Below are 55,843 nucleotides of genomic sequence, written 5' to 3'. Positions count from 1 at the left end.
AGCAGTTTCCCTAACGACCATGGCGATGACAGCCAGGATGCCGATGCCGACGGCGGCAAGCGCGGTGTAGCCGAGCCAATCGGCGCGGCTGAAGAGGTTGCGGATCAGGCTGTCGGTCCAGAGCCCGAAGGCGAGCGAGAACAGCACGCCAAAAGCACCAAGCGCGATTTTGCCGAAGGAAGTACCGCGTTTGCGGGGCTGGGCGACGGGCAGGGTCGGGAGGTCCTTGTCCGGGTTGATGAAGGGATCGTCCTCGTCCGATGTCAGCGTGATCTCGCCCGAGAAGGCTGCTGGCTTGCGGGGCTCTGCCGTCGGTCGGCCGGCTTTGATCTCCGGCTGCTCACGCTCGTCCTCATAGGCGAAGGCGGCGGGCGTGCGGCGCGGGGGCTGGTCGGCGGGCGGCTTGATCATGCGAGGCGATCTCCGAACAGAAACTGCATGGCCCGGTCGAGCCGGATATGCGGCACCGACAGCTTGATGCCGCCGCCGGTCTCCTCAAGGCTCGGCGGGCGAAAACGGACGACGTTCACGTCGGGCAATTGCACATTCTCGTCTCCCGATTCGATGCTCTCGAACAGGGCGGAGGGGTCTTCGGGCAGGTCGCCGGGGAAGATCGCGGTCTTCCTGATGCCGTCGAAGGTTTCGCCCGATATCGTCTCGCCCTCTATCGGCGTTCCGACGATGACGGGCAGCTCGTGGCCGTCGCGCTTGACGGTCGCCTCGCGCGTTGCCCGCACCGAGGCAAGCGCCATGACGTCGATGCCGGCGCCCGCCATGCCGATGCGCTGGATGGCGCGATCGACGAGGCGGCGCGTCAGGGCGTCGAGACGATGGTGGCTTTCGTGATGCAGGTGGTCGGCCTTGGTGGCCGCGACCAGAACGCGGTCGATGCGGCGGCCGAGCAGCGACGACAGCAGCGAATTGGTGCCGGGGCGAAAGCAGGCGAGCACGTCCGTCAGCGCGCGCTCCAGATCCTGCACGGCCTCGGGGCCGCGATTGATCGCTTGCAGGGCATCGACAAGCACGATCTGACGGTCGATGCGGGAGAAATGCTCGCGGAAGAACGGCTTGACGACCACGGACTTGTAGGCCTCGTAGCGCCGCTCCATCATTGCCCAGAGTGATCCCTTCTCGGGCTTGCCCGTTGGCGGCAGCACCAGCGGCGCGAAGGTCAGCGCCGGCGAGCCGTCGAGATCGCCGGGCAAAAGGAAGCGGCCGGGTGGGAGCGTCGACAGGGAGCGCTCGTCGGCCTTGCAGGCCTTGAGGTAATCGGCGAAGGCGGTGGCGAGTTCGCGGGCGCGCATTTCATCCGCCGGGGCGGCGATGTCGCAATCGTCGGTCAGCGCTAGCCATGGCTGGGAGAGCTCGGTGCGGATGCCGGTGCGGGCCAGCGCGATGGTCTCTTCGCTGAAGGTGCGGTAGTCCTTGGCCAGCAGCGGCAGGTCGAGCAGCCATTCGCCGGGATAGTCGACGATGTCGATCGAGAGCCTGCCTGGCGAGAAGAAGCGGCTCCACCCGCTGGCGCTCTGGTAATCGATGGTCAGCCGCAGCTCGGAGATTGCGCGTGTGGAATCGGGCCAGATGCGGTCTTTCACCAGCGCCTTGATGTGATCCTCGTACTGGAAGCGCGGCACGCTGTCGTCGGGTTGCTCTTCGAGCCGGACGGCGGAGACACGGCCAGACTGGACGGCCTCGAACAGGGGCAGGCGGCCGCCATGCAGCAGGTTATGCACCAGCGAGGAGATGAAAACCGTCTTGCCCGCCCGCGACAGGCCGGTAACGCCGAGGCGGATCGTCGGGTTGACGAGGCCCGAGGCGCGGTCCGACAGGGTGTCGAAGGCGATGCGCGCGTCGTCGGTGAAGGATGTCATGCTTGGCGGCAAGGCGAAATTCCGATTGCTGGTAGACGCCATATAGGAACCGGCACGCCGAAGAAAAAGAAGGTTGCGCGCCTGTCAGTCGATCATGAAGTCGATCAGGCGCCAGTTGTTGCGGCCCGGGTCGAAATCGAGCACCGCCAGACCACCCGGCGGAAAGCCGTTCGGCAGCGCCTGCGCCAGCAGCTGGTGGCCGATCAGCGCTTCGAGCGTCTGCTCGATGACGGGATTGTGGCCGACGAGCATGACAGAGCCCGTGTCCTGCTGCGCGCCGAGGATATCGAGATAGATTTCGGGCGTGGCATTATAGAGCGCGTCGACGAAGCGGATATCGAGGTTTTCGCCCATCGCGCGGTGTACGGCGTCCGCCGTCTGTCGGCAGCGTATGGCGGTGGAGCTGACGACGAGGTCGGGCTTGTAGCTTTTATCGGCCGCGTTCTCGGCGAGAATTTCGGCTGCGGCATAACCGCGCTCGCTCAGCGGGCGGTCGAAATCGCTCTGGCCGGGGGCGGGAAATGCCGCTTCGGCGTGTCTCAAAAGATAAATCCGGGAAGGCGGCGGCACGATTGCGGTCATCGGAAAGTCCCCGGTCGATTGATCTATTTCAGTAGCGCCAGCCCGGTGTCTTCGTCAACCGGCGTGCAGAATCCAGTGGGCAAGTTGCACGGGCGCTGCTACTTCAGCTGGCAAGCTGAAACGGTGGCTTTGAAAAATAGTGACGTAAAAATAGCCTGTTAGCTCAAAATTGTGACAGATTTAAAAATGTGTTTACCTAGCGGATTGGGCTTGAATCGAACGCCGTGGTCGGGATATACAGCCGCCAGATGAGATGTTCTTCAGGAGAATCGCGTTGAGTGAGAAGATCGATCTTAGCAAATACGTGCCCTCGGAAGAGGAAGAGTTCATGAACGGTAACCAGCGCGCCTATTTCAGGGCGAAGCTGATTGCCTGGAAGAATGACATCCTCAGAGAGGCGCGCGAAACCCTCGAGCATCTTGCCGAGGAAAGCGCAAACCATCCGGATCTCGCCGACAGAGCGTCGTCCGAGACGGACAGAGCCATCGAGCTGCGCGCCCGTGACCGCCAGAGAAAGCTGATATCCAAGATCGACGCCGCACTGCAGCGTATTGAGGAAGGCACTTACGGCTATTGCGAGGAAACCGGTGAACCGATCGGCCTCAAGCGTCTCGACGCCCGCCCGATCGCAACGCTGTCCATCGAAGCGCAAGAACGCCACGAGCGTCGTGAAAAAGTCTACCGGGACGAATAATCCCGGTTACATCACAAACTAAAAAGGCACCGCCATCGCGCGGTGCCTTTTTTGTTTGCGGGAATGGGGCGGCTGTTGCCGCCGCCGGTCATTTGTCGCGATTGACGCTCATCTCACCGAAAATGCGGGCCACTTCATTCTGAAGGGCGGCGTCGGCGCCGGTGATCGGCGCCATCTCGGGATCACGGCGCGGCATGTTGGAGGGTACGGGGCGAGCGGGCGCGCTCTGAACCGGCGGTGCATTGTGCATCGGGATGGTCGGCGCCGCCATCGGGCGCTCGGCCGCCAGATTGCTCGTCATTTCCTCTTCGAGCACACGCTGGAAATCGCTGGGCTGGGCCGAGGGTGCCGGGCGAGCGACGGGCTGGAACGCGGCAGGCTGCGGCGTTGGTGCCTGTGGTGCCGGCGGATAGAGATCGACGCGCTGGGGCGGCGTGGGCGGGCTCATCACCTGCGGCTCGATTCTCTGCGGGGTCAGGACGCGCTGGCGTGCCGAATCGAGGATATCGACGGCTTCGGCCGTTTCGATCGGCGCAGGCTCGGGCCGCGAGAATGCCGGAGGCTGCGGGCGCGGTGCGACGGGTGCCGGCGCGATCGATACCGGTGCGACTGGCACGGCGACAGGGCGTGGCGCGGGTTCGATCTCGGGCTCGAAAACCTGATGCTGTTGTGCAGGTGGCGGCGCGATCGGTGGGGTGTCCAGGCGCTCGGCGCTCGGTGCGAACTCTTCGATCGGCGACAGGCCGCGCGTCGGGGCCGGGCGTGGCGCTGGCGGGACGATGACCGCTGGTTCTGGTTCTGCCACGGCGGATGTCATCACAGGCTCGGCTGGCCGCTCGCTGGGGGCTGCAGGCTGTGGTGCTTCCGGGCGTGCCGGCTCGCTGATGGTCTCGACTTGCCCATCCGGCAGGATCCGGCTTTCGATGACGATATCGGAGGGGCCGCCGATCATGATCAGATGTTCGACATCGTCGCGGCGCACCAGCACAAGGCGGCGGCGGGCGTCGACGGCGGCGGCGTCGAGAACCTGAAGGCGTGGCTGGCGGTTGCGGCCGCCGCGAACGAAGGGCGAGGATGCCCGGTTGCGCATGATCCAGAGGACCGCGACGAGCAGCAGCAGGGCGATGGCCACGCCGCCCGCGGCAATGATGAAGCGGCTGCCATAAGATTCCATGATGCCATCGAACATAGTCACGTACTCCTTTGCGGCGTTCAACCACATGACGACTTTTAAGCTTCCTAGACAAGGGGGAGGCGCCTTGTCCAGTCACCGAAAGGTGCGACGCAATGTCTGTGGAACGTCTCAATCTACATTTAACGGCAAAACTGGCGCTGTAGCTTGTGAATTCAATCACTCTTCATGGAGTGTGGTGTTTTTGGCGAGGCAGCAAATTGCTAAGAAGGAAGAGGCGCCTGATTCCTGCTTCGTCTGTTAGTCACGAATGAAGGCCGGCGGGCAATGCGAGGAAGTACATGACGAAATCCCGTCAGGCCGACAATTTTAGCGAACCGCTCGTGGACCGTGGAGGGCGCGCGGGAACTGCCGTGCGGATCCTGCTTCTGGCGCTGGTGCTGATCGGCGTTGCCGCCGCCTTCGTGGTGTTCAAGACCTCGCTCGACAACGAGATGGTGCTCGGCGTTCTCGGCGTGCTGGCCATGGTCGGCATCTTCTTCCTGGTGTCGTCGATCATCGGCTTCATCGAGGTGATGCCGCAGCGCCAGTCCGACAGCCTTGCCCGCGCTTTTCTCAACAGCCATCCCGATGGATCGCTGATCACCGACGAAAAAGGCCGCATCGTTTACGCCAATGCTGCCTATGGCGCGCTGACCGGCGCTCGCAAGCCGACAGAGGTGCAGACGCTGGAAGCGCTGCTGTCGCGCCACCGCGAATCCAACGAGGCGCTATATAGGCTCTCCAACGGGTTGCGCGAGGGCCGCGAGGGCCGCGAGGAGTTCCGGCTGCTGCGCGCGCTGGGGCCATCGCTGAACGGATCCGGTGCGCACTGGTACCGCCTGAAGGCGCGTATCCTGCAGAGCGAGGAGAGCGGCGGCCGGCCGCTGCACATCTGGCAGATCAGCGACATCACGTCGGAACGCGACGATCAGGAGCGGTTCTTCAAGGAACTGCAGAACGCCATCGATTATCTTGACCACGCGCCTGCCGGCTTCTTTTCGGCGGGCCGCAAGGGCGAGATCTTCTATCTCAATGCGACGCTTGCCGAGTGGCTGGGGATCGACCTCACCAAATTCATTCCGGGTTCGATGACGATCGGCGACATGGTTGCCGGCGAGGGGCTGGCGCTGATCCAGTCCGTGCAGGCCGATCCCGGTCTGCAGAAGACGGTGACGCTCGATCTCGACCTGAAGAAATCGAACGGCCAGGGCGTTCCGGTGCAGATCGTTCACAGCGTCACCTCGATGCGCGACGGCGCACCCGGCGAGAGCCGCTCGATCGTTCTCACGCGGCGCGACAGCACGGCTGGTGATCAGTCGGCGTCGGCTGCATCGATGCGTTTCACGCGCTTCTTCAACAATACGCCGATGGCGATCGCCTCCGTCGATGGCGACGGCCGCATCCTCCGGACCAATGCGCCGTTCCTGAAACTCTTTTCCGGCATCGTTTCGCGCGATGACGTCGAGAACGGTGCATTGTTCGAAACCATCGTGCAGGATGTCGACAAGCCGCGATTGCAAGGCGCGCTTGCGGCCGCGAAGGACCGGCAGGGCGATATTCCGCCGCTCGATTCCAAGACGCAGGCCGACGACAACAGGCATTTCCGCTTCTACGTCAATGCGGTGATCGACCAAAGCGATGAAGCGCCTGAAGAGGCCGCGATCGTCTACGCCGTCGAGGTGACCGAGCAGAAGGCGCTCGAGGCGCAGATGGCGCAGACGCAGAAGATGAACGCGGTGGGCACGCTCGCCGGCGGCATCGCGCACGATTTCAACAACGTGTTGACCGCCATCCTGCTCTCGTCCGACCATCTGCTGCTGCAGGCGCGGCCGGCCGATCCTGGTTTTGCGGATCTGATGGAAATCAAGCGCAACGCCAACCGTGCCGCTGTTTTGGTGCGCCAGCTGCTTGCCTTCTCGCGCAAGCAGACGATGCGGCCGAGTGTGCTCAATCTTACCGATGTCGTCGGCGACTTGAGAATGCTGGTCGACCGGCTGCTGTCGGGCACCAACGTCAAGCTCGACGTCGAATACGGGCGCGATCTCTGGCCAGTGAAGACCGACCTGTCGCAGTTCGAGCAGGTGCTGATCAACCTTTGCGTCAATGCGCGCGACGCGATGCCGGAGGGCGGCAAGCTCACCGTGCGCACGAAGAACGCGACGGCTGCCGAAGTCGCCGCCTTCAATTACTCCTACATGCCGCACGAGGACATGGTTCTGGTCGAGGTGTCCGATAACGGCACCGGCATCGCGCCTGAAATAATGGACAAGATCTTCGAGCCCTTCTTCACCACTAAGGAGGTGGGCAAGGGCACAGGTCTGGGGCTTGCGATGGTCTATGGCATCGTCAAGCAATCCGGCGGTTACATCCAGCCGGAATCGGAAGTCGGCAAGGGCACGACCTTCCGTGTCTTCCTGCCGCGCCACATCGTCGAGCCGGCGATCGCCGCCGAAGCCGATGCGGTCACGCCGAGCGCCGATAACGTCGTTGCCCTGTCGCCGGCCAAGCCGGAGCAGCCGGAAGACCTGACGGGTTCGGCCGTCATCCTCCTCGTCGAGGACGAGGAGGCGGTGCGTCGCGGCGGCAAGCGCATGCTGGAGACGCGCGGCTATACGGTTCACGAAGCGGGATCGGGCGTCGAAGCGCTCGACATCATGGACGAGCTCGACGGCAAGGTGGATATCGTCGTCTCCGACGTCGTCATGCCTGAAATGGACGGGCCGTCGCTGCTGCGCGAACTGCGCAAGAAATATCCGGATCTGAAGTTCATCTTTGTCTCGGGCTATGCCGAGGACGCATTCGCCCGCAACCTGCCGCCAGAGTCCAAGTTCGGGTTCCTGCCGAAGCCGTTCTCGCTGAAGCAGTTGGCTGTGGTGGTCAAGGAGACGCTTGAGGGGTGAGGTGAGCCGGGGCGTTTGGCGTGGGCTGGGACGCGCGGTGCGCGCGCCCTCATCTCCGGTACAGCGAGCTGCACCTGACCTTCCGGCATCTTCTCCCCGTGGGGGAGAAGAGACTTGTGGCGAGCTGTTTTGCTCCATCTCCACTTCTCCCCCACGGGGAGAAGGTGCCCGAAGGGCGGATGAGGGGGCTGCGTGGCACAAGGTTCACGAGACGCGTGACCACCCCAAAGAAAGACGTAGCAGAGGCATGAGGGCAGCTTGGCGCCGCCCCCGGTCGTTTATCTTCAGGCGTTGAGCGCAACCGCAATTTCGCCGGCGAGGCGGGCGTTGTTTTCCACCAGTGCGATATTGGTCTTCAGGCTCTGGCCATCGGTCAGGTCGAAGATCGTGCTGAGGAGATAAGGCGTGACTGTCTTGCCGGAGATTTCATCGCGTTCGGCGCTGTCGAGCGCGCGCTGGATGTAGATTTCCATCTCTTCGGCCGGGATTTCGTCGGCTTCAGGCACCGGATTGGCGATCAGCATGCCGCCGTCGATGCCGAGCTGTTCGCGCACCGTCTGGAAGTTGGCGATGGCGGCCGGGCTGTTCAGCGTCAGCGGGCTGCGCAGGCCGGAAGAACGTGACCAGAAGGCCGGGAATTCTTCGCTCTCGTAGGTGACCACGGGCACGCCAGCCGTTTCCAGCACTTCCAGCGTCTTCGGCACGTCGAGGATCGCCTTGGCGCCGGCGCAGACGACGATGACGCCGGTGCGGCCGAGTTCTTCGAGGTCGGCGGAGATATCGAAGCTCTCTTCCGCACCGCGATGCACGCCGCCGATGCCGCCAGTCGCGAAGACCTTGATGCCGGCGCGTTCCGCCGCGATCATCGTGGCGGCGACGGTGGTGGCGCCGTGGCGGCGCTCGGCGATCGCGAAGGCGAGGTCGGCGCGCGAGACTTTCAGCACATCCTTGGCCTTGGCGAGCTGCTCGAGCTCTTCGGCTTCGAGCCCGATGTGGAGCGTGCCGTGGATGACGGCGATGGTGGCGGGGACGGCGCCCTGCTCACGGATGATCGATTCGACGCTGCGGGCCATCTCGATATTCCCGGGGTAGGGCATGCCGTGTGTGATGATCGTCGATTCGAGCGCCACGATCGGCGCGCCACGCTGCTTGGCGCTCGCCACTTCCTTGGAGTAGGTGATCGGCAGCTTGGAGGAGAGAGTGTTCGTCATCGGATCTTCCATTTCGTCTGATTGGGTTTCAATGCAGAATTCTCGCCGGCGGGACAAGAGCAAGAGCCTGTTTTAGGAGATCGGCGGATAGATTTTCATTGACCGCGTTGGGCGACTGGACGGTCAGCGCCGCGGCCGCAGCACCCTCGCGGATTGCCTCGCTCATCGGCAGCCCGCGCAAAAGTGCTGCGATAACGCCCGAGGCGAGGGAATCGCCGGCGCCGGTCACATCGGACACGTGCTCGACATTGGCCGGCTGCAGCGCCGCCACGTGGCCGGCGGAGAAGGCGATCAGCTCGCGCTGTCCCCGGGTGACGACACCGCCCCTGAGGCCGATGTCGCCGAGCAGTGACGGCCAGTGGACGGGGTTTTCCGGCCGCTCGCCGGTCAGCGCCGTCGCCTCGGCTTCGTTGAGAAAGAGATAGTCGATACCCTGCATGCAGGCCTTCAGCTTAACCGCCTTTGCCGGCGAGATCGCGATCGCCGCCACCGGCTTGCCGAGCGCCTTGGCGCGCGCGGTGATCGAGACCAGCGTTTCCTCCGGCAGGTTCGCGTCGAAGAGGATCATGTCGGTCGCCGAAAACGCCTCGCGCACCGAGCGGATCGACAGGCGGCGCGGCACGAACATGCGGTAGAGATCCATGTCGGCCAGCGCTATCACCAGATTGCCGTCGCGCTCGATGATCGCGGTATAGCTCGGGGTCTTGCGGTCGAGGAAGATGAAGGGGCGGTCGTTGACGCCGGCGAGATCGGCGGCTTCGCTCACCATCTCTCCGGTCGGATCACCGCCGCGCGGCGAGATCATGGTGACGTCGAAGCCGAGGCGGGCGAGATTGCGGGCCGCGTTGAAGCCGCCGCCGCCGGCCTCCTCGAACCAGGAGCCGGGGTTGCTGGCGCCATCTGCCGTGGCGTCCGATATGCGGCCGCGGCGATCGACATGGGCGCCGCCAAGCACGAGAATCTTCTTGCTCATCTCATCGCTCCGAAAATGCCGTCTTGGGCGAATCGTGCGGCCTCCGGAAGCGCGGTCAGCCGCCGTCCAGGTGCTGTAAGCTCTTGCTTTGCATGGATAAAACAAATGTAGAACACAGGCCGTTTTACCTCTTTCTTTCAATGCTTTGAACGGCACTTGCGTGATGAGAACAAATGCGGTACAAAATCGACATCGGCGGCGACATTGCTTGAGCGGCTTCAATAACCTAAAGGTGGATCGAATGTCACAGAATACATTGCGGCTTGTAGAGGACAAATCGGTGGACAAAAGCAAGGCACTTGAAGCGGCACTCTCACAGATCGAGCGGTCGTTCGGCAAGGGCTCTATCATGAAGCTCGGCTCGAACGAGGGCGTGGTCGAGATCGAGACCGTTTCGACGGGCTCTCTCGGACTGGATATCGCACTCGGGATCGGCGGCCTTCCCAAGGGGCGTATCATCGAAATTTACGGGCCGGAAAGCTCGGGTAAGACGACGCTGGCGTTGCAGACGATCGCGGAAGCCCAGAAGAAGGGCGGCATCTGCGCCTTCGTCGACGCCGAACACGCGCTCGATCCAGTTTACGCTCGCAAGCTCGGCGTCGATCTGCACAATCTCTTGATCTCGCAGCCGGATACCGGCGAGCAGGCGCTCGAAATCACCGACACGCTGGTGCGCTCCGGCGCCGTCGACGTGCTGGTCGTGGACTCGGTTGCGGCCCTGACGCCGCGTGCCGAAATCGAAGGCGAAATGGGCGACAGCCTTCCGGGTCTGCAGGCTCGACTGATGAGCCAGGCGCTGCGCAAGCTGACGGCATCGATCTCGAAGTCGAAGACCATGGTCATCTTCATCAACCAGATCCGTATGAAGATCGGCGTCATGTTCGGTTCGCCGGAAACGACGACGGGTGGTAACGCGCTGAAGTTCTACGCCTCGGTTCGCCTCGATATCCGCCGCATCGGCGCCGTCAAGGAGCGCGAAGAGGTGATCGGCAACCAGACGCGCGTCAAGGTCGTCAAGAACAAGATGGCGCCTCCCTTCAAGCAGGTCGAATTCGACATCATGTATGGCGAAGGCGTATCGAAGACCGGCGAGCTGGTCGACCTCGGCGTCAAGGCAGGCATCGTCGAGAAATCGGGCGCCTGGTTCTCCTATAACAGCCAGCGTCTCGGCCAGGGCCGCGAGAACGCCAAGACGTTCCTGCGCGACAATCCCGAGCTGATGCGCGAGATCGAGACGTCGATCCGCCAGAATGCTGGCCTGATCGCCGATCAGCTGCAGAATGGCGGTCCCGACGCCAACGATTCCGACGGCGAATAAGCCTCGATCAAAGACTGAATAGTTCAAAGCCGGCTGCATTCCTTGATCAGAATGCAGCCGGTTTTGTTTGTCTGCTGGACAGTGGTTAACGTCAGCGATAAAAGCCACTGAATTTTCAAGATTTGACCTGCCTTGGGCAGCACTGAAGGGCATAGCATGAGCGGTGTGAACGAAATCCGGTCGACCTTCCTCGACTACTTCAAGAAGAACGGCCACGAGATCGTTTCATCGAGCCCGCTGGTGCCGCGCAACGATCCGACGCTGATGTTCACGAACGCCGGCATGGTGCAGTTCAAGAACGTCTTCACCGGCCTCGAGCAGCGTCCCTACAAGACGGCGTCGACCGCGCAGAAGTGCGTGCGCGCCGGCGGCAAGCATAACGACCTCGACAATGTCGGCTATACCGCGCGCCACCATACCTTCTTCGAAATGCTCGGCAATTTCTCCTTCGGCGATTACTTCAAGGAGCAGGCGATCGAGCATGCCTGGACGCTGATCACCAAGGAATTCGGCATCGACGCCAAGCGTCTGCTGGTCACCGTCTATCACACCGACGATGAAGCCTTTAACCTCTGGAAGAAGATCGCGGGCCTCTCCGACGACAAGATCATCCGCATCCCGACCAGCGACAATTTCTGGGCGATGGGCGATACCGGCCCGTGCGGCCCCTGTTCCGAGATCTTCTACGATCACGGCGATCATATCTGGGGCGGCCCTCCCGGCTCGCCGGAAGAAGACGGTGATCGCTTCATCGAGATCTGGAACCTCGTTTTCATGCAGTACGAGCAGATCACCAAAGAAGAGCGCGTCGACCTGCCGCGTCCGTCGATCGACACCGGCATGGGTCTCGAGCGTATTGCAGCCCTGCTTCAGGGCAAGCACGACAATTACGACATCGACCTCTTCCGCGCGCTGATCTCGGCGTCCGAGGAAGCAACCGGCGTCAAGGCCGAGGGTGAGCAGCGCGCCAGCCATCGCGTCATCGCCGATCACCTGCGCTCGTCCGCTTTCCTGATCGCCGACGGCGTCCTGCCATCGGCCGAAGGCCGCGGCTACGTGCTTCGCCGCATCATGCGCCGCGCCATGCGCCATGCCGAACTGCTCGGCGCGCGCGAGCCGCTGATGTGGAAGCTTTTGCCTGCGCTGATCCAGCAGATGGGCCGCGCCTATCCGGAGCTGGTGCGCGCGGAAGCCTTGATCACCGAGACGCTGAAGCTCGAAGAGACCAAGTTCCGCACGACGCTGAAGCGCGGCCTGTCGCTTCTGTCGGATGCCACGACGACGCTCGGCAAGGGCGACATGCTCGACGGCGAGACCGCCTTCAAGCTCTACGACACCTACGGCTTCCCGCTCGACCTGACGCAGGACGCGCTGCGTGCCCGCGAAATCAGCGTCGATCTTTCCGGCTTCACCGATGCCATGGAGCGCCAGAAAGCGGAGGCACGCTCGCATTGGGCCGGCTCCGGCGACAAGGCGACCGAGACGATCTGGTTCGAGCTGCGCGACAAGCACGGCGCCACCGAATTCCTCGGCTATGACACCGAGACCGCCGAAGGCGTGGTCCAAGCGATCGTCAAGAATGGTGCTGCCGTCGGCGAAGCTGCCAAGGGCGACAAGGTGCAGATCGTCGTCAACCAGACGCCGTTCTATGGCGAATCCGGTGGCCAGATGGGCGATGCGGGCGTGATTTCGTCCGATAACGCCAAGATCGAGATCACCGATACGCAAAAGCGCGGCGAGGGCCTGTTCGTTCACACGGGCACTGTCGTTGAAGGCTCGGTCAAGGCCGGCGATGCCGTGGCATTGACGGTCGATCACGCCCGCCGTTCGCATATCCGCGCCAACCACTCGGCGACCCACCTGCTGCATGAGGCGCTGCGCGAGGTGCTCGGCACCCATGTCGCCCAGAAGGGCTCGCTGGTCACGCCGGATCGTCTGCGCTTCGACGTCTCGCATCCGAAGCCGATGACGGCGGAAGAGCTCAAGGTGGTCGAGGACATGGCCAACGAGATCATTCTGCAGAATTCGCCGGTCACGACCCGCCTGATGAGCGTCGACGACGCCCGTGCCGAGGGCGCCATGGCGCTGTTCGGCGAAAAATACGGCGACGAGGTCCGCGTCGTCTCCATGGGCCAGGGGCTGCATGGGGCGAAGACAGGCAAGCCTTACTCGATCGAACTTTGCGGCGGCACGCACGTGTCTGCGACCGGTGACATCGGCCTCGTGCGCATTCTCGGCGACAGCGCCGTCAGCTCCGGCGTTCGCCGTCTTGAGGCCGTCACCGGTGAGGCGGCTCGTGCCTATCTCGCCGAGCAGGACGAGCGCGTGAAGGCGCTGGCGACCTCGCTGAAGGTGCAGCCGGCCGACGTGCTGACGCGCGTCGAAGCGCTGATGGACGAACGTCGCAAGCTTGAGAAGGAACTGGCGGACGCCAAGCGCAAGCTCGCCATGGGTGGCGGGCAGGGCGCCTCGGAAGAGGCCGTGCGCGACATCGCCGGCGTCAAGTTCCTCGGCAAGGCCATCTCCGGCGTCGATCCGAAGGATCTGAAGGGTCTCGCCGACGATGGCAAGGCCAGCATCGGCTCCGGCGTCGTGACGCTGATCGGCGTCTCCGATGACGGCAAGGCCAGCGCCGTGGTCGCGGTCACCGCTGATCTCGTCGGCCGTTTCAGCGCCGTTGATCTGGTCCGCGTTGCATCCGCCGCTCTCGGCGGCAAGGGCGGCGGCGGCCGTCCCGACATGGCGCAGGCCGGCGGTCCGGACGGATCGAAGGCCGACGAGGCGCTTGAGGCCGTCGCGGCTGCCCTGGCTGGCTGATCGGGGCTAGTTCAAAGAGTTTGGAGGCGGGGGCTTGGCTCCCGCCTTTTTCTTTTGGGGCGCAATATTCTCTCCGCCCTCATTCTTGTGCCCAAGCTTCGCTCGGGCGATGTCACAGGAATCCAGCCGACGCGCGTCCGCGCGGCGAAGAGAATCTATTGCGATCAAGGTCTTGATCGCGCTGGATCCCTGTGACGAGCACAGGGATGAGGGCCGTTTGAGGGGCGTCTTGCTGAGGTAGATAAGCGCAAATGCCCTTCTGCACATCAACTCAGCAGGATTTGTCAAATCGCGTTATGTTTGTCTGTAGCCGGTCAACTGGCATGAGGTTTCGACATGAACGGCACCACGGCATGGGCACTCTATGAAAGCCGCCTGAGGCGGGTTTCTGCCTATATCCATGATCATCTCGATGAAGAGCTGGATATGGACAAGCTCGCCGAGATCGCCTGCATGTCGAGCTATCACTGGCACCGGATCTATCGCGCGGTTCATGGAGAGACGCTGGCGGCGACCGTCAAGCGGCTGAGATTGCATCGCGCGGCGGGCGATATCGTCCGTTCGGATCTCGGGATCGGGGAGATTGCCAGGCGATCCGGCTATCCCAACCTCCAGTCTTTCAACCGCATTTTCAAATCGGTCTACGGCATGCCGCCGGCCCGTTATCGGAAAGAGGGAAGCCATACGGAATTCCAATCCTCACCTAACGGAAGGACCAAAGCGATGTTCAACGTTACCTTACGGAAGATCGAGCCGATCGCGCTTGTTGGCGTGCGCCACACGGGCTCCTATATGCAGATCAGCAAGGCGTTCGAGGTTCTCTTCGGCACGCTCCACGCGCGCGGGCTGGCGAGGCCCGATATGCGGATGATCGGCGTCTATTTCGACGATCCCGATCTCGTGCCGGCAGACGAGCTTCGCTCCATCGCCTGCGCCTCGGTCGAGAGCGAGATGACCGTCGAAGCACCGCTTGAGCCTTTTACGCTCGACGGCGGGGAGTATGCGGTATTCAGCCACGAAGGCCCCTATGCCGATATGCATAAGGCCTATCAGTGGCTGTTTTCCGAGTGGCTGCCGACCTCGGGCCGGCAGCTGCGCGACGGGCTGATGTTCGAGGACTACCTCAACAATCCGCGCGACGTACCGCCGACGGAACTCGTGACCGAGATCTACATGCCGCTCGCATGAGCCCGTCAGGCACTTTTCTGCAGCGCCTTGGTGGCTTCGTCATCGATCATGTTCGCCTTCTTATAGGCGGCGCGGTCGGTGACGCGGCCGACGTAATCGACAAAGGCCTGGCGCTTCTCGAAGGTGCCGAATCCGAGGCCCCAGCCGACATGCGAGCCGACATAGACGTCGGCCGCCGTGAAGCGGTTGCCGGCGATATAGGGCGAGGCGCTGACGGCCTTTTCGAGCGTGTCCATCACGTCGGCATAGCTGCCATATCCCGCCATCCGGCTCTTGTCGGCCGGCGTGTGGAAGCCGAGCGCGCGGTTGGTGGTGGCTGCCTCCAGCGGACCGGCGGCGAAGAACATCCAGCGATAGTAGCTGCCGCGCTCTTCGGCCGTCGGCGCGAGGCCTGATTCCGGAAAGGCTTCCGCCAGATAGGCGCAGATGGCGGCGCATTCGGTGACGACAGTCTTGCCGTGACGGATCGCCGGCACCTTGCCCATCGGGTTGACGGCAAGATAATCCGGCGCCTTCATGCTGCTTTCGAAGCCGAGGATCTCGGTCGTATAGGGCGCGCCGGTTTCCTCCAGCATCCAGCGGGCGATCCGTCCGCGCGACATCGGGTTGGTATAGAAAATCAGTTCGTCGGCCATGGTGTTCTCCTCGTTTCGCTTGATAACTGGCGCGGGTCAGCGGCGAGGCAACGTCTATGGCATGGCGATGTCAGATTTTGGCAGTAGCAGCGCCGGTCAGAGCGCCGTGCGATACTGGATGAAGCCGGAGCGCTCGGCGATGCGGTCGTAAAGCTTGCGGGCCGTGGTATTGGTCTCGTGGGTCATCCAGTAGAGCCGGCCGGCGCCATGCTCGCGGGCAAGATCGGCGACGGCCTCGATCAATGCCGCACCGGTGCCAAGCCCGCGCTGGCTGTCGTCGACATAGAGATCCTGCAAATAGCAGGTCCATTTCGGCAGCCAGGTGGAGCGGTGAAAGATCGCGTGCACGATACCGACCAGCCTGTCGTCGCCATCGAAGGCGCCGAGTGCGTGCATCGGCTCCGCGGGATCGTGGAAGCGGCCCCAGGTGAGGTCCGTCGTCTCCTCGGGTATCGCGACTTCGTAGAAGCGCTGATAGCCGGCCCATAGCGGCTCCCAGGCTTTGCGGTCCGATGGTTTTAGCGGGCGGATGGTCGTGGTCATCTTGTTGTTCCCCTCCTGATATCCTGAAACGAAAACGGCGGGGAAAACCCCGCCGCATCGTTCGCATATTCCAGATGGCTTATGCCATGGCCTTCTGCAGGTTTTCGTCGATCTTGTCGAGGAAAGCCGTGGTCGAGAGCCAGGGCTGATCCGGGCCGATGAGCAGCGCCAGATCCTTGGTCATGAAGCCGGCTTCAACGGTGTCGACGCAGACCTTTTCGAGCGTGGCTGCGAACTTCGCCAGTTCGGCGTTGTCGTCGAGCTTGGCGCGGTGCGCGAGGCCACGGGTCCAGGCGAAGATCGACGCGATCGAGTTGGTCGAGGTTTCCTGGCCCTTCTGGTGCTGGCGGTAGTGACGCGTCACCGTGCCGTGCGCGGCTTCGGCTTCGACGGTCTTGCCATCCGGGGTGAGGAGAACCGAGGTCATCAGGCCGAGCGAGCCGAAGCCCTGGGCAACGGTGTCGGACTGGACGTCGCCGTCGTAGTTCTTGCACGCCCAGACGTAGCCGCCGGACCACTTCAGAGCCGAAGCGACCATGTCGTCGATCAGGCGATGCTCGTAGGTGATGCCGATTTCCTTGAACTGATCCTGGAATTCAGCCTCGTAGACTTCCTGGAAGATGTCCTTGAAGCGGCCGTCATAGGCCTTGAGGATGGTGTTCTTGGTCGACAGGTAAACCGGCCACTTGCGCATCAGGCCGTACATCATCGAGGCGCGGGCGAATTCGCGGATCGACTCGTCGAGGTTATACATGGCCATGGCAACGCCGGCGCCGGGAGCGTCGAACACTTCCTTCTCGATGACCTGGCCGTCTTCACCGACGAACTTGATGGTCAGCTTGCCCTTGCCCGGGAATTTGAAGTCGGTGGCGCGGTACTGGTCGCCGAAGGCGTGACGGCCGACGACGATCGGCTTGGTCCAGCCGGGAACGAGGCGAGGAACGTTCTGGCAGATGATCGGCTCGCGGAAGATGACGCCGCCGAGGATGTTGCGGATCGTGCCGTTCGGGCTCTTCCACATTTGCTTGAGGTTGAATTCCTTGACGCGGTCTTCATCCGGCGTGATCGTCGCGCACTTGATGCCGACGCCGTGCTTCTTGATGGCGTTGGCGGCATCGACGGTCACCTGGTCGTTGGTGGCGTCGCGGTTTTCGACGGAGAGGTCGTAATAGTCGATTTCGAGGTCCAGATACGGATGGATCAGCTTATCCTTGATAAACTGCCAGATGATGCGCGTCATTTCATCGCCGTCGAGATCGGCGACGGGGTTGGCGACCTTGATCTTCTTCATGTATCTGCCTCGTTAAGCTTTTGAGGGACATGCGTCCCTGGTGGGTGATATAAAATCACGTGGGCTATAGCATTGTGCGCCCGGAGTGCAAAGCCGCAAGCAGGGCGGATTTGTGTGTTTTTGCGCCATTGCCAAGACACGGAAAATGGCTAGTCTCCGCGCAAAACCATTGCCTCGGACATTTGATCATGAAGACGATTTCGCTTGCCTTTGCCGCTCTGCTCGGCCTCACCTCCACGGTATTCGCCGCTGACGCGACGGCGCCGGTCAAGGAGATCATGGAGGCCACGACCAAGAACTGGTCGGGCGCCGACGAGGACTGGCAGGACATCTTCGACGAGAGCAGGCTGACGCGGATCTACAGCAAGGATTTCGTCGCCAAGTACCGCGCGGCGATGCAGAACCCGGCGGCCGACGAGGATGGCGTGTCGCCGTTCGACTACGATGTGATCGTCAACGGCGAGGATGCGTGCCCGCTGCAGGACATGACCTATACGCCGAAGCCCGGCGAAAACGGCGCGACGGAAGTGGTGGTCACGTTCAAGAAGCAGACCTGCATGGATGGCATCGACGACAAGCAGGCGCTGACGACAGTGCGCTTCGAGGTGCTGGAAGAGGGCGGCAAGGCTGTCGTCGACGATGTCTTCACCGAAGGCGATCCCGGCCAGCCTGCGAACTCGCTGAAGAACACCATGGTGCAGATCGCCAAGGGGCAGTGATGGCCTATCGGTCGGACGCCTTCGACGGGAAGATTGATTTGCTTTTAAGAGCCTTGGCGATATGTGAGCGGTGAAACACCATTCCTCCGCTCCGGGGCCTGAACTCTTTGTTTTCCGGTTTTGATTTCCGAGATTGGCTGCTTGCCAACGATCCCGCGCTGTCGCGGCTGAGGATGGCGTTGCGCGTCACGCTGTCGGTGGCGCTGTCCTTCGGTGCCCTGCTGGTCATCCACTCGCTGCTGTTTCCGCTGCCGATCGCCTCCTACGGGCTTGGGATCGTGCTGGCGATCGAGGGCGGTGTCGCGGTGCGCGACAAGGGCGGCGGGCGGCAGCTGGTAACGCGGCTTCTCGGCTGCGCTGCCAGTCTCGTGGTCGTGGTTATCGCGGCCGGGCTGGAAGGACATCGGCTGATCTCCGACGCCGCCTTTCTGCTGATCATCTTCCTCGCGGCGTCCGCCCGCGTCTTCGGGCCGCGCGGCCATGCGATCGGCATGTTCGCCTTCATGTCGTATTTCCTCGGCGCCTATTTCCAGCCGCCGCTTGCCGAGCTGCCCTTGGTGGCGATCGGTCCTATCGTCTCCTCGCTGATCGCGCATGCGGTGCGCTCCGTCGTGCTGCCCGACGATTGGCGGCGCGATCTGTTGCGATCGCTCGAGAGCGTGCAGGGGCGGATCAACCAGATCCTCTTCAAGATCGCCGCATTAGCGGCGGAGGGGCTCGTTTCGGATGCGGACCGGCAGGAGCTCAATCAGCTGGAGGAGCGGCTGAAGGAGGTGGTACTGATGGCCGAGAGCTTCATCCCCAGGCCCCCAAGCGGCGTCTTCGATGCCGGCACCGAGCCGGCGGGCGAGCTGGCGATCCGTCTCTTCGACGCGCATCTGGCAGCGGAAGGGGTGATCATGCTCTGCTCGCAATCGCTGCCGCCCTTCGAGCTGGTGCACCGGATCATCGAAGGCCATAAGGTGCGCCCGCCTGCCGAGGACGACGAGGGGCCCTCGGCCGAGGCTAGACGCGCTCTGATCAGGCTCGGCAATGCGCGGGCTGAGCTCGTCGAGACCATCGAAGAGGGCAACCGGACGGGCTTTGCCGATATCGCCGCCGTGGCCGAGGCGCCGGCTTCAGCGTCTCAGCTGGATTTCTCGTTGAACAATCCGCTCATGCGCTCGGCACTGCAGATCACCGTCGCCGCGACGATCGCCATGACGCTCGGTCTCGGCCTGTCGCGCGAGCGCTGGTTCTGGGCGGTGCTCGCCTCCTTCCTCGTTTTCACCAACACCAATTCGCGCGGCGATACGGCGATGAAGGCGCTGCAACGCTCGGTGGGGACGCTGTTCGGCATCGGCATCGGGCTTCTGCTCGCGACGCTGTTGAGCGGCCATCTGGCTCCGGCGCTCGCAATCACGAGCCTCTCCATCTTTCTCGCCTTCTACTTCCTGCAGACGAGCTATGCGACGATGACCTTCTTCGTGTCGATCGCGCTTTGCCTGGTCTACGGGATGATCGGATCGCTGACGCTCGACCTGCTTCTGCTGCGTGTCGAGGAAACTGCCCTCGGCGCGGCGGTCGGTACGCTCGTCGCCTTCGTCGTCTTTCCGGCGCGGACTCGCGGCGCACTCGATCTTGTGCTGGACAAATGGTTCGCTGCTTTGGACGCGCTGCTGAAGGCCACCGCCGCCGGCGAGCCGCGACATAGGCTGATTGGCCTGTCGCAGGCGCTGGACGCCGCCTACAAGGATCTGGCGACGACGGCACGCCCGCTCGGCTCGTCATGGTCGGTTGTCACCAGGCCGGGACAGGTCCGGCAGACGCTGGCGATCTTTCTGGCCGCCACCTATTGGGCGCGGATGATGGCGAAGAACCGGGAGGCTTCGATCACCAACGAGGACGCGCGCCAATTGATCGACGCCAGCCTCGCCCGCGTCGCCTCGGCATCGGCGCGCCGCTCGGAGTGTTTCTTTGTCGATCGCAAGATTCCCGTATCGACCACACGGCACCATCCGCATGCCAGCAAGGGGTGGCGGCAGGGGCTTGAGATGATCGGCTTGACGCTGGAGCGGCTGTATCCGGACGTATGAGCTACAGTGATATGTGATGATGCGGGGGCTGACCGCGCGTTTGTGCTGGCGCGCAAATTGTCTTACAATGTCTTACTGGTTTCATCTGCATCGGGAGACGACGACGATGACGAAAGCAAACATGTCCGAATCCGTCACGCTTCGCATTCCCAGTGAGGTGTTGTCGGATATTCAAGCCATTGCCGATGCGACCGACCGATCCAGAAGCTACATCATCGTTCGCGCGTTGAGGACATATCTGCTGAACGAAGGCGCGGACATTTTCGCTGCTATCAAGGGGCGCGAGCAGATCGCATCCGGTGAATATGAAGACCTCGATGACGTGATCGCCGAGATGGACAAGATCATCGCCGGGAAGGTCGCATGATCCCTGTCCGGCTTTCTCGGGATGCGGCTAATTACGTCCGTAGAGAAGCCGAATACCTGCGCCACCATAGCCCCGCCGCCGCCCGCAAATTCTCGCAGGCGGTGAAGGAAGCGAGGGAGTTGCTTCGCACCTTTCCGGAAGTCGGAAACCACATGCATGGCCTGCAGATATCGGGCAACCGAACGCTGGTGGTCGGAGATTATCTGCTCGACTATTCCTACGAAGGCGAAGCAATCGAGGTAACATCCATCAGGCATGGCCGTACCGTCGTGCAAACTCCTGATCTTGATCGCGATACCGGCCTTGACGACGATGCGGAATAAGGCGCGCAACACCGCATAAGTCTTGCCGTTTCAGCCCGTCTTGGCTATTTCCGCGCCTAGCAAAAGGATTTTGACTTCATGGCAGGCACGAACAGCGAGCGTCTTCTTCTGACGGAAGGTCCCGTCATCATTCTGGTCGAGCCGCAGATGGGCGAGAATATCGGGATGGTGGCGCGCGCCATGGCGAATTTCGGGCTGTCCGAACTGCGCCTCGTCAATCCGCGCGACGGGTGGCCGAACGAGAAGGCGCAGGCCGCCGCATCCAAGGCCGACCATGTGATCGAAGGCACCAAGGTGTTCGAGACGCTGGAAGAGGCAATATCGGATCTCAACTTCGTCTATGCGACGACGGCGCGTGAGCGGGACGGTTTCAAGCCGGTGCGTTCGCCCGTGGTGGCGGCTCAGACGTTGCGTGCGCGGTTTACGGCGGGCGAGGGGACCGGCATCCTCTTCGGGCGTGAGCGCTGGGGCCTCTCCAACGAAGAGGTGGCGCTGGCCGACGAGATCGTGACCTTCCCGGTCAACCCCGCCTTTGCCTCGCTCAATATCGCGCAGGCGGTTCTGCTCATGTCTTACGAGTGGATGAAATCGGGCATGGAGGATCTCGGCAGCGTTCCCTTCCAGGCGATGGAGCAGACGCCATCGACGAAGGAACAATTGCACGGACTCTACGACCAGTTGGAAGAAGCGCTGGATTCGCGCAATTATTTCCACCCGCCCGCGAAAAAGCCGAAAATGATCGACAATCTCCGGGCAGTCCTTTCCCGCCGCGCCTTCACGGAGCAGGAAATCAGCGTGATGCGCGGCGTGATCTCCTCCCTCGACCGTTTCTCGCGGCAATATCCGCGCGGAAGCCGGGCGCCCGCAGACGTCAAGGAACATCAGGAAGATGACAGCAGCGACGCATGAGCTGAAACCCGTCCTGGTCTTCGATTCAGGCATTGGTGGGCTGACGGTGCTGCGCGAGGCGCGCGTACTGATGCCCGAGCGCGGGTTCATCTATGTCGCCGACGATGCCGGCTTTCCCTATGGCGGATGGGAAGAGCAGGCGCTGCGGGAGCGGATCATCGATCTCTTCGCCCGGCTGCTTCGCGAGCACGACCCAGAGGTCTGCATCATCGCGTGCAACACGGCCTTCACGCTGGCAGGCGCCGATCTGCGCGCCGCATTCCCTAACATGACCTTCGTCGGCACGGTGCCGGCGATCAAGCCGGCGGCGGAGCGGACGCGGTCGGGCCTCGTCTCGGTGCTGGCGACACCCGGAACCGTCAAGCGCGCCTATACGCGCGACCTGATCCAGTCCTTCGCGCAGCAGTGCCATGTGCGCCTCGTCGGCTCGGAAAACCTCGCCCGCATGGCTGAAGCCTATATTCGCGGCGATACGCTATCCGATGAGGCCGTGATGGGCGAGATCGCCCAGTGCTTCGTCGAGAAGGACGGCAGGAAGACGGATATCGTCGTGCTTGCCTGCACGCACTATCCGTTCATGGCCAACATCTTCCGGAGACTGGCGCCGTGGCCGGTGGATTGGCTCGATCCGGCCGAGGCGATTGCCCGGCGGGCGCGCAGCCTCGTTCCCGAAGTGGCCGATGCCGTCCATCCCGACAATTTCGACTTCGCGGTCTTCACCTCGGGCAATCCGGATTTTTCGACGAAACGGCTGATGCAGGGATTTGGTCTCACCGTCAGGTGACATCGTTCCATGGCCGCGATCTTTCGCGCTGTCGGCGCTTTCTTTCGTGATGCCGATATCGCAAGCTCTGAGATGGAGAATCGTTCGCGGGCTTCGGCTCCCTGACGCGAACAGGGGAATGTCTTATGTCGTTTCAAAGACTTGTGATGCTGATCTTCTTTCTGCAGCCGATCGCCTTCGGCAGCTGGCTGCCGCGCATTCCCGACGTGCAGGCAAAGCTCGGCATGGGGCCGGCCGATCTTGCCATCGCGCTGCTCGGCTTGCCGATCGGCACGCTGATGACCTTGCCCTTCGCCGGCCGGTTGGTGGCGAAAATCGGCGGACGCGCGACGATCATCTATGGTTTCGTGGCCTTTCTCGCGGTCGTGTCGCTGCCGGCATTTGCCGGCAATATCACGACGCTGTTCTTCGCGCTGATGATCCTCGGCGTCACGCTGTCGACGCTCGAACTCGGCCTCAATGTCGAGGCCGACCGGGCGGAGAAGACGACCGGGTTGATGATCATGAGCCGCTGCCATGGCTTCTGGAGCCTCGGCATAATGGCGGGCAGCCTGCTCGGCGTGGGTGCCGCGGCGCTACATCTGCCGGCGAACTGGTCGATCGCCCTGATCGCGCTGCTGGTGCTGCCGATCGCGCTCGTCGTCAGCGTCCGGCTGCCGCTCGGGCCCGATCCGGCTGCCGAGGCATCGCGTGCCCAAAGCGCGCCGTTCAAGCTTCCGAGTGCGGCACTTCTCGGCATCTGCGCCTTCACCTTCGGCATCACCATGACCGAGGGCGCGATCGCCGACTGGTCGGCGGTCTATTTGCGCGACGTGCTGTTTGCGACCGGCGCGCTGACCGGTCTCGGCTACTCTGTCTTCGCCTGTCTCGTGGCAACAGGTCGTTTCGGCGGTGATTACATGAAGAGCCGCTTCGGCGCCGTCGCCATCGCGCGGGTCTGCGGCTGCGCGTCGCTTGTCGGCATGGTGGTCGTGCTCTTGGCGCCGAACACGGCGGTGGCGCTGATCGGTTTCGCGGCGATCGGCGTCGGCGTCTCGGTTGGCTTCCCGCTGGCGGTGACGGCATCCGCCAGCCTGACGGATCGTCCGGCGGCCGCAAGCGTCGCCATCCTGACCTTTATCGCGCTCAGCGGCTTCCTGGTCGGTCCGCCCGCGATCGGCTTCGTTGCCGAGGCGTTCGGGCTGCGTGTCGGGCTGGGTATCCTGCTCATTCCGCTTGCCGTCAGCCTGTTCTTCACCCGCATGCTGATACCCAGCGCCGAGAGCCAAGCAAGCGTGGCTGTGGCGGACAAGGCGGCCTGATTCGAAAAGGTGTGATTGGCTGTGGGTTTTGTTCGGTAGGCCGAGCATTCCGCCGCGAATCTGCTAAAGAGTGGCGTTGATTTCAGAAGGGGAATGGGACTTGCAGGTTGGTATCGATATGGGATCGGCGTCGGGAGGCAATCCGGCCACGCTCGATATCGAGGAGCTTCTGGCGACCCGTCTCCTTGTTCAGGGCAATTCCGGCTCCGGAAAGTCGCACCTGCTACGGCGTTTGCTCGAGCAATCCGCGCCGTGGGTGCAGCAGGTCATCATCGACCCCGAGGGCGATTTCGTCACGCTGAGCGACAAGTTCGGTCATGTGGTCGTCGATGGCGAGCGCACCGAGGCGGAGCTCGCGGGCATTGCCAATCGTATTCGCCAGCATCGCGTCTCCTGCGTTCTCACGCTCGAAGGGCTTGAGATCGAGCAGCAGATGCGCGCCGCCGCCGCCTTCCTCAACGGCATGTTCGATGCCGATCGCGAATTCTGGTATCCGGTTCTCGTCGTTGTCGACGAAGCGCAGATGTTCGCGCCTTCGGTTGCCGGCGAAGTCTCCGACGATGCGCGCAAGATGTCGCTCGGCGCGATGACCAACCTGATGTGCCGCGGCCGTAAGCGCGGTCTCGCCGGTGTCATCGCCACGCAGCGTCTGGCCAAGCTCGCCAAGAACGTTGCCGCTGAGGCGTCGAACTTCCTGATGGGCCGCACCTTCCTCGATATCGACATGGCGCGCGCCGCCGACCTGCTCGGGATGGATCGCCGCCAGGCGGAAATGTTCCGCGATCTGAAGCGCGGTAATTTCGTCGCGCTCGGTCCGGCCCTGTCGCGCCGGCCGCTGCCGATCCAGATCGGCAACGTCGAGACCTCGGCGCGTTCGTCGAGCCCCAAGCTGATGCCGCTGCCGGACTCTCCTCAGGACGTCGAAGACCTGATCTTCACGCCTGATCCGGAAGAGTTTCAGCGGCCGATCGTGCGCCGCGCTGCGCCCGCACCGCGTCCGACGACTGATATCCTGGCCGAACTGTCACGCTCGGCCCCGGCAGCCACTGCGTCGCAGCCGGCCGAAGGCCGTGCCAGCCAGCCGGAAATGTCGGCGGAAGACCGTGAGGAGCGTGTCTCGGCGGTTCTGAGCGAGATTCTCGACGATCCGGGTTCGGGTTTCCGTACGGATTCGGTGCTCTATCAGGAGTTCCTCGTTCGCCTTCGCATGCGCCGCGTGCCGGGATCGCCGATGTCGCTGCCGGAATTCCGCCGCCGCGTCGCCGTATCGCGCTCGGGCGTCGATCCGGAGACCGCCGGGACGGAATCCTGGGCGACGGCGCTGTCGTTGTCCTCAGGCGTGACGGATGATCTGCAGGGCGTCTTCCTGATGCTTGCCAAGGCGGCCGTCTGCGGCGAGCCTTGCCCGTCGGACGCCCGCATCGCGCGCGCCTATGGCACGCATTCTGCCCGTCGCGCCCGGCGTCTCCTTGGCTATTTCGAGGAGCAGGGGACGGTGGTTGTCCACACCGATTTCTCCGGCAAGCGGATCGTCGCCTTCCCCGACATCAACTGCCAGACTGCGCCCGGCGATGCCAATGCGCCTGACGTAGATGACGTACAGTCGGCTGCTGAATAAAAGCGGTCAGCTTCCATATTCACATTTTAAGATAGAAAGCCGCCTTGCGGTTTTTTGTCGTGTATCGGTGCTCGGTACACGATAGGGTTGATCCTGTCACATGCTGTTCATCTCAGGGGTGGATAACCCCGCATGCCCCACGCGGGCCTATTTAGACCTTTTGCCCAAAGGAGATGTTGGCCATGTCGAATTCCACCCGTGCGATCACAGCATTCGCAGCAGCGCTGCTTGCCACTGTTGCCATTCAGCCTGTTCATGCTGCCGATGCAGCTGCGACCAAGCTCATGGAGCGCGGCGCCAGCGAGGATCTGAGCACGCCCGGCGGCGCTCGCCGCATCTCTGGCGACATCACCGAAGCCTACCGCGCCGCGATCGTCGACGGCCGCCCGAAGAACGTGATCCTCCTGATCGGCGACGGCATGGGTGATTCCGAAATCACCATTGCGCGCAACTACGCGGTCGGCGCCGGCCAGTATTTCAAGGGCATCGACGCGCTGCCCGTCACCGGCCAGTACACCCATTATTCGCTCGACAAGAAGACCGGCAAGCCGACCTATGTGACCGACTCCGCCGCATCGGGCACCGCCTGGGCAACCGGCGTGAAGAGCTATAACGGCGCGATCGGCGTCGATATCCGCGAAGAGGCGCACGAGACGCTGCTGGAGAAGGCCAAGGCCGCCGGTCTTGCCACGGGCAACGTGTCGACAGCCGAGCTGCAGGACGCAACGCCCGCCGTGCAGATCGCCCATGTCACGCAGCGCAAGTGCTACGGTCCTGAGGCGACCACCGAGAAGTGCGCCAGCAACGCGCTTGAGAACGGTGGCAAGGGCTCGATCACCGAACAGCTGATCAACGCACGCGCCGACGTGACGCTCGGCGGCGGCGCCAAGAGCTTCGGCGAGACCGCAAAGGCCGGCGAATGGAAGGGCAAGACGCTGCGCCAGCAGGCCGAAGAGCGCGGCTACAAGATCGTCACCAACGCCGACGAGCTTGCCGCCGTCAAGCAGGCCAATGACAGCGCACCTGTTCTCGGTCTCTTTGCCGAGGGCAACATGCCGATCCGCTGGCAGGGCCCGCAGGCCAGCCACTACGGCAATGTCGAGAAGGAGCCTGTCGTCTGCAAGCCGAACGAGAAGCGCACGGCTGCCACGCCGACGCTGGCGCAGATGACCTCGAAGGCGATCGAGCTCCTGAGCACCAACGAGAAGGGCTTCTTCCTGCAGGTTGAGGGTGCCTCGATCGACAAGCAGGACCATGCCGCCAACCCCTGCGGCCAGATCGGCGAGACCGTCGATCTCGACGAAGCCGTTCAGGAAGCGCTGAAGTTCGCTGAGCAGAAGGGCGATACGCTCGTCATCGTCACCGCCGACCACGCGCATGCCAGCCAGATCATCGACGCCAGCGCCAAGGCTCCCGGCCTGACCGAAGCGTTGATGACGAAGGATGGCGCCGTCATGGCCGTCAGCTACGGCAACTCGGACGAAGTCGACGACCAGGGCCACACCGGTTCGCAGCTGCGTATCGCCGCCTACGGTCCGCGTGCGGCCAATGTCAGCGGTTTGACCGACCAGACCGATCTGTTCTACACGATCAGCGACGCACTCGGCCTGAAAGCCCAGAAGGCCGCCATGAAGTAAGCCGTTCCGGCTTCCTTGAGATCGTACGGTTTTGCCAGTGTGGCCATGGATTGTGATTGACATTCCAGTGACTTCACCCTAAAGACCGCGCCAGCACGGGGCAGCAATGTCCCGTGTTTCATTTGACATGTCCCGTGGAGTTTCCAGTTCGCGTAACCGGAAAATCCTGTCGGGCCTCCCTCAAAGAGGCCAAAGGAGGGCGTGTTTCCTTCGAGCGGTTTGGTAACGGACCGCCGTAACATTCTGAAAGGAAATACGATGAGCAAGCGCGAATCGTCCAAGTACAAAATTGACCGCCGTATGGGCGAAAACATCTGGGGCCGTCCTAAGTCCCCGGTGAACCGCCGCGAATACGGCCCGGGCCAGCACGGCCAGCGCCGCAAGGGCAAGCTCTCGGACTTCGGTGTGCAGCTGCGCGCCAAGCAGAAGCTCAAGGGTTACTACGGTGACCTGCGCGAGAAGCAGTTCCGCGCGATCTTCGCCGAAGCAGCTCGCCGCAAGGGCGACACTTCTGAAAACCTCATCGGTCTGTTGGAATCTCGCCTGGATGCGATCGTTTATCGCGCCAAGTTCGTTCCGACCGTCTTCGCTGCCCGTCAGTTCGTCAACCACGGCCACGTGACCGTGAACGGCGTTCGCGTCAACATCGGTTCCTACCGTTGCAAGGCCGGCGACGTCATCGAAGTTCGTCAGAAGTCCAAGCAGCTGGTTTCGGTTCTCGAAGCTATCAGCCTGGCTGAACGCGACGTTCCTGAGTACATCGAAGTCGACCACAACAAGATGGTCGCTACCTTCGCTCGTGTACCGGCTCTCAGCGACGTACCGTACGCTGTTGTCATGGAACCGCATCTGGTGGTCGAATTCTACTCGCGTTAATCGCGACGTTTTCGCTTACGGAAAAGCCGCTCTCTGGGCGGCTTTTTTGTTATCTGGAGATAGACGATGACGGATTTGCAGGCAGTCCTCGACAGTATCTACACCGAACTTCAGCCACGCATTGGCGAGGGTAAGGTCGCGGATTATATTCCTGAGCTTGCGAAGATCGATCCCGCCCAGTTCGGGCTTTCGGTCGTCACCGTCGATGGCAAGGTCTATAGCGTCGGCGATGCGGCGGTGCCGTTTTCGATCCAGAGTATCTCCAAGGTCTTCATGCTGACCTTGGCGCTCGGCAAGGTAGGCGAGGGGCTTTGGGAGCGTGTCGGGCGCGAGCCGTCGGGCAACTCCTTCAACTCGATCGTCCAGCTCGAGCAGGAAGCCGGCATCCCTCGTAACCCCTTCATCAATGCCGGCGCGATTGCCGTTGCCGACGTGGTGCTTGCCGGACACGAGCCGCGCGAGGCGATCGGCGAGGTCCTGCGCTTCGTGCGCTATCTGGCCGACGACGAGACGGTGACGATCGACGACAAGGTCGCCAAGTCCGAGACGCAGACCGGCTACCGCAATTTCGCGCTGGCCAATTTCATGCGCGCCTACAAGAACATCGATCATCCGGTCGAGCATGTGCTCGGCGTCTATTTCCACCAATGCGCGCTGTCGATGACCTGCGAGCAGCTGGCCCGCGCGGGTCTCTTCCTCGCCGCCCGTGGCGCGAACCCGATGACCGGCCATTCGGTCGTTTCCCCCAAGCGCGCGCGGCGCATCAACGCGCTGATGCTGACCTGCGGCCACTATGACGGATCCGGTGACTTTGCCTATCACGTCGGCCTTCCCGGCAAGAGCGGCGTCGGCGGCGGCATCTTCGCGGTGGCGCCCGGCATTGCCTCGATCGCGGTCTGGTCGCCTGGCCTGAACAAGGTCGGCAATTCGCAGCTCGGCGCCGTTGCGCTGGAAATGCTGGCGGCGCGTACGGGATGGTCGGTTTTCGGCGATTGACGCTGGGTTGTGGCGCGGCTTTCTGCTAGACGGGATTTGGTTTCGACCTGGGGCCTGAACGGATGAGACAATGAATATCGCAGCCAATATCGCGCCAAGCATCGGGGACGAGCTTGAAACGCCTGAGACCGAGGGCGCGGTCGCGCATGCGCTGTTTGCCGATGCGCCAAGCTCCGTCTCGTTCAACAAGCTGCGCAAGCGGCTGCTCCGCCAGGTGCGCCAGGCCTTCGACGATTTCGGCATGCTGAAGGGCCAGAAGCGCTGGCTTATCGGGCTTTCGGGCGGCAAGGACTCCTACGGCCTGCTGGCGCTGCTGCTCGACCTGCAATGGCGCGGCCTGCTGCCGGTCGAGCTCGTCGCCTGCAATCTCGATCAGGGTCAGCCGAATTTTCCGAAGCATATCCTGCCGGAATATCTGGCGAAGATCGGGGTCAGGCACCGGATCGAGTATCGCGACACCTACTCGATCGTGAAGGAGAAGGTTCCGGCTGGCGGCACCTATTGCTCGCTCTGTTCGCGCCTGCGCCGCGGCAATCTCTATCGCATCGCCCGCGAGGAGGGCTGCGATGCGCTGGTGCTCGGCCACCACCGCGAGGATATTCTCGAAACCTTTTTCATGAACTTCTTCCACGGCGGCCGCCTGGCCTCGATGCCGGCAAAGCTCCTCAACGACGAGGGCGACCTGATGGTGCTGCGTCCGCTGGCCTATTGCGCCGAGGACGACATGGCGAAATTCGCCGCCGCCATGCAGTTTCCGATCATCCCCTGCGATCTCTGCGGTTCGCAGGACGGGCTGCAGCGCAACGCCATGAAGGATATGCTCGCCGATATCGAGCGCCGCATGCCCGGCCGCAAGGACACGATGCTCAGGGCGCTCTCGCATGTGAACCCGTCGCATCTGCTCGACCCCAAGCTTTTCGACTTCGCCGGCCTGATGGCTGGCGATGCCGCGCCGAAGACCTGATCGTCGGCGCCTTAGGGCGTGCCGGGCCATTGGTGTCTCTGTGCGCTTAAGTTCTTGTTTTGACACATGTCGTTGTCGCAAAATTGCGGCATAGTCTTTCGACATGTCACAGCGCCAGGAAGGATGAACCATGGTCTCCAAGATAGATGTCACCACGCTTGCCGATCTCTTGCGGCGGGCAGCGAAGGCGGAAATATTGCCGCGCTTCCGCCGGCTCGGCAGCGACGACGTGCGCGCCAAGACCGAAGCGACCGATCTGGTGACGGAAGCCGATCTTGAAGCCGAGCGCATGATCAAGGCCGAAGTCGCGACGCTGTGGCCGGAGGCGCTGTTCATCGGCGAGGAGTCCGTCGCGGCCGACCCGGCGCTGCTGGGAAAGCTGAAGGATGCTTCGCTGTCGATCATCGTTGATCCGGTCGATGGCACCTTCAATTTCGCCTCGGGCATTCCCGCCTTCGGCGTCATGGCCTCGGTGGTCGCGAACGGCGAATGCATCGCCGGCATCATCTACGATCCGATGGGCGATGACTGGGTTATCGCCGAGAAGGGCGCCGGTACGTGGCTGAAGCGTCCCGATGGCGATACGCAGCGCCTTCGCACGGCCGCGCCCGTGGCGCTCGACCAGATGGTCGGCATGGCTTCGACCGGGTTCCTGCCGCAGGGCACGCGCGCCGAAGTGCTCGCCAACCTCGCCAAGGTCCGCTTCATCTGCAACTACCGCTGCGCCGCGCATGAACATCGCGCGTTTGCCGGCGGGCATGTCCACTACCTCATGTACAACAAGCTGATGCCCTGGGATCACCTCGGCGGCACGCTCGCCTGTGTCGAAGCCGGCGGCTACGCCGCGCGCTTCGACGGCTCGGCCTACCTGCCGGAGCATGTCGACGGCGGCCTGCTGATCGCGCCGGACAAGGAAAGTTGGGAGCTGCTGCGGCGCGAGGTGTTTACGGTTTAAGGCGCCGCGTCGCGACGTTTCCGTTCCGATCGTTGCAATCCCACCTTCGTTGCTCCTATAAATGTCAGCGGAGGTGGGCATGCTCAAGCACACGACGATCAATCTCCCTGAAGAACTGCTGGCACGCGTGGAAACCTACGCGGCCGAGAAGCGAACGACCGTCACGGCGATCGTCCGCGAACATCTCGAAGCCATCGTCGAGCCGAGCCGGTCTCCGACCGACGGTGACGCCCTTCTTGCCTATTCCAAGGGCCTGTTGTCGCGACGGGAGGCAGTTCGCCGTCTTGGGTTGCGGGACTATGCGTCGCTGCTCGTCGCGCTCGGCGACGCCGATCTACCGCTGCCGCTGCCGCCCGCTCATGAGCTCGAAGAGCAGGCGGCGACTTTCGTGAAGCTTTGGCGGATGGGATGAAGAGATGTACGCTCATCCTTCCCGATGCCGGGCCGATCAACAGTCTCTGGGTTGCCGATCGGCTTGAGCTTTTGCTTGCACTCGACATGAGGATCGTGATCGTCGATGCTGTTTATGACGAGCTGACAAGCGACCTGTCCTATCTGAAGGATTACGAGGTCGAGCTGTTCATCGATAGCAACAGCCCGCCTTTCGTCATCGCGGAAACCGATATCGGGAAACTGGAGCGAGAGAAGCGCCGCCTTGGGCAGAAGCTCAAGAAGAATGCAGGCGAGCTGGCGATGGTCGATTTCATGTCGGACGAAGGCGGGATCACGGAGTATCTCAGCGCCGATGAGCCGGTCGCCATCCTTTTCGAAGATACCGGGCTACGCCTGATCGCCAAGCCGCCGAACTTGCACCTGCTGTCCACGGTCGGCCTGCTGAGAGGCATGGAAGAGGTCGGCATTATCCAGTCCGCCGACGCCGTAATCACCGAGATGCTGCATCCAACGAGGCCGGGACGCCGACCGCAGGACGCGCGGCGATTGACAGATCTTCCTGATGGAACCGACGAGCCGGCGGCGGTCGGCAGTTCGTGGAAGCCCGATTGAAAAGAGTACCGGCGCGCATATCACGCGCCGGTTATAGCAAACTCAGAAATGCCCAGCGCCCGGATCGAGCTGCGGATCGTCGCCCGGGTGGGTGAAGAGCTTGCCGCCTTCGGCCCAGAGCGTGGCCACTATGCTGATCAGGCCGAACAGTGCGAAGCCGCCGAAGAGCGGCTGTACCGTGCCGTTGAATAGCTGGCCGACGCCGCCGCCGAGGATGGCGCCGAAGGTGGTCGAGACGAAGCCGGTGATGGAGGTGGCGGTGCCTGCGAGATTGCCCATCGGCTCCAGGCTGATCGCCGTGAAGTTGGTGGCGATCACGGCGAACATCATCAACAGGATCGTGAACAGCGTATAGGCCAGCGTGAAGCTCGGCGTCCCGCCGAGCGCCTGGAAGAAGCCGATCGCCGAGATGATGGTGAACAGGATCATCGCGACGTGCGAGATGCGGCGCATGCCGAACTTGCGCACGAAGAAGCCGTTGGCGAAGTTGGCGACCGCGATGCCGCCGGCGGTGGCGGCAAAGGCGATCGGAAGCCAGTCGCCGAGGCCGTAGACCTCGCCGAAGACCTGCTGAACGGAGATCACGTAGGCGCTGATGACGGCGGTGAACATGGTCAGGCCGATCATGTAGCCGCAGGTGATCTTGTTGGTCAGAACCGTCTTGAAACCATCTACGACGTTGCCGAAGGAGAGCGGGATGCGCTCTTCGCGCGGCAGCGATTCCTTCAAACGAAGGGATGCCCAGATGAACAGGATGGCGCCGACGATGCCGAGCAGGATGAAGATCCAGTGCCAGTTGGCATAGGTGATGATCAGCTGTCCGACCGAGGGAGCGACGATCGGCACAATCATGAAGACGATCATGACATAGGACATGACGCGCGCCATCTCGCGGCCGCCGAAGCAATCGCGAACGACGGCCATGGTGGTGATGCGGACGGCGGCGCCGCCGAGGCCCTGGATGAAGCGCATGACGAGCAGCATCTCGAAGCTGCCGGTCGCGGCAGCGCCGAACATGGCCAGCACATAGACGGCGAGGCCGCCGAGCATGATGTTGCGGCGGCCGAATGTGTCCGACAGGCTGCCGAAGATGATCTGCGAGACACCGAAGCCGAGAAAGAAGACGCCGATGACGAGCTGCGCGTCGTTGGCGTTGGCAACGTTGAGCGCATGGCCCATGGCGGGCAGGGCAGGTAGCATGCTGTCGATCGCCATGGCGACGCTTGCCGTCATGATGGCGATGGTGATGACGAATTCGAGGAAGCCCATGCCGATTCGGTTGGACCCCTGGTTTTCGGTATGCGGCTTATGGGGCGGCGTCATATGATTGTCCTGAAATATAGATGTGTCTCAACCGTCGCATGCGTGCTCAAACGGCCGGATTATGCGGCTGGAAGAGCTTTCCCTTCTCGGCGATCAGCACGAAGACGAGGCCGATGATCGAGACGGTGAAGTAACCTGCGACCATCGGAAGCGCCGTGCCGTTGAAGGCCTGGCCGATGCCGGCGCCGATCAGCGCGCCACCGACGGTGCTCATGAAACCGAGAACCGAGGAGGCGGTGCCGGCGACGTGGCCGAGCGGCTCCATGGCCAGCGAGTTGAAGTTCGAGCCGATCCAGCCGAAATTGAACATCGCCAGGCCGAAGAAGCCGATGAAGAGGAAGAACGGCATCGGGTGTGGGCCGAGTATGAGGGCCAGCAGCCAGACCGTGTTGATGGTGATGAAGGCAAGGAGAGCGCCGTGCGATAGCCGGCGCATGCCGAACTTGCCAACCAGGCGCGAGTTCAGGAACGACGACATCGACATGAAGACCGCGACGCCGGCGAAGGCGAAGGGGAAATAGACGCCGAGGCCGTAAATTCCGACATAGATCTGCTGCGCGGAATTGATGAAGCCGAACAGTGCGCCGAAGATGAAAGTGCTGGCGATCGTGTAGCAGAGCGCCACACGGTTGGTGAGAACGACCTTGAAGCCACCAAGCACCGATTTTGCGGTGAAGGGGCGAACGTTTTCCGGATGCAGCGTCTCGGGCAGCCGGATATAGGCCCAGCAGGCGATGAGGGCGGCCATCACGGCGATGAAAAGGAAAATCAGGTGCCAGCTGCCAAAGAGCATGATGATCTGGCCGCTGCCGGGCGCGATGACCGGAACGATCATGAAGACCATCATGATCAGCGACATGACCTCGGCCATCTGCCGGCCGCCGTAGATGTCGCGAACGATGGAGATGGTGATGACGCGGGTGGCCGCAGAGCCGAGACCCTGGATGAAGCGCAGGATCAGCAGCCCTTCGAAGGTGGGAATCAGCGCGCTGCCAAGCGAGGAGCAGATATAGATGCCGATGCCGGCCAGCAGGGGGAGACGGCGACCGAAGCGATCGGACAGCGGACCGTAGATAAGCTGGGCAAAACCGAAGCCGAGAAGGTAGCTGGAAACCACGAACTGGCGATGGTTTTCGCTTTCGACGTTCAGACTGGCGCCGATCTGCTGCAGCGCCGGCAGCATGATATCGATCGCCAGCGAGTTGATCGCCATCAGGAAGGCGGCCAGCGCGATGAACTCACCCTTGCCCATGGGGATACGACCCACATGCGCGGTTTGTGATGAATCTGTCACAATGTAATTCCCAAAAACAGGCCAAGGCGCTGTTCAGCACAGCGCCTCGGACTCAAAATACGGAAATGGAAACCGGGCGGACGCCCGGTGACCGGTCAGGTCAAGCGGCGCCGCGAACGGTTACGCCGTTTTCCTGGAAGTGCTGCTGCAATTCGCCAGCCTGGAACATTTCCTTGACGATGTCGCAGCCGCCGATGAATTCACCCTTGACGTAAAGCTGGGGAATGGTCGGCCAGTTGGAGTAATCCTTGATGCCCTGGCGGATTTCCGAATCGGCGAGCACGTTGACGCTCTTGTAGTCGACGCCGATGTAATCGAGAATCTGCACGACCTGGCCGGAGAAACCACACTGGGGAAACTGCGGCGTGCCCTTCATGAAGAGGACGACGTCGTTGGTCTTGATTTCGTTGTCGATGAATTCGTTGATGCCGCTCATGGGACCTAATCCTTTCAACAGGCGAGTTAAAGGCCCGCCGTTTCAATCGTTAAGCTTAGATAGCATGTGACGACCGGAATTCCAGCGGGTGCGAACAAAAAAAGGAGTGCCCTATCGGTCTGATGTTCCCGCTGTTGCCGAAGCGTTACGCCTGGCCATCGCCTTTTGAAGCCTCCTGAGAATTTACGGAGGTTTTAAGCCAATCCACGAAGACAGAGGCCTGAGGCGAGAGATCATCGAAACTCCTGGCGACAAGCCAGTATGCGCCATGCGGAATGGTGGTATCGAAGAGCTGCACAAGTTCTCCCGCCATGAGTTCATCGCGGATAAACATCCTGTCCATCAATGCGATACCCTCTCCGCGCAGCGTCGCTTGCAGGATGAGCGCGCCATCGGGATAGACCGAGCCGCGCGTTTCGCCGGCCTGTGCACCGGCGGCCGTAAACCAGCGATGCCAAAGGTCTCGATCGTCTTCATGAAGCAACGGGAATTGCAGCAGATCCGTCGGCTTGGTCACGGGGGCGCGCGCACTCAGCAGATTGGGCGCGATCACGGGGATCATTGTCACGTCGGCGAGCCATTGGCATTCCACCCTCGGCCACTCCGTTCTCGTCGCGCTGTGGCGAACGGCAATCTCCACGCGGCCGGCCCTGAATTCGACCGGGCGCGGGTCCACGTCAAGCAACAGGTCGATATCCGGTTGCAAGTGACTAAATGAGGCCAGGCGCGGCGCCAGCCAGCCCGCCGCGAAGGACGGTTCGACGCTGATCGACAATGACGAAGCGGGCTTGTTGGCCTTCAGGCGGTCGAGAGATGTGCCGATCGCATCGAAACTCGCCGTGAGGACGGCCAGTAACGTCTCGCCCGAGCCGGTGAGAACGACCATGCGGTGGCGCCGCTCGAACAGCGGTTGGCCAAGCTGCCGCTCCAGTTCGCGCACCTGCCGGCTAACCGCGGACTGTGAAATCAGCAGTTCGTCGGCCGCCCGGGTGAAGCTCCGCAGACGCGCCGCGACCTCGAAACTGCGTAGGGCGGTCAAAGGTAGGCGGCCACGTTTCATGGATAACCTCAAGTCATGCGAAGCGGACGATAAGCTCGTTTGAAGACCTTGGGCAACCGGAATTCAATGGTCATCGCGATCAAACCCGCGAGGAAAGACCATGTGGAGCGAAGTCTATCGTCTGATCATAGATGTCATCCGGATCGTCTCGTTTCAGCCGCGCGGCGCCGACAACGCGTGGCGAGCGACCGGCGATTGGCCGATTGAAGACGATTGGGATGTGGAATCGAGAGTGGAGACGTGCCGCCGTAGGCAGTCGAGGGACGATTGAATTGACGGCACGCGTTCACGGAAGAATGAGAAACAAAAATGCCCGGCGGAACCGGGCATTTTCTAACAGGCTTTGACGGTGGGCCTTATTCCGGCGCCGAGGTCTGCAGCGCCAGCGCGTGCAGGACGCCGCCCATGTTGCCCTTCAGCGCGTCGTAGACCATCTTGTGCTGTTGCACGCGGCTCTTGCCGCGGAAGGCTTCGGCTACGACTTCGGCGGCGTAATGATCGCCGTCGCCGGCCAGATCACGGATGACCACCTTTGCGCCGGGGATGCCGGCCTTGATCATGTCTTCGATATCACCGGGTTTCATGGCCATGGTCGATTACTCCTTGCGCATCATTCCGCGGCAGCGAGCGTGCTGCTGCCATCCATGAATTCAGGGAACCATGATTCATGGGCGTGGCGCAATTGCTGAATCGGCAGCGACAGCAGATCGTCGACGACAAGCGCGTCGCCTTCGACCGTGCCGAGGCGGCGGAACGGAACGCCCGCACCTTCGGCGTTGGCGCAGACGAAGCTGGCGACATCGGCCGGAACGGTCAGAACGTAGCGCGCCTGGTCTTCACCGAAGAGGAGCCCGTGGGTTTCGCCGCGACCTTCGCTGAGGCTGATGTTCAGACCCTTGCCGGAGGACATCGCCATTTCCGCCAGAGCAAGCGCCAGGCCGCCCGAGGAAATGTCGTGGCAGGCGGTTGCCTGGCCGTTGCGGATGACCGAGCGGACGAAGTTGCCGTTGCGGCGTTCGGCGAAGAGATCGACTTCCGGCGGCGGGCCGTCGGTGCTGCCGAGAATATCGCGGAGATAGATGGAGGAGCCGAGGTGGCTGCCGTCGGTGCCGATCATGATGACCTTGTCACCATCGGATGCGCTGCCGATGCGCGCCATCTTCTTCCAGTCGCCGAGAAGGCCGACGCCGGCGATGGTCGGGGTCGGAAGGATCGCGACGCCGTTGGTCTCGTTATAGAGCGAGACGTTGCCCGAGACGATCGGGAAGTCGAGCGCGCGGCAGGCTTCGCCGATGCCCTTCACGGCCTGCACGAGTTGGCCCATGATCTCGGGCTTTTCCGGATTGCCGAAGTTGAGGTTGTCGGTTGCCGCCAGCGGCTCGGCGCCGGTTGCGGTGATGTTGCGCCAGCATTCGGCCACAGCCTGCTTGCCGCCTTCGAACGGATCGGCCTCGACATAGCGCGGCGTCACGTCGGAGGAGAAGGCAAGCGCCTTGGTCGGATGCGTATCGACGCGCACGACGCCGGCGTCGCCGCCCGGCAACTGCAGCGAGTTGCCCTGGATCAGCGTGTCATACTGTTCGTAGACCCAGCGGCGGCTGGATTCGTTGGGCGAGCCGACGAGCTTCAGCAGCGTCTGGCCGTAATCCTCAGGGGCTGCCACCAGATTGGCAGGAAGCGGCGCGCGCTTGTCGGCCTCGCGCCAGGGGCGGTCATATTCCGGTGCCTGATCGCCGAGATCCTTGATCGGCAGGTCGGCGACTTCCACGCCCTGGTGCATGACGCGGAAGCGCAGGTCGTCGGTGGTCTTGCCGACGATCGCGAAGTCGAGCCCCCACTTGACGAAGATCGCCTTGGCGACTTCTTCCTTGGCGGGCTCGAGGACCATGAGCATGCGCTCCTGGCTTTCCGACAACATCATCTCGTAAGCGGTCATCTGGTCCTCGCGCACCGGAACGGTGTCGAGGTCGAGCAGGATGCCGAGGTCGCCCTTGGCGCCCATTTCGACAGCCGAGCAGGTGAGGCCCGCCGCACCCATGTCCTGGATGGCGATGACGGCGCCGGTCTGCATCAGCTCAAGGCAGGCTTCGAGCAGGCACTTTTCGGTGAAGGGGTCGCCGACCTGAACGGTCGGGCGCTTCTCTTCGATCGATTCGTCGAATTCGGCCGATGCCATGGTCGCGCCGCCGACGCCATCACGGCCGGTCTTGGCGCCGAGATAGACGACGGGCAGGCCGACGCCCTTGGCTTCTGAGAGGAAGATGCCGTCGGACTTGGCAAGGCCGGCCGCGAATGCGTTGACCAGGATGTTGCCGTTGTAGCGCGCGTCGAACTCGACTTCGCCGCCGACCGTCGGAACGCCGAAGGAATTGCCGTAGCCGCCAACACCGGAGACGACGCCGGACACGAGGTGCTTCGTCTTCGGATGATCAGGCGAGCCGAAACGCAGCGCGTTCATGGCGGCGATCGGGCGGGCGCCCATGGTGAAGACGTCGCGCAGAATGCCGCCGACGCCGGTCGCGGCACCCTGGTAGGGCTCGATGTAGGACGGGTGGTTGTGGCTCTCCATCTTGAAGACGACGACGTCGCCGTCATCGATATCGACGACACCGGCGTTTTCGCCCGGGCCCTGGATAACGCGCGGGCCCTTGGTGGGGAGCGTGCGGAGCCACTTCTTGGAGGATTTGTAGGAGCAATGCTCGTTCCACATGGCCGAGAAGATGCCGAGCTCGGTGAAGGTCGGCTCCCTGCCGATCAGATCCAGAATCCGCTGGTATTCGTCCGGCTTCAAGCCGTGGGCGGCGATCAATTCTGGAGTGATCGGGCGGGTATTGGAAATGGTCATGAGCTCTGCGAAGTCCCTGCCGTTGCGCGATTTCGGTGTCTTTAGCCTAAGTGGGTGCGGCGCGCGACAGAAAAAAGCCCGCTGTTCACAGAGAGCGGGCTTCGGATCGAAATATCGGGAAGTTTAGAACTTGTAGCCGACCTGAATGCCGGCGCGGGTCATGCCGCTGTTGGGGCCGTCGCACAGATTGGCGTGCGAGGAGTGAGCAACCTGTGCCATGACATTCCAGTGCGCGTCGAAACGATAGCCCGCACCGACATACTCATGAAACATAAAGCGACAGCCGAGCTCGGGACCGTCCTTCGCGTAGTCGAGGTTGCCATTATGCCAGACGCCGCCGAAGCCGGCTTCGGCAAAGACTTTTTCGTTGAAATTGACAGTCCACGATAGACCGCCGAAGATTTGCGTTGCTTCGCCAGCGGTGCCTATGGACGTGCCAAGGTTCAGGCGCGGACGCGCCAGCGTCTGCTTCCAGTCGGTTGCCGTATCCTGGCCGAACGGGTCGAAGAAGACCGTGACCTCAGGGAAAACGCCATCTTCGTGGCTATGGCCGCCCTGGATCGACGCGGAAGCGCCAAAGCGCAATTCGTCGAAGATCTTTTCATCTGCATGGGCCGAGACCGGCAGGAGCGAGATGTTTGCAAGGAGAGCCGCGAGAAGTAGTCCGCGACCGGTCGATGCCGATGCCATGCTGTTCATTAGATGCGCCGCCTTTGGTGCCGGCGCAGATCGCCGTCCTCAACGCAATTGGTAGCATGCAAATCGATTCGGTAAAGCGGACAGGCGCTGTAAGCCCTAGATTTTAGCGGGTGCGGCTGATCTGCAACAGCTTCAGACCTCGCCGTCGTATCCCGCGCCGCCACTTTCAAGCAGGCGTCGAACTGTCATCAAACCTGCAACCATTTCCCCTCTATCCTTGGGGGAGGAGAAGCTGATGCGCACGCGGTGATAGACCTTGTCTGTGCGCGCCGCCTTGAACTCGTCTTCATCGTCGATCAGCACGCCGTCGCGGAAGGCGGCGTTCTTGAAGGTGCCCGAGAGCCACGGATCGGGAAGCTTCAGCCAGATGAACGGCACATGCGGATGCGAGACGAAGTCGAAGCCCTGAAGCGTCTCGCGCGCCAGTCGCTCGCGCCCTGAAAGCTCCGTGATGCAGGTCTCCCGGATTTCGTGCGCCTCGCCGCTTTCGACAAGGCGGGCGCAGGCTTCGGCCAGAATGAAGGGCAGGCCGCCGGTGATCATCTTGTGGGTGACCTTGATGCGCTGGGCGAAATGCGGCGGGCAGGCGACCCAGCCGCCACGGATTCCGGCGGCCACCGATTTCGAGAGACCGCTGATGAGGAAGGTGCGATCGGGCGCCAACGAGGCCAGCAGCGGGTTTTCGTCGCCGGTCATGCCGCCATAGAGATCGTCCTCGATCAGCCAGACCCCATGCCGCCGCGCGATTTCGGCGATCTTGGCGCGCCGCTCATGCGGCATGGTTGATAGCGTCGGGTTGTGGGCCGTCGGCATCAGGAAGGCGAGCTTCGGGTGCTGCTGCGAGCAGAGGCGCTCGAAATCATCGGGAATGACGCCATGCTCGTCGGAATCGACCGTGATGGTCCGCCGGCCGAGGATGCGGGCGCTGCGGCTCACCTGCGTATAGCTGAGGTTCTCGAAGACGATCTTGTCACCGGGCGATGATATGGCCGAGATGACCGCGATGGCGGCCGCGTGCGCGCCGAGTGTGGGCACGATGTTTTCGGTGTCGGGCGCCCAATCATTGCGCGACAGCCAACGGCGCCCGGCCTCATACCAGTTCTGTGGAAAGACGCGCGAATAAGAGGAGATCTCGGCAAGCTGCTGCTCGCCGATATCGGCGAGGATGCGGCCGATGGCTTTTCCCTGGCCAAGATCCGGAGCCGCCGTCGTGTCGAAGCGGATTTTTCCCGATGGCGCGTCGATTGTCCTGGTGCCGCCGAGCGCGATCGTCAGCGGATCGGGCTGATTGCCCGGCGCCGTCTCCGCCCGGTCCAGCACATAGGTGCCGCGCCCGACTTCGCCTGCCACCAGGCCGCGCTCGTGCACCAGCGCGTAGGCGCGGCCGATTGTGCCGATTGTAACGCCGATATCATAAGCGAGATTGCGCTGTGGCGGCAGCTTGCTGCCTGCGGGCAGGGCACCGCTGGCGATGGCGGATTCGATATTGTCCGCGAGGCGCAGATAGACTGGGCCGGAACCGCGCGAGAGATCAGGGAGCCAATTTGTCATGATGACAATTTCCTAGATTGTCACCCTTGCACTGTCAAGTCTATCAGGGTGAACGCATACAATCAGCGATCGGATAGTGACATGTCAGTAGCGCCCGACTTCAGGAGAGACAATCGGCTCCATCAAGCGGAGCAATTGCGTCAAACGGCGAGGTTTGACCGGCACGATGTGTGGGTGGCTCTTGGCCGCGTTTGGGGCAAGATCGCGCTCTGGCAGCAGAAGCGGGCCAGCCGGCGCGTGCTCAGGGATCTGACAGATGCCGAACTCCTCGACATCGGCATCAGCAGGGCCGATGCCGGCAAGGAAGTCGGCAAGTCGTTCTTCTGGGATTGAGGCTCTGGGCGCCTAGCGCATCGGCCCGAAAATCGGCATCGATTTTCGGAAAGCTCGATGCGTAGATTCAAAGAGTTAGAGCGTCCTTTGCGCGTCCATTCGGACGCATGGCGCTCTAATGCTGGCTTAGCTGCAGCTCTTGTTGCCGCCGGCCCAGCGCGTGACGTCGCCAGCGATACGCGGACGTGCCGGGCTATCCATCATCGGGCCGAAGGCGTCGAGCTTGGAAGGGTTGCCTTCCGCCTGGACGACCAGCAGCGGCCGGCTTTCCGGGCTGCCCTTGTGGACGACGAGAATGCGCGGGCGGCCGGAGAAGGAGTTGAGCTCCGGCGCCAGCTTGTAGGCGGCAAATGTCGCGTCGCCAGATTTGAACCAGCAATTGTTGGCCGCTACGGCCACGCGTTCCATGGTCGACAGTGCGCTACGGTCCTGTGACGGCGCCGGTGTCTTAGATTGGCACGACGCAACCAGTGCCGCGGTCGCGGCAATGGCGAGGACATGTGTCAGGGGAAGGTGAGGGCGCATCGATCTTGCTCCAGTGGACCGGATGAATGGCCTCATATCCGTTTAAGGTTAAGCAGCGATTACGTCGAGCGCGGAAGCGAACAACGCCCGGCCGTCGGAGCCGCCATGGGCTGCTTCGATCAGGTTTTCCGGGTGCGGCATCATGCCGAGCACGTTGCCGCCCTCGTTCATGACGGCTGCAATGTCGTTCAGTGAACCGTTCGGGTTGGTGCCCTCGGCGTAACGGAAGACCACCTGGCCGTTGCCTTCGATCTTCGCCAGCGTCTCGGCGTCGGCGAAGTAGTTGCCGTCGTGGTGGGCGACCGGGCAACGGATGATCTGGCCCTTGCCATAGGCGCGGGTGAAATCCGTCTCGGCATTCGCCACTTCAAGCTTGATCTCGCGGCAGACGAACTTCAGCGAGGAATTGCGCATCAGCGCGCCCGGAAGCAGGCCGGATTCAACGAGGATCTGGAAGCCGTTGCAGACGCCCAGAACCTTCACACCCTTGTTGGCCTTCTCGATGATCGCCTGCATGACCGGCATGCGCGCGGCGATCGCGCCGCAGCGCAGATAGTCGCCATAGGAGAAACCGCCCGGGATGACGATCAGATCGACATCTGGGATATCGGTCTCCGTCTGCCAGATCGTCACCGGCGCCTGGCCGGAGATCTTGGTGAGAGCGGCGATCATGTCACGATCGCGATTGAGGCCCGGAAGCTGAACGACGGCGGATTTCATGGGTGTTGTTCAAACCTTGCTTGTGCTTCTGCGAGTTCTCGAAGTTCGAGACGGTTTTCAATGCGTTCGAGGCGTTGGTCGTGACGGTCGAGCACGCTGTAGATGTTGTGAATGTCCTGATTTACCGAAACGAGTATCCCCCGCATGGAGTTCAACTCGCTTCTCATCTCGTTCTGAGTGTGTTTCAGCCCCGAAATTTCGGCCTGAATGCGCTTAAAGAACTCAAACATAAATTCTTGTGTCACTTCAGCCATCGGACAATCTCCGCAACCGTTAGTCGAGAGAAATAGTATAGTTCTCGATAACGGTGTTGGCGAGGAGTTTTTCGCACATGGCCTTGATGTCGCCTTCGGCCTTGGCCCTATCGGTGCCTTCGACTTCGACGTCGAATACCTTGCCCTGGCGGACATGGCCGACGCCGTCGAAGCCGAGAGCGCCGAGCGCGCCTTCGATGGCCTTGCCCTGCGGATCGAGAACGCCGTTTTTCAGCGTGACGGTTACACGAGCCTTGATCACTTTGTCTTCCCTGCCTTTTTAGCGAATGTCTTGCTTAGCCGTTATGTTACTTGACGAGAACCGGACCGGTGCCGCGCACAGGCTCGTTCTCGTTGATGATGCCGAGGCGGCGCGCCACTTCCGAATAGGCTTCGAGAAGGCCACCCATGTCGCGACGGAAGCGGTCCTTGTCCATCTTTTCCTGGGTGTCGATATCCCAGAGACGGCAGCTGTCCGGCGAGATTTCGTCGGCGAGGATGATGCGCATCATGTCGCCCTCATAGAGGCGGCCGCATTCGATCTTGAAGTCGACGAGCTGGATGCCGACGCCCAAGAACAGGCCGGTCATGAAGTCGTTGACGCGGATCGCCAGCGCCATGATGTCGTCGAGCTCGGCGGGGTTGGCCCAGCCGAAGGCGGTGATGTGCTCTTCGGAGACCATCGGGTCTTCGAGCGCGTCCGACTTGTAGTAGAACTCGATGATCGAGCGCGGCAGGACCACGCCTTCCTCGATACCCAGGCGCTTGGCCAGCGAGCCGGCGGCGACATTGCGCACGACGATCTCAAGCGGGATCATCTCGACTTCGCGGATCAACTGCTCGCGCATGTTGAGGCGGCGGATGAAGTGCGTGGGAATGCCGATCTTGTTCAGATGGTTGAAGATGAACTCGCAGATGCGGTTGTTCAGAACGCCCTTGCCATCGATGACTTCGTGCTTCTTCTTGTTGAAGGCGGTGGCGTCGTCCTTGAAGAACTGGATCAGCGTGCCTGGCTCGGGTCCCTCGTACAGAATCTTGGCCTTGCCCTCGTAAATACGGCGGCGACGGTTCATTGCGATTGTTCTCTTGTCGTTGGCGCTCTTGGGATTAGCGCGAGTGGATCGATCTCGTGGCGTCCCCATAAAGGAAAAGCGAGGGTTTCACAATCCGCCTGTCACTCCTTCCCCGGATTCCGGTCTTCCGGAGCACCGATGCGAGAATCGAATGTCTAAGAAATCCATTCTACCCCGTTTCCCGGCTTAACAAAACGACCTCAGGTTTATGCCGGGGTTGTGCAGTATTTTATTTGGAGGCCGTCGCCTTGCTCGGCTTGCGGGGCGCCGGCGTATCTGCTGCTGCCGCCGCCTGGCGCCAGCTGGCGGAGCGAACGAAGGAGGGGATCTGCATTGCCGGCATCGGGCGGGCCAGCGCATAGCCTTGCAGCACGTCGCAGCCGAGGTCGCCCAGGATACGCGCGTGCTCCATGGTCTCGACACCTTCGGCCGTCACCAGAATGCTCAGGGAGCGGCCGATCTCGATGATCGAGCGGACGAGCTTGCGCTGCTCGGACGAGGTCGGCAGCATGCGGATCAGCTCGCGGTCGATCTTCAGCGTCTTCGGGCTCAGCCTCAGCAGGCTGACGATCGAGGCGTGGCCGGTGCCGAAATCGTCGATCTCGATGTCGATGCCGAGGCGGCGGAACTGGCGGAGATTGGCGATGACGGCGTCGTCGCAATCATCGAGCGAAATGGATTCCAGAAGCTCGAAGGCGATGGTTCCCGGCACGATCTTCAGTGCCCGCAGCTTCTTGCCGAGCGCCGGATCATCAAGTCTCCGGGAGGAGACATTGACCGCGATCTTCGGAATGACGATGCCCTCGCTCTCCCAGGCGGCGCGATCGACAAGCGCCTGCTCCAGAATGACGCCGTCGATGGTCGCGACGACGTTGATGTCCTCGGCGATGTCGAGGAAGCGATCGGGCGCCAGCAGGCCATGCTCGCGGTGTTGCCAGCGGGCGAGCGTTTCGACGCCGGTGACGTCGAGCGTGCGGGCATCGAACTGCGGCTGATAGAAGGGCACGAATTCGCGCCGCTCAAGGCCGATCAGGATATCGTCGGCCAACCGCTTGCTGGCTATCACCTGGCGGCGGGCATCCTTGGAGAAGAACTCGTGCCGGTTCCTGCCGCCGCTCTTGGCGCGATAGAGCGCGATGTCGGCGTTGAGCAGGAGCTGCTTGCCGTCGAGCATCGGGCCGCTGTCGGTGGCGATGCCGACACTGGCGCCGAAGCGGCACTCGTGGTGCTCGTAGCGGATCGGACGGCTGAGCTCGCGCACGATGCGCTCGGCCATGTTGGAGATCTTCTTCGGCGTCACATCGAGCGCGCAGAGCACCACGAACTCGTCGCCGCCGATGCGGGCCACGAAATCGCCCGGGCGAACGGTTTCGGTCAGCACAGATGCCGCGTGCTTCAGCATGGCATCGCCGGCGCGGTGGCCGAGCGTGTCGTTGATCTGCTTGAAGCGGTCGAGGTCGATGTGCAGCACCGCGAGCGTATCGTCGGCGGTGTTTGCTCTCGTTGAATATTCTTCCAGCTTGCGGTCTAGATAGCGGCGGTTCGGCAGCCCCGTCAAAAAGTCATGGAGGGCGAGATGCTCGATGCTCTCCTTGGCCGCCTCGAGTTCGCGGTTGTGGGCCTCGGCGAGGTCCTTGGCGCGCTGGAGTTCGGCGTTGAGCGCCACTTCCTCGGTTACGTCCCAATTGGCGCCGATCAGCTTGCGGTGGCCGTTGCCGTCGATGAAGAAGGCAGCCTTGGCGCGGATGACGCGTTCGGCGCCATCGCCGCGAATGATCCTGAATTCGTGCTGGAAGCCCGACTGGCGCTCAATGTTCTCCGCCACCGTCGCCTGCACACGGTCACGGTCGTCGGGGTGCAGCGTTTCGGTCCAGACGTCGCCCTGCGAGGCGCGTGTGGGGTTCGTGATGCCGTAGATCCACAACAGGCGCGCGTCCCATTCGACAGTGCCGGCATCGAGATCGGATTCGAATACGCCGATCCCCGAAATGTCGAGCGCAAGATCAAGCCGCCGCGACATGTGCGCCAGCCGCTCTTCCGCTTCCTTGCGGGCGGTGATGTCGGTGTCGGTGCCGACGAGGCGGGCAGGCGCGCCGTTTTCGTCCCACTCCACGCAGGCGCCGCGGCATTCGATCCAGATCCAGTGGCCGTCCCGGTGGCGTTCGCGATATTCGAAGACACGGAAATTCGGATCGCCGGCGTTCTGCCGGTCGATCGCCTCGATGACGAAAGCTCGGTCGTCGGGATGGATCAGCGCGATCCAGGCATCGTAGTCGCCATCCGCCTCTTCGTCGGGCGCCATGCCGCGCATGGTCTTCCATGTCTCGGAATAATAGCGCGTTCCAAGCTTGAGGTTGTGATCCCACACGCCGAGATCAGAGCCGACGAGCGCGTAGTTCCAACGGCTTTCGCGCTCGACCAGCGCGTCGGTCTCGCGATCGGATACATCCGTTGAAGCGATAATCTCATCGCTCTTTGTGGAACCAACCGTTTGATCAGGCCTCTTCTTGGTCAATGCTCGCACTCGCTCGTCTGGCGTGTGTCAATTTGCTTATATTGAATTAAGCTGAGCTTAATATCGGAGCAAACTTATCGCGCTGTCCAGTGCTCCCAAAGTCGTGCTCTCGGTCACATGCATCCGGCGGAGCAATCGCACCGATGTCATTTGCAACGGCATCGCAACGCCCGCAAAATACCTGCTCGGTGTTTTCCGCCCTATATGATGGGAATGGAGGAAAAACCATGGCTCAGGATTGGCCAATGTTCATCATGCAATGCGTCGTGCTCGCCGCGTTCGCGAGCGCGTTTTTCGTGCGCGGCGAGGGCGACTGAGTATTGTCCGCGTGGAAATGCCAGGGCGTCCTAGCCCTTGAGACGGCTGAGGAACTGCGCGAAGACCATCGTGCCCTCGGGCCACGGGCCGTGACCGGAATCGGCGTTGATGTGGCCGGATTCTCCCGCATCGACCAGCAATGAGCCCCAGCTTGCGGCGATCTCGTCGGCATGCTCATAGGTGCCGAAGGGATCGTTGCGGCTGGCGACCGTGACGCTCGGGAACGGCAAGGGCTCGCGCGGGTAGGGGCCGAAGGTCATCAGGTGCTTCGGGCGGATGTCTGGGTTGGTGACATCGGGCGGCGCGACCAGAAAAGCGCCGGCGACCGGCTTCTCGAACTGCGGGATCGCATGCAGAAGCGACGGCACGCCGAGCGAGTGGGCGACAAGCACCACTGGACGGGTCGACTTGTTGACTTCCTCGGCAATCCGCGCTGCCCAATCCTCGCGCACGGGCTTGGACCACTCCGCCTGCTCGACGCGGCGCGCGGTGCTGAGTTTCGCCTCCCAGCGGCTCTGCCAGTGGTCGGGGCCGGAGTTGGTGTAACCGGGGATGATGAGGATTTCGGCGTCTGAAGCTTTCATGGTGCCGCCGATGTGAGAAGGCGCGGCGATAAAGTCAAGGGAAAGCAGGACAGCTCGGCCAATTTTTGTTATGTTAGCGCATTGCCGGTCGCGCTCGATGTCGGCACCGCCGATGCTTTCGCCGCCGGCCTCAATGGCTGAGGAGGAGAAAGCCATGACGGCATTTCACGTCATGTCCGGCGCGGACGATGTCTATTCGCGCCCGGTCATCAACAAAATTGGCCTTGCCGACGTCTTCGACGCCATCCGGCTCGGTATGGCGGATTTCAGGGAAAAACCATCGCATTACGTGTTTCTGTGCCTGATGTATCCGATCGCGGGCATTTTTCTCGCGGTGGCGACGTCGAGCGCCAACCTGTTGCCGATGATCTTTCCGTTGATCGCGGGCTTTGCGCTGATCGGGCCTCTGGCGGCCATCGGTCTCTATGAGATCAGTAGGCGCCGGGAGGCTGGCATGGACAGTTCCTGGCGGCACGCCATGGAAGTGACGCGGTCGCCGGCCTTTCCGTCGATCGTCACCGGCGGGCTGATGCTGTTTGCCTTCTTCGTCGTCTGGCTGGTGGCCGCGCAGACGCTCTATCTCAATGTGCTGAGCGACGTGTTCCCGCGCTCGATGTCAGCCTTCTTCTCCGAGATCTTCGGCACGACAGAAGGCATGCAGCTGATCATCTGGGGCAACCTGATCGGGTTCGGCTTCGCGTTGATCGTGCTGGCGACCACCGTCGTCACCTTCCCGATCCTGCTCGACCGCGACATCGGCCTCGTTGCCGCCATGGAGACGTCGCTGCGGGCCACGTTTGCCAACCCGGTCCCTGTCCTGTGCTGGGGGCTGATCGTTGCCGTGTCGCTTGCCGTCGCCACCATCCCGCTCTTCGTCGGGCTGGCGCTGGTGATGCCGATCCTCGGCCATTCGACCTGGCATCTCTATCGTAAGCTGGTGGCGCCGCCGATCGTTTGATCGCCATCTGGTTCACTCAGGAACCCAATGCCTTCCTCGGAGTTTGACTGGTGCAAGCTTTGAGGGAGGCAAACATGGCAGACACGCAGCATATCTTCATGCGCTTTTCAGCGAAGACGTCGGAGTGGGCGGGCAAGCCCGTGACCTTCGTCCTTGCATTGATCCTGGTGATCCTCTGGGCCGTGACGGGGCCGTTCTTCGATTATTCCGAGACGTGGCAGCTGGTGATCAACACCGGCACCACGATCATCACGTTCCTCATGGTGTTCGTGCTGCAGAACGCCCAGACACGCGATACGCGGGCCATCCAGGCGAAGCTCGATGAGCTGATCCTGACGAGCCATGCGGAGAACCGGTTCATCGGCATCGAGAACCTCGACGAGGACGACCTGAAGCATCTCGACCGGCTGGTGGCAAAGGCTGCAAAGGGCGGGCAGGCGGAGAAGCAGGCGGCGGCCGATGCCGCGCCGAAATCCACGAAGACGGCAACCGCCGTGCGCAAGAAGATCGATGCGGCGCGTTCGCAGAAGGACAAACGAAAAGCGGCGCCCCGAAAGGCGCCGCAGAAGAGTTGATCAGGTCGATCAGCTGTTGGCGAAGACCCGGTTGAAGATCGTGTCGACGTGCTTGGTGTGGTAGCCGAGGTCGAACTTTTCGCGGATTTCCTCTTCCGACAGAGCGGCGCGCACTTCGGCGTCGGCAAGCAGTTCCTCGAGGAAGTCGGCGCCCTTTTCCCAGACCTTCATGGCATTGCGCTGGACCAGACGGTAGCTGTCCTCACGGGACACGCCAGCTTGGGTGAGCGCCAGGAGCACGCGCTGGCTCATGACCAGTCCCTTGAACTGGTTCATGTTGCGCAGCATGTTTTCAGGGTAGATCACCAGCTTCTCGATGACGCCAGCCAGACGGTTCAGCGCGAAATCGAGCGTGATCGTCGTGTCGGGGCCGATGGCGCGCTCGACGCTCGAATGGCTGATGTCGCGCTCGTGCCAGAGGGCGACATTTTCCATGGCCGGAACCACCGACATGCGCACGAGGCGGGCGAGGCCCGTCAGGTTTTCGGTGAGCACCGGGTTGCGCTTGTGCGGCATGGCCGAAGAGCCCTTCTGGCCGGGAGAGAAGAACTCTTCGGCTTCGAGCACTTCGGTGCGCTGCATGTGGCGGATTTCGATGGCGACGTTTTCGATCGACGAGGCGATGACGCCGAGCGTGGCGAAGAACATCGCGTGGCGGTCGCGCGGGATGACCTGGGTCGAGATCGGCTCGGCAGCGAGGCCAAGCTGCTCGCAGACATATTCCTCGACGCTCGGGTCGATATTGGCGAACGTGCCGACGGCGCCCGAGATGGCGCCGGTCGCGACTTCGGCGCGGGCGGCGACCAGACGATCGCGGTTGCGCTTCATTTCAGCGTAGAAGCGCGCGAAGGTCAGGCCCATCGTCGTCGGCTCGGCGTGGATGCCGTGGCTGCGGCCGATGCGCACCGTGTCCTTGTGTTCGAAAGCGCGGGTCTTCAGCGCCGCAAGAACGCGGTCCATATCGGCGAGCAGAAGATCGGCTGCGCGCACCAGCTGGATGTTGAAGGTGGTGTCCAGCACGTCGGAAGAGGTCATGCCCTGGTGGACGAAGCGGCTGTCGGGGCCGATGAATTCGGCGAGGTGCGTCAGGAAGGCGATGACGTCGTGCTTGGTGACGGCTTCGATCTCGTCGATGCGGGCGACGTTGAATTCGGCAACCGAACCCTTCTCCCAGATGGTGCGCGCGGATTCTTGCGGGATGACGCCGAGGTTGGCGAGCGCGGTGCAGGCATGAGCCTCGATCTCGAACCAGATACGGAACTTGGTTTCGGGCGACCAGATGGCGACCATTTCAGGTCGGGAGTAGCGCGGGATCATGGCTTCCTGCTTTCGTTCGTAAGGAATGTTGGCGTTCTAAAGGGGAATGTTGGCGCCCGTGTAGCAAAGACGCGCGGCAATCTCAACGCATGCGTTTTGCAAGCGCGAAACTCGTTGCCAGCAGGCAGGCGAGCCCGAGGGGGACGAAGAGCCGCAAACCGAGCACCATGAACTGGTAGACCGAGCTCGCGCCGGTGAAGATAAGCTGGAAAAACCAGATCACCGATCCTCCCGGCGCATGCCAGCGCGAGTAGAAAACCCGGTAGTCCATCGCGAAGAGAAACGCCGTCATCAGGATGGTGCAGGCCACAAGCGCCACGAAGAAGGCGGCGAAGCGCGTCTCGATCCGGCGCTTGTGCGCGAAGAAGCGACCCAGCATGAGCGCGAAGGGCCAGGCAAGCAGGCCGCCGGCGAAATAGAGGATGGCGAGATCGCCGAGGTGGCTGGTCTCCAGGCCGTTGCGCAGATAGAGCGTGCTCATCGCCGAGGCCAGCATCTGGAGAGCCCAGAGCGGCGCGCCGATGAGCACGGCGGAGTAGGGCGGGTACGCAGCCCGTAGCCGGTCTCCCATCAGCGACACGCCGCTCCCGATATTACTTTGCCCGATCTTATTTGGATTGCCCTTCAGCCGCCGTCCGGAGCGCCGAAATAGCCTGCTTGTAGGCCTCGACCGAGCCGCCCTTGAAGATGGCGGAGCCGGCGACGAGCACGTTGGCGCCCGCCTTGCCGATCATGGGCGCGGTTTCGATCGTCACACCACCGTCGACCTCGAGGTCGATTGGCCGGTCACCGATCAGTGACTTGGCGGCGGCGATCTTGTCGGCCATGGCGGGGATGAACTTCTGGCCGCCGAAACCGGGATTGACCGACATGATGAGGATCAGGTCGATATCATCCAGCACGTTTTCGAAGACGGAGAGCGGCGTTGCCGGGTTGAGGGTGACGCCGACCTTCTTGCCGAGATTGCGCACGGTCTGCAGCGAGCGGTGCAGATGCGGGCCGGCTTCGGCGTGGATGGTGATCCGGTCGCAGCCGGCCTTGGCGAAAGCTTCGAGATAGTCGTCGACAGGCGCAATCATCAGGTGGCAGTCGAAGGTCGCGTCGGTGTAAGAGCGCAGCGACTTGATGACATCCGGGCCGAAGGAAATGTTGGGAACGAAGTGACCGTCCATGACGTCGAGGTGGATCCAGTCAGCGCCGGCCGCGGTCACGTCGCGTACCTCCTGGCCGAGCTTGGCGAAGTCGGCGGCCAGAACGGATGGCGCGATGCGGATGGGCTGGGTCATTGTCTCTCTCCGTTGAAGTCGCCTGGGATCACGCAGGCGTTATTGCGCCGGCGCACTGAAGGGGACGAATGCCCCGGAGCGCCATTGCATCAGCTGATATGGGTTTTGCGACAGCTCGTGGCCGGCGTCGAAGGTGATCTGGCCGAGCACGGTGTCGAAGGGCATGCCGCCGAGATGCTGGGCGACGGGCCGCTCGTCGCTTGCCGCCGCCTGCACCGCCTTGATCGCGATCTCAACCGCGGCATAGGCCGGCAGGACATAGCCTTCCGGCTCGATGCCGGCGGCGCGCAGCGCCACACCAGCGGCCGATGCATCGGCGCGGGCGGTATAATCGGGCAGCGTCACGGCAAGGACGCCGTCGGCCAGCGGCAGCGGCTGGTCAGCCGCGCGCATTCCGTCGCCGCCCATCAGCTCGAGCGCGATCTTTTCGGCCTTGGCGTCGCGGGCGATAATCGAGACATCGCTGCGGTCGCCGCCGATGAAGACTTTGGTCGCGCCCGCTCTCTTGAGCCGGCGAACGAGTGCGATCTGCTGCTCCTGGCCCGGGCGGTATGTGTCGGTGAAGACAGGCTTCAGGCCGTTCTGCTCCAGCGCGTTGCGCACCGCTTCGGTGAGCTCGCGGCCGTGGATCGTGCCGTCCTCGACAAGCGCGATGGGGCTCGATGCCCAGTCGTGCAAGATGACCTCGATGATCTTCGCGGCTTCGGCGCCATCGGCGGGCGCAAGGCGAAAGAGCGGCCAGCCGTTTTTCAGCGCATCTTCCATGAGGATGCGGGAGCGCACGGAGACGGTGATAGCAGGGATGTTGGCGTCTTTGAGCTTGGGGAGCGCGCCGTCGAGCGTCTGGCTGCAGAGGAAGCCGATGGCGACCTGGACCTTGGCCGCGATCAGCGCATCGGCGACGGCGCCGCCGCTATTGTCCTCGCAGGGTTCGTTGACGGTGACGATGGTGTCGCCATCCTGGCGGATCTTCGCCTCGGCGCCGGCGGCGATCTGAGCGCCGAGCGGCGCGAAACTACCGGTCTGCGGAGCGACGACGCCAATCGTCACGCCGGCTGCATGGCATTCCCCGGCTGCGACAAGCAGCAGCGGAAAAAGACCTAAGCAACGCGAGATAGTCATGAAAGATGCACGCCCCAACCGTTTATTCCTGCTCTTTTATCCGTCCGGAATGGATCGTCAAAGAAAAACGCGCGGATTGGTCGCTTTTCGGCATCGGTTTGTAGAAAAGATAACCTATGACCGTCATAATGCGCGCGAAATGCGTGTGTTCGTGGAGTGAAATTTTGTTGAGCAAGCAACCGATCGATCCCGGCCTTTACAGGGACGCGATGAGCCGCTTCGGCGGGCACGTTCAGTTGGTGACGACCGCGGTCGGCGACCAGCGGCGCGGGGTGACGATCACGGCGGCCTGCTCCGTCTCTGACGGCCCGGCGACGGTGCTGGTCTGCCTCAACAACAGCAATCCGAAGAACGAGATCTTCTTCCGCAGCGGCATCTTCGCGCTGAATACGCTCGGCGCGCATCATCAGGCGCTGGCCGACGCGTTTTCTGGGCGGACGAAGATGGAAGACGGCGATCGTTTTTCGACGGGCCGTTTCGACAAGCTGGTCACCGGCGCGCCGGTGCTCATGGACGCGCTCGCCTCCTTTGATTGCCGGGTGACGGAGATCAAGGAAATGACGACGCATCACATCATCTTCGGCGAAGTCATGGCGGTGCGGTTCGACGAGGCGAAGCCGGCGCTGTTCTACATGAACCGCGATTATTACAGCCTGTAGAGCGAGTTTTCTCATGGACGCGGCCGAAATCGAAGAGATGTTTCAGGGGCTTGGCCCCGTCACCATCAAGCGCATGTTCGGCGGCAAGGGGATCTACCATCTCGGCCGGATCATCGCGCTCGAGTTTCGCGGCGACATGCTCCTGAAGGCCGATGACGTCAGTTCGCCCGCCTTCGCCGAGGCCGGCGCCAGCCAGTGGACCTATGAGGGAAAGACCGGCAAGCCGGTGAAGATGCCGTACTGGTCGATCCCCGACGACCCTTATGACGATCCGGATCTGATGGCGGGATGGGTGCGGCTGGCTTACGAGGCGGCGATGCGGGCGGAGTGATCGGCCGCGCTTTCAAACTTCAATACTAGAACTGTTCTGGGCCGAGATGGTCGATGGCGGCCGCAGCGAAGGCCGAGAGCGGCTGCGGCAGATCGTTGCGCGAGAACCAGCCGAAATCCGAAAGCTTGTCAGGCTCCGTCAAGGCAGGTTCGCCGGCGTAGTCTTCGGCGATGTAGAGAAGCGAGATCCAGTGCTGGCGATCTGCGTCGCTGATCACTTCGGTCTGGCCCAAAAAGCTGACGCGGCCGATTTCAAGGCCGCTTTCTTCCTCGGCCTCGCGTTTCGCCGCCTGTTCGGCCGGCTCCATATGATCCACCTTGCCGCCCACGATGCTCCAGTGGCCGGCTTCGGGCGCCTTAACGCGCTTGTAGAGGAGGATCTTTCCGTGGCGCAGGATAACCAATCCTACGCCGAGACCCGGAAAATCGATACCGGGGCTGCCCATGCTATCAGATCTTGGCGTTTGCCGTGATCAGCATGAAGGCGGGGATGTCGTCGCCGAAGCCAACTGGCGTCGGGCCGTCATCATGGTCGCGGTAGCGGCGGCGGTCACGATTGTCGTCGTTAGCCGGATAAGGGCGGCGGTCGCGCGCGTTGTTGTTCTGCCTGTTGTTTTCTGCTTTGCGCTCTTGCTTCACGCTTTCGACCCTTGCTGGTGCGGCTTGTACCGGTGCGGCTGCTGTTTCGATCGTCTCGACGCCATTATCCTCGGCGGCGATATCAGATTTATGACCCGAACGATTTCTGCCGCGGCCACGGTCCTTATCCCGCTCACGGCCGCCCTTGCGGCGCGAGCGATCGTCGTCACGGCTCGGCTCGGCCGGCGGCAACGACGAGAGATCGCCATTGTGCCATTCGATCTTCTCACCGATCAGCTTTTCGATCGCGTCGGTGAACTTCTGGTCGCGGCTGGTGACGATGGTAAAAGCAGAGCCTGCACGGCCTGCGCGGCCGGTACGGCCGATGCGATGCACATAGTCATCCGCGTGGATGGGCACATCGAAGTTGAAGACGTGGCTGACATCGGGGATGTCCAGACCACGGGCTGCGACGTCGGATGCCACCAGAAGCTGGAGCTGGCCGTCGCGGAAATTCTGCAGCATGGTCGTGCGCGAACGCTGGTCCATGTCGCCATGCAGCGCGCCGACGGAGAAGCCGTGGCGTTCCAGCGAACGGAACAGATCGGCGACGTCCTTCTTGCGGTTGCAGAAGATGATGGCGTTCTTCAGCTCTTCCTGGGCGCGGATGAGGTCGCGAAGCGTCGAACGCTTTTCGTAATCCTTGCCATGGGCGGCGACGAAGCGCTGCGTGATGGTCTTGGATGCGGAAGCGGGCTTGGCGACTTCGACGCGTTCCGGGTTCTGCAGGAAGCGGTCGGCCAGCTTCTGGATCTCCGGCGGCATGGTGGCCGAGAAGAACAGCGTCTGGCGGGTGAACGGGATCATCTTGGCGATGCGTTCGATATCGGGAATGAAGCCCATGTCGAGCATGCGGTCGGCTTCGTCGATGACGAAGATCTCGACGCCGCTCATCAGGAGCTTGCCGCGCTCGAAATGGTCAAGCAGGCGGCCGGGGGTGCAGATGAGAACATCGGCGCCACGCTCGAGCTTGCGATCCTGCTCTTCGAACGAAACGCCGCCGATCAGCAGCGCGACGTTGAGGCGGTGGTTCTTGCCGTACTTCTCGAAGTTCTCAGCCACCTGGGCGGCGAGTTCGCGGGTCGGCTCGAGGATCAGCGTGCGCGGCATGCGAGCGCGGGCGCGGCCCTTTTCAAGCAGCGACAGCATCGGCAGAACGAAGGAAGCGGTCTTGCCGGTGCCCGTCTGTGCGATGCCGCAAATGTCGCGGCGCTGAAGCGCAAACGGAATCGCGCCAGCCTGAATAGGTGTTGGCACCGTGTAGCCCGCGTCAGTGACAGCGGAAAGCACTTTTTGGCTCAAGCCAAGATCAGCAAATGTCGTCAAAGGGAAAACTGTTTCCGTTCCGGTTCGGCCAGGCTCAGGCTTGAGTCGGCGGGATTGCATGCCGCAATGCAGCGCCACATAGGCTGAAACGGTTGAGAAGTCAAGGAACCGGCGCGGTCTCAGGGTTGTTGAGGTAAAACCACGGTTAGCGGGATCGTTCAGTTTATATAGCTGGCGAGTTTCGTGCCGGCGCTGATGAAGTAGATCGGGTCGACGGCGCGTCCATTCTGGCGCACTTCGTAATGCAGATGCGTGCCCGTGGAGCGGCCCGTGCTGCCCGCGAGACCGATCGTATCCTCACGGCCGACAGTGTCGCCGACCTTGACCAGAATTTCTGACATGTGGCCGTAGCGGGTCGAGATGCCGTTACCGTGG

The 55,843-nt window shown here is 62.4% G+C and carries 57 protein-coding genes (2 of these 57 running past the window's edge); 26 read left to right on the top strand and 31 right to left on the bottom strand.

What is annotated here, in order from left to right; genetic code table 11:
- The 3 genes from QTL96_RS02340 to QTL96_RS02330 all read right to left on the bottom strand — a co-directional run.
- Positions 1-411: the start of a TIGR01620 family protein gene (locus tag QTL96_RS02340; protein WP_289726538.1), read on the bottom strand. The gene continues 681 nt to the left of window position 1, outside the view; only the first 411 of its 1,092 coding nucleotides appear in the window; the start codon lies at positions 409-411; the stop codon falls past the left edge of the window.
- Entirely contained in the window at positions 408-1,883 is a 1,476-nt protein-coding gene (locus tag QTL96_RS02335) for a YcjX family protein (RefSeq protein ID WP_289726537.1), read from the bottom strand. Before QTL96_RS02335 ends, QTL96_RS02340 begins: the two co-directional genes overlap by 4 nt.
- Positions 1,884-1,955: 72 nt before the next feature.
- Complete coding sequence (locus QTL96_RS02330) at positions 1,956-2,453, bottom strand: histidine phosphatase family protein (protein ID WP_289726536.1); 498 nt, start codon at positions 2,451-2,453, stop codon at positions 1,956-1,958.
- A 274-nt stretch (positions 2,454-2,727) separates the two neighbouring features.
- Between QTL96_RS02330 and dksA the strand changes: the two genes are divergently transcribed.
- Complete coding sequence (gene dksA, locus QTL96_RS02325) at positions 2,728-3,147, top strand: RNA polymerase-binding protein DksA (RefSeq protein ID WP_018900535.1); 420 nt, start codon at positions 2,728-2,730, stop codon at positions 3,145-3,147.
- Between the two features lie 88 nt (positions 3,148-3,235).
- On the opposite strand, the gene QTL96_RS02320 is transcribed toward dksA, so the two are convergent.
- Positions 3,236-4,336, bottom strand: coding sequence for a flagellar biosynthetic protein FliO (locus QTL96_RS02320; RefSeq protein ID WP_289726535.1), 1,101 nt, complete (start codon positions 4,334-4,336; stop codon positions 3,236-3,238).
- Between the two features lie 284 nt (positions 4,337-4,620).
- Between QTL96_RS02320 and cckA the strand changes: the two genes are divergently transcribed.
- On the top strand, positions 4,621-7,221 hold the full coding sequence (gene cckA / locus QTL96_RS02315) for a cell cycle histidine kinase CckA (RefSeq protein ID WP_018900533.1): 2,601 nt from the start codon (positions 4,621-4,623) through the stop codon (positions 7,219-7,221).
- Positions 7,222-7,505: 284 nt separating this feature from the next.
- Here the strand turns inward: cckA and QTL96_RS02310 are convergent, their stop codons facing one another.
- Entirely contained in the window at positions 7,506-8,432 is a 927-nt protein-coding gene (locus tag QTL96_RS02310; RefSeq protein WP_289726534.1) for a pseudouridine-5'-phosphate glycosidase, read from the bottom strand.
- Positions 8,433-8,460: 28 nt separating this feature from the next.
- Positions 8,461-9,405 carry a carbohydrate kinase family protein gene (locus QTL96_RS02305; RefSeq protein ID WP_289726533.1) on the bottom strand — a complete coding sequence of 315 codons (945 nt, stop codon included), beginning with the start codon at positions 9,403-9,405 and terminating at the stop codon, positions 8,461-8,463.
- Positions 9,406-9,646: 241 nt separating this feature from the next.
- Here QTL96_RS02305 and recA point away from each other — a divergent pair, with 241 nt between their 5' ends.
- From recA to QTL96_RS02290, 3 genes are all read left to right on the top strand, one after another.
- A complete protein-coding gene (recA, locus tag QTL96_RS02300; protein ID WP_047512212.1) occupies positions 9,647-10,723 on the top strand; it encodes a recombinase RecA in 1,077 nt (358 codons plus the stop codon).
- 156 nt (positions 10,724-10,879) lie between these two features.
- Complete coding sequence (gene alaS, locus QTL96_RS02295) at positions 10,880-13,540, top strand: alanine--tRNA ligase (protein WP_289726532.1); 2,661 nt, start codon at positions 10,880-10,882, stop codon at positions 13,538-13,540.
- A gap of 336 nt (positions 13,541-13,876) precedes the next feature.
- Positions 13,877-14,728: an AraC family transcriptional regulator gene (locus QTL96_RS02290; protein ID WP_289726531.1), complete on the top strand. Its 852-nt coding sequence runs from the start codon at positions 13,877-13,879 to the stop codon at positions 14,726-14,728.
- A 5-nt stretch (positions 14,729-14,733) separates the two neighbouring features.
- On the opposite strand, the gene QTL96_RS02285 is transcribed toward QTL96_RS02290, so the two are convergent.
- From QTL96_RS02285 to QTL96_RS02275, 3 genes are all read right to left on the bottom strand, one after another.
- Positions 14,734-15,363, bottom strand: a complete 630-nt coding sequence (locus tag QTL96_RS02285) for a glutathione S-transferase family protein (RefSeq protein ID WP_289726530.1) — start codon at positions 15,361-15,363, stop codon at positions 14,734-14,736.
- A 96-nt stretch (positions 15,364-15,459) separates the two neighbouring features.
- Positions 15,460-15,906 (bottom strand): GNAT family N-acetyltransferase, encoded by a 447-nt coding sequence (locus QTL96_RS02280; protein WP_289726529.1) that lies wholly within the window; start codon positions 15,904-15,906, stop codon positions 15,460-15,462.
- Positions 15,907-15,985: 79 nt separating this feature from the next.
- The gene (locus tag QTL96_RS02275; protein WP_047512202.1) at positions 15,986-17,197 is read right to left on the bottom strand and encodes an NADP-dependent isocitrate dehydrogenase; all 1,212 of its coding nucleotides are present in this window, start codon (positions 17,195-17,197) and stop codon (positions 15,986-15,988) included.
- 188 nt (positions 17,198-17,385) lie between these two features.
- On the opposite strand from QTL96_RS02275, the gene QTL96_RS02270 reads away from it, so the two are divergent.
- The 15 genes from QTL96_RS02270 to QTL96_RS02200 all read left to right on the top strand — a co-directional run bounded on the left by QTL96_RS02270 (position 17,386) and on the right by QTL96_RS02200 (position 31,726).
- Positions 17,386-17,916, top strand: coding sequence for a hypothetical protein (locus QTL96_RS02270; RefSeq protein WP_289726528.1), 531 nt, complete (start codon positions 17,386-17,388; stop codon positions 17,914-17,916).
- 107 nt (positions 17,917-18,023) lie between these two features.
- Entirely contained in the window at positions 18,024-19,991 is a 1,968-nt protein-coding gene (locus QTL96_RS02265; RefSeq protein WP_289726527.1) for an FUSC family protein, read from the top strand.
- 106 nt (positions 19,992-20,097) lie between these two features.
- A complete protein-coding gene (locus QTL96_RS02260; protein WP_047512196.1) occupies positions 20,098-20,358 on the top strand; it encodes a ribbon-helix-helix protein, CopG family in 261 nt (86 codons plus the stop codon).
- Positions 20,355-20,681 carry a type II toxin-antitoxin system RelE/ParE family toxin gene (locus QTL96_RS02255; RefSeq protein WP_289726526.1) on the top strand — a complete coding sequence of 109 codons (327 nt, stop codon included), beginning with the start codon at positions 20,355-20,357 and terminating at the stop codon, positions 20,679-20,681. The genes QTL96_RS02260 and QTL96_RS02255 overlap by 4 nt, the downstream gene beginning before the upstream one ends.
- A gap of 78 nt (positions 20,682-20,759) precedes the next feature.
- The gene (locus QTL96_RS02250) at positions 20,760-21,590 is read left to right on the top strand and encodes an RNA methyltransferase (RefSeq protein ID WP_289726525.1); all 831 of its coding nucleotides are present in this window, start codon (positions 20,760-20,762) and stop codon (positions 21,588-21,590) included.
- Positions 21,571-22,374, top strand: coding sequence for a glutamate racemase (murI, locus tag QTL96_RS02245; RefSeq protein WP_289726524.1), 804 nt, complete (start codon positions 21,571-21,573; stop codon positions 22,372-22,374). Before QTL96_RS02250 ends, murI begins: the two co-directional genes overlap by 20 nt.
- Before the next feature lie 125 nt (positions 22,375-22,499).
- Entirely contained in the window at positions 22,500-23,675 is a 1,176-nt protein-coding gene (locus QTL96_RS02240) for an MFS transporter (RefSeq protein WP_289726523.1), read from the top strand.
- 100 nt (positions 23,676-23,775) lie between these two features.
- Positions 23,776-25,293, top strand: a complete 1,518-nt coding sequence (locus QTL96_RS02235; protein WP_289726522.1) for an ATP-binding protein — start codon at positions 23,776-23,778, stop codon at positions 25,291-25,293.
- Positions 25,294-25,475: 182 nt separating this feature from the next.
- Positions 25,476-26,930 carry an alkaline phosphatase gene (gene phoA, locus QTL96_RS02230; protein WP_289726521.1) on the top strand — a complete coding sequence of 485 codons (1,455 nt, stop codon included), beginning with the start codon at positions 25,476-25,478 and terminating at the stop codon, positions 26,928-26,930.
- A gap of 258 nt (positions 26,931-27,188) precedes the next feature.
- Positions 27,189-27,806 carry a 30S ribosomal protein S4 gene (rpsD, locus tag QTL96_RS02225; RefSeq protein ID WP_018902188.1) on the top strand — a complete coding sequence of 206 codons (618 nt, stop codon included), beginning with the start codon at positions 27,189-27,191 and terminating at the stop codon, positions 27,804-27,806.
- A 66-nt stretch (positions 27,807-27,872) separates the two neighbouring features.
- On the top strand, positions 27,873-28,802 hold the full coding sequence (locus QTL96_RS02220) for a glutaminase (RefSeq protein WP_289726520.1): 930 nt from the start codon (positions 27,873-27,875) through the stop codon (positions 28,800-28,802).
- Between the two features lie 70 nt (positions 28,803-28,872).
- Positions 28,873-29,766 carry a tRNA 2-thiocytidine(32) synthetase TtcA gene (ttcA, locus tag QTL96_RS02215; protein WP_289726519.1) on the top strand — a complete coding sequence of 298 codons (894 nt, stop codon included), beginning with the start codon at positions 28,873-28,875 and terminating at the stop codon, positions 29,764-29,766.
- Positions 29,767-29,896: 130 nt separating this feature from the next.
- Positions 29,897-30,721: an inositol monophosphatase family protein gene (locus QTL96_RS02210; protein WP_289726518.1), complete on the top strand. Its 825-nt coding sequence runs from the start codon at positions 29,897-29,899 to the stop codon at positions 30,719-30,721.
- A 79-nt stretch (positions 30,722-30,800) separates the two neighbouring features.
- A complete protein-coding gene (locus QTL96_RS02205) occupies positions 30,801-31,133 on the top strand; it encodes a hypothetical protein (RefSeq protein ID WP_289726517.1) in 333 nt (110 codons plus the stop codon).
- Positions 31,130-31,726 carry a hypothetical protein gene (locus QTL96_RS02200; protein ID WP_289726516.1) on the top strand — a complete coding sequence of 199 codons (597 nt, stop codon included), beginning with the start codon at positions 31,130-31,132 and terminating at the stop codon, positions 31,724-31,726. The genes QTL96_RS02205 and QTL96_RS02200 overlap by 4 nt, the downstream gene beginning before the upstream one ends.
- Before the next feature lie 42 nt (positions 31,727-31,768).
- Here the strand turns inward: QTL96_RS02200 and QTL96_RS02195 are convergent, their stop codons facing one another.
- The 8 genes from QTL96_RS02195 to QTL96_RS02160 form a co-directional block, all read right to left on the bottom strand.
- A complete protein-coding gene (locus QTL96_RS02195) occupies positions 31,769-33,049 on the bottom strand; it encodes a multidrug effflux MFS transporter (RefSeq protein WP_289726515.1) in 1,281 nt (426 codons plus the stop codon).
- A gap of 46 nt (positions 33,050-33,095) precedes the next feature.
- Positions 33,096-34,301: a multidrug effflux MFS transporter gene (locus QTL96_RS02190; RefSeq protein WP_112980443.1), complete on the bottom strand. Its 1,206-nt coding sequence runs from the start codon at positions 34,299-34,301 to the stop codon at positions 33,096-33,098.
- Between the two features lie 142 nt (positions 34,302-34,443).
- Positions 34,444-34,779, bottom strand: coding sequence for a Grx4 family monothiol glutaredoxin (grxD, locus tag QTL96_RS02185; protein ID WP_018902196.1), 336 nt, complete (start codon positions 34,777-34,779; stop codon positions 34,444-34,446).
- 145 nt (positions 34,780-34,924) lie between these two features.
- Positions 34,925-35,839, bottom strand: coding sequence for a LysR substrate-binding domain-containing protein (locus QTL96_RS02180; protein WP_289726514.1), 915 nt, complete (start codon positions 35,837-35,839; stop codon positions 34,925-34,927).
- A 356-nt stretch (positions 35,840-36,195) separates the two neighbouring features.
- Entirely contained in the window at positions 36,196-36,429 is a 234-nt protein-coding gene (locus QTL96_RS02175) for a BolA family transcriptional regulator (RefSeq protein WP_018902199.1), read from the bottom strand.
- A gap of 20 nt (positions 36,430-36,449) precedes the next feature.
- A complete protein-coding gene (gene purL, locus QTL96_RS02170) occupies positions 36,450-38,684 on the bottom strand; it encodes a phosphoribosylformylglycinamidine synthase subunit PurL (protein ID WP_289726513.1) in 2,235 nt (744 codons plus the stop codon).
- Positions 38,685-38,807: 123 nt separating this feature from the next.
- Positions 38,808-39,374, bottom strand: a complete 567-nt coding sequence (locus QTL96_RS02165) for an acyloxyacyl hydrolase (RefSeq protein ID WP_289727154.1) — start codon at positions 39,372-39,374, stop codon at positions 38,808-38,810.
- Positions 39,375-39,515: 141 nt separating this feature from the next.
- A complete protein-coding gene (locus QTL96_RS02160) occupies positions 39,516-40,934 on the bottom strand; it encodes a PLP-dependent aminotransferase family protein (RefSeq protein ID WP_289726512.1) in 1,419 nt (472 codons plus the stop codon).
- Between the two features lie 81 nt (positions 40,935-41,015).
- On the opposite strand from QTL96_RS02160, the gene QTL96_RS02155 reads away from it, so the two are divergent.
- Complete coding sequence (locus QTL96_RS02155; RefSeq protein WP_289726511.1) at positions 41,016-41,267, top strand: DUF1127 domain-containing protein; 252 nt, start codon at positions 41,016-41,018, stop codon at positions 41,265-41,267.
- A 126-nt stretch (positions 41,268-41,393) separates the two neighbouring features.
- Here QTL96_RS02155 and QTL96_RS02150 read toward each other — a convergent pair whose 3' ends face one another.
- The 7 genes from QTL96_RS02150 to QTL96_RS02120 all read right to left on the bottom strand — a co-directional run bounded on the left by QTL96_RS02150 (position 41,394) and on the right by QTL96_RS02120 (position 47,256).
- Positions 41,394-41,792, bottom strand: a complete 399-nt coding sequence (locus QTL96_RS02150) for a hypothetical protein (protein WP_018902204.1) — start codon at positions 41,790-41,792, stop codon at positions 41,394-41,396.
- A gap of 48 nt (positions 41,793-41,840) precedes the next feature.
- Positions 41,841-42,512 carry a phosphoribosylformylglycinamidine synthase subunit PurQ gene (gene purQ, locus QTL96_RS02145; RefSeq protein ID WP_113011291.1) on the bottom strand — a complete coding sequence of 224 codons (672 nt, stop codon included), beginning with the start codon at positions 42,510-42,512 and terminating at the stop codon, positions 41,841-41,843.
- Entirely contained in the window at positions 42,509-42,766 is a 258-nt protein-coding gene (locus tag QTL96_RS02140) for a hypothetical protein (RefSeq protein ID WP_111563556.1), read from the bottom strand. The genes purQ and QTL96_RS02140 overlap by 4 nt, the downstream gene beginning before the upstream one ends.
- Positions 42,767-42,785: 19 nt before the next feature.
- Positions 42,786-43,028, bottom strand: a complete 243-nt coding sequence (gene purS, locus QTL96_RS02135; RefSeq protein ID WP_289726510.1) for a phosphoribosylformylglycinamidine synthase subunit PurS — start codon at positions 43,026-43,028, stop codon at positions 42,786-42,788.
- 46 nt (positions 43,029-43,074) lie between these two features.
- On the bottom strand, positions 43,075-43,839 hold the full coding sequence (gene purC / locus QTL96_RS02130) for a phosphoribosylaminoimidazolesuccinocarboxamide synthase (protein ID WP_018902208.1): 765 nt from the start codon (positions 43,837-43,839) through the stop codon (positions 43,075-43,077).
- Positions 43,840-44,068: 229 nt separating this feature from the next.
- On the bottom strand, positions 44,069-46,303 hold the full coding sequence (locus QTL96_RS02125; protein ID WP_289727153.1) for a GGDEF domain-containing phosphodiesterase: 2,235 nt from the start codon (positions 46,301-46,303) through the stop codon (positions 44,069-44,071).
- Between the two features lie 398 nt (positions 46,304-46,701).
- Complete coding sequence (locus QTL96_RS02120; RefSeq protein WP_026283685.1) at positions 46,702-47,256, bottom strand: alpha/beta hydrolase; 555 nt, start codon at positions 47,254-47,256, stop codon at positions 46,702-46,704.
- 154 nt (positions 47,257-47,410) lie between these two features.
- On the opposite strand from QTL96_RS02120, the gene QTL96_RS02115 reads away from it, so the two are divergent.
- Both QTL96_RS02115 and QTL96_RS02110 read left to right on the top strand, forming a co-directional pair.
- Positions 47,411-48,214 carry a DUF2189 domain-containing protein gene (locus QTL96_RS02115; RefSeq protein ID WP_047512162.1) on the top strand — a complete coding sequence of 268 codons (804 nt, stop codon included), beginning with the start codon at positions 47,411-47,413 and terminating at the stop codon, positions 48,212-48,214.
- Between the two features lie 74 nt (positions 48,215-48,288).
- Positions 48,289-48,789 (top strand): low affinity iron permease family protein, encoded by a 501-nt coding sequence (locus tag QTL96_RS02110; RefSeq protein ID WP_289726509.1) that lies wholly within the window; start codon positions 48,289-48,291, stop codon positions 48,787-48,789.
- Positions 48,790-48,798: 9 nt separating this feature from the next.
- On the opposite strand, the gene purB is transcribed toward QTL96_RS02110, so the two are convergent.
- The 4 genes from purB to QTL96_RS02090 form a co-directional block, all read right to left on the bottom strand.
- Entirely contained in the window at positions 48,799-50,106 is a 1,308-nt protein-coding gene (purB, locus tag QTL96_RS02105; protein ID WP_113011297.1) for an adenylosuccinate lyase, read from the bottom strand.
- 82 nt (positions 50,107-50,188) lie between these two features.
- Positions 50,189-50,677, bottom strand: coding sequence for a hypothetical protein (locus tag QTL96_RS02100; protein ID WP_289726508.1), 489 nt, complete (start codon positions 50,675-50,677; stop codon positions 50,189-50,191).
- A gap of 37 nt (positions 50,678-50,714) precedes the next feature.
- Entirely contained in the window at positions 50,715-51,392 is a 678-nt protein-coding gene (gene rpe / locus QTL96_RS02095) for a ribulose-phosphate 3-epimerase (RefSeq protein WP_113236630.1), read from the bottom strand.
- A 39-nt stretch (positions 51,393-51,431) separates the two neighbouring features.
- Positions 51,432-52,514, bottom strand: a complete 1,083-nt coding sequence (locus tag QTL96_RS02090; protein ID WP_289726507.1) for a branched-chain amino acid ABC transporter substrate-binding protein — start codon at positions 52,512-52,514, stop codon at positions 51,432-51,434.
- Here QTL96_RS02090 and QTL96_RS02085 point away from each other — a divergent pair.
- The 3 genes from QTL96_RS02085 to QTL96_RS02075 are packed head-to-tail and all read left to right on the top strand — an operon-like array spanning position 52,513 to position 53,504.
- Entirely contained in the window at positions 52,513-52,674 is a 162-nt protein-coding gene (locus QTL96_RS02085; protein ID WP_155947887.1) for a hypothetical protein, read from the top strand. The two genes, QTL96_RS02090 and QTL96_RS02085, sit on opposite strands and share 2 nt — an antisense overlap.
- Positions 52,675-52,678: 4 nt before the next feature.
- Positions 52,679-53,173 carry a flavin reductase gene (locus tag QTL96_RS02080; protein WP_289726506.1) on the top strand — a complete coding sequence of 165 codons (495 nt, stop codon included), beginning with the start codon at positions 52,679-52,681 and terminating at the stop codon, positions 53,171-53,173.
- Positions 53,174-53,186: 13 nt separating this feature from the next.
- Positions 53,187-53,504 carry a TfoX/Sxy family protein gene (locus QTL96_RS02075; protein ID WP_289726505.1) on the top strand — a complete coding sequence of 106 codons (318 nt, stop codon included), beginning with the start codon at positions 53,187-53,189 and terminating at the stop codon, positions 53,502-53,504.
- A 25-nt stretch (positions 53,505-53,529) separates the two neighbouring features.
- Here QTL96_RS02075 and QTL96_RS02070 read toward each other — a convergent pair whose 3' ends face one another.
- From QTL96_RS02070 to QTL96_RS02060, 3 genes are all read right to left on the bottom strand, one after another.
- A complete protein-coding gene (locus tag QTL96_RS02070) occupies positions 53,530-53,949 on the bottom strand; it encodes an NUDIX domain-containing protein (protein WP_289726504.1) in 420 nt (139 codons plus the stop codon).
- Positions 53,950-53,953: 4 nt separating this feature from the next.
- Positions 53,954-55,468, bottom strand: a complete 1,515-nt coding sequence (locus QTL96_RS02065; protein ID WP_018902221.1) for a DEAD/DEAH box helicase — start codon at positions 55,466-55,468, stop codon at positions 53,954-53,956.
- Between the two features lie 158 nt (positions 55,469-55,626).
- A protein-coding gene (locus QTL96_RS02060) for a peptidoglycan DD-metalloendopeptidase family protein (protein ID WP_289726503.1) crosses the window boundary here: on the bottom strand, positions 55,627-55,843 show its final stretch. 1,091 nt of this gene lie beyond the right edge of the window; 217 of the gene's 1,308 nt are visible here — the last part of the coding sequence; its start codon lies off the right edge, out of view — the gene reads right to left on this strand; the stop codon is at positions 55,627-55,629.

Source organism: Rhizobium sp. S163 (genome assembly GCF_030380805.1).
Taxonomy (GTDB): Bacteria; Pseudomonadota; Alphaproteobacteria; order Rhizobiales; family Rhizobiaceae; genus Rhizobium.
Note: the sequence above shows the minus strand (reverse complement) of the source record. Positions and strands in the feature narration are given on the sequence as shown.

Excerpts from the sequence above, each read along its gene's own strand:
- QTL96_RS02330 (WP_289726536.1), bottom strand. The coding sequence starts at position 2,453 with ATGACCGCAATCGTGCCGCCGCCTTCCCGGATTTATCTTTTGAGACAC.
- QTL96_RS02320 (WP_289726535.1), bottom strand. The coding sequence starts at position 4,336 with ATGTTCGATGGCATCATGGAATCTTATGGCAGCCGCTTCATCATTGCC.
- cckA (WP_018900533.1), top strand. The coding sequence starts at position 4,621 with ATGACGAAATCCCGTCAGGCCGACAATTTTAGCGAACCGCTCGTGGAC.
- QTL96_RS02310 (WP_289726534.1), bottom strand. The coding sequence starts at position 8,432 with ATGACGAACACTCTCTCCTCCAAGCTGCCGATCACCTACTCCAAGGAA.
- QTL96_RS02305 (WP_289726533.1), bottom strand. The coding sequence starts at position 9,405 with ATGAGCAAGAAGATTCTCGTGCTTGGCGGCGCCCATGTCGATCGCCGC.
- recA (WP_047512212.1), top strand. The coding sequence starts at position 9,647 with ATGTCACAGAATACATTGCGGCTTGTAGAGGACAAATCGGTGGACAAA.
- alaS (WP_289726532.1), top strand. The coding sequence starts at position 10,880 with ATGAGCGGTGTGAACGAAATCCGGTCGACCTTCCTCGACTACTTCAAG.
- QTL96_RS02290 (WP_289726531.1), top strand. The coding sequence starts at position 13,877 with ATGAACGGCACCACGGCATGGGCACTCTATGAAAGCCGCCTGAGGCGG.
- QTL96_RS02285 (WP_289726530.1), bottom strand. The coding sequence starts at position 15,363 with ATGGCCGACGAACTGATTTTCTATACCAACCCGATGTCGCGCGGACGG.
- QTL96_RS02280 (WP_289726529.1), bottom strand. The coding sequence starts at position 15,906 with ATGACCACGACCATCCGCCCGCTAAAACCATCGGACCGCAAAGCCTGG.
- QTL96_RS02275 (WP_047512202.1), bottom strand. The coding sequence starts at position 17,197 with ATGAAGAAGATCAAGGTCGCCAACCCCGTCGCCGATCTCGACGGCGAT.
- QTL96_RS02270 (WP_289726528.1), top strand. The coding sequence starts at position 17,386 with ATGAAGACGATTTCGCTTGCCTTTGCCGCTCTGCTCGGCCTCACCTCC.
- QTL96_RS02260 (WP_047512196.1), top strand. The coding sequence starts at position 20,098 with ATGACGAAAGCAAACATGTCCGAATCCGTCACGCTTCGCATTCCCAGT.
- QTL96_RS02255 (WP_289726526.1), top strand. The coding sequence starts at position 20,355 with ATGATCCCTGTCCGGCTTTCTCGGGATGCGGCTAATTACGTCCGTAGA.
- QTL96_RS02250 (WP_289726525.1), top strand. The coding sequence starts at position 20,760 with ATGGCAGGCACGAACAGCGAGCGTCTTCTTCTGACGGAAGGTCCCGTC.
- murI (WP_289726524.1), top strand. The coding sequence starts at position 21,571 with ATGACAGCAGCGACGCATGAGCTGAAACCCGTCCTGGTCTTCGATTCA.
- QTL96_RS02240 (WP_289726523.1), top strand. The coding sequence starts at position 22,500 with ATGTCGTTTCAAAGACTTGTGATGCTGATCTTCTTTCTGCAGCCGATC.
- phoA (WP_289726521.1), top strand. The coding sequence starts at position 25,476 with ATGTCGAATTCCACCCGTGCGATCACAGCATTCGCAGCAGCGCTGCTT.
- rpsD (WP_018902188.1), top strand. The coding sequence starts at position 27,189 with ATGAGCAAGCGCGAATCGTCCAAGTACAAAATTGACCGCCGTATGGGC.
- QTL96_RS02220 (WP_289726520.1), top strand. The coding sequence starts at position 27,873 with ATGACGGATTTGCAGGCAGTCCTCGACAGTATCTACACCGAACTTCAG.
- ttcA (WP_289726519.1), top strand. The coding sequence starts at position 28,873 with ATGAATATCGCAGCCAATATCGCGCCAAGCATCGGGGACGAGCTTGAA.
- QTL96_RS02210 (WP_289726518.1), top strand. The coding sequence starts at position 29,897 with ATGGTCTCCAAGATAGATGTCACCACGCTTGCCGATCTCTTGCGGCGG.
- QTL96_RS02205 (WP_289726517.1), top strand. The coding sequence starts at position 30,801 with ATGCTCAAGCACACGACGATCAATCTCCCTGAAGAACTGCTGGCACGC.
- QTL96_RS02200 (WP_289726516.1), top strand. The coding sequence starts at position 31,130 with ATGAAGAGATGTACGCTCATCCTTCCCGATGCCGGGCCGATCAACAGT.
- QTL96_RS02195 (WP_289726515.1), bottom strand. The coding sequence starts at position 33,049 with ATGACGCCGCCCCATAAGCCGCATACCGAAAACCAGGGGTCCAACCGA.
- QTL96_RS02190 (WP_112980443.1), bottom strand. The coding sequence starts at position 34,301 with ATGGGCAAGGGTGAGTTCATCGCGCTGGCCGCCTTCCTGATGGCGATC.
- grxD (WP_018902196.1), bottom strand. The coding sequence starts at position 34,779 with ATGAGCGGCATCAACGAATTCATCGACAACGAAATCAAGACCAACGAC.
- QTL96_RS02180 (WP_289726514.1), bottom strand. The coding sequence starts at position 35,839 with ATGAAACGTGGCCGCCTACCTTTGACCGCCCTACGCAGTTTCGAGGTC.
- QTL96_RS02175 (WP_018902199.1), bottom strand. The coding sequence starts at position 36,429 with ATGGCCATGAAACCCGGTGATATCGAAGACATGATCAAGGCCGGCATC.
- purL (WP_289726513.1), bottom strand. The coding sequence starts at position 38,684 with ATGACCATTTCCAATACCCGCCCGATCACTCCAGAATTGATCGCCGCC.
- QTL96_RS02165 (WP_289727154.1), bottom strand. The coding sequence starts at position 39,374 with ATGGCATCGGCATCGACCGGTCGCGGACTACTTCTCGCGGCTCTCCTT.
- QTL96_RS02160 (WP_289726512.1), bottom strand. The coding sequence starts at position 40,934 with ATGACAAATTGGCTCCCTGATCTCTCGCGCGGTTCCGGCCCAGTCTAT.
- QTL96_RS02155 (WP_289726511.1), top strand. The coding sequence starts at position 41,016 with ATGTCAGTAGCGCCCGACTTCAGGAGAGACAATCGGCTCCATCAAGCG.
- QTL96_RS02150 (WP_018902204.1), bottom strand. The coding sequence starts at position 41,792 with ATGCGCCCTCACCTTCCCCTGACACATGTCCTCGCCATTGCCGCGACC.
- purQ (WP_113011291.1), bottom strand. The coding sequence starts at position 42,512 with ATGAAATCCGCCGTCGTTCAGCTTCCGGGCCTCAATCGCGATCGTGAC.
- QTL96_RS02140 (WP_111563556.1), bottom strand. The coding sequence starts at position 42,766 with ATGGCTGAAGTGACACAAGAATTTATGTTTGAGTTCTTTAAGCGCATT.
- purC (WP_018902208.1), bottom strand. The coding sequence starts at position 43,839 with ATGAACCGTCGCCGCCGTATTTACGAGGGCAAGGCCAAGATTCTGTAC.
- QTL96_RS02120 (WP_026283685.1), bottom strand. The coding sequence starts at position 47,256 with ATGAAAGCTTCAGACGCCGAAATCCTCATCATCCCCGGTTACACCAAC.
- QTL96_RS02115 (WP_047512162.1), top strand. The coding sequence starts at position 47,411 with ATGACGGCATTTCACGTCATGTCCGGCGCGGACGATGTCTATTCGCGC.
- QTL96_RS02110 (WP_289726509.1), top strand. The coding sequence starts at position 48,289 with ATGGCAGACACGCAGCATATCTTCATGCGCTTTTCAGCGAAGACGTCG.
- purB (WP_113011297.1), bottom strand. The coding sequence starts at position 50,106 with ATGATCCCGCGCTACTCCCGACCTGAAATGGTCGCCATCTGGTCGCCC.
- QTL96_RS02100 (WP_289726508.1), bottom strand. The coding sequence starts at position 50,677 with ATGGGAGACCGGCTACGGGCTGCGTACCCGCCCTACTCCGCCGTGCTC.
- rpe (WP_113236630.1), bottom strand. The coding sequence starts at position 51,392 with ATGACCCAGCCCATCCGCATCGCGCCATCCGTTCTGGCCGCCGACTTC.
- QTL96_RS02085 (WP_155947887.1), top strand. The coding sequence starts at position 52,513 with ATGAAAGATGCACGCCCCAACCGTTTATTCCTGCTCTTTTATCCGTCC.
- QTL96_RS02090 (WP_289726507.1), bottom strand. The coding sequence starts at position 52,514 with ATGACTATCTCGCGTTGCTTAGGTCTTTTTCCGCTGCTGCTTGTCGCA.
- QTL96_RS02075 (WP_289726505.1), top strand. The coding sequence starts at position 53,187 with ATGGACGCGGCCGAAATCGAAGAGATGTTTCAGGGGCTTGGCCCCGTC.
- QTL96_RS02070 (WP_289726504.1), bottom strand. The coding sequence starts at position 53,949 with ATGGGCAGCCCCGGTATCGATTTTCCGGGTCTCGGCGTAGGATTGGTT.